Source organism: Novipirellula galeiformis (genome assembly GCF_007860095.1).
Taxonomy (GTDB): domain Bacteria; phylum Planctomycetota; class Planctomycetia; order Pirellulales; family Pirellulaceae; genus Novipirellula; species Novipirellula galeiformis.
Genome location: NZ_SJPT01000001.1, coordinates 120215 through 177885 on the forward strand (window position 1 = coordinate 120215; position 57671 = coordinate 177885).

The window sequence follows — 57671 nt, forward strand, 5'->3', positions numbered from 1 at the left end:
TCAAGCTGTGACCGCGATCAGCTTCTCAGGCGACGGAAAACAGATTGCCGCCGCCGACGGGGGCGGGCATGTCCATTTGATTGAGTGGCCCGAATTGAAAGCGGCTGGCAAAATCAAAGTCAGCGATGCCCCCGTTTGGAGCGTCGCTTACGCCGCTGGAAAACTGATGATCGGCAGCGGTGATCGCAACTTGTATCGCTGTGAGCCCAAAGCCGATGCGAAGCCAGAACGGATGACGCGTGCCAGTGATTGGGTCACCCAATTTGTGGTCTCCAAGACCGGAAAAGTAGCGGCGGCGGAACTGGGCGGCAAACTCTACTTTCCGATGCTTAACGAAACGTACGACGTCGGTTCGGATGTCACCCCCGTGAAGAGCGGCGTATGGGCGCTGTGCTTCCATGACGACAAAACGTTGCTGGTGGGCACTCGCAAAGACGGTGTCGTGGCGGTCAAAGAATCCGAGGGCTGGAGCAAGCCATTGCCGCCAGTGGTCGACCCCAAACCTGAAGAGGAAGTGAAGCCAGAACCCACCGCCGAAGAAAAGGAAAAGATGGCAGCGACTGAGAAGGCCGCTGCCGAGAAGGCGGCTGCGGAAAAGGCGGCTGCCGAGAAGATGGCCGCGGAGAAAGCAGCTGCTGCTAAAAAGGCCGCGGCGGAGAAGATGGCTGCTGAGAAAGCCGCTGCTGAGAAAGCCGCTGCTGAGAAAGCCGCTGCTGAGAAAGCCGCTGCTGAGAAAGCCGCTGCCGAAAAAGCCGCTGCCGAAAAAGCCGCTGCCGAGAAAGCCGCTGCCGAGAAAGCCGCTGCCGAGAAAGCCGCTGCTGAGAAGGCCGCTGCGGAAGAACCAGCAAAGGAGTAGCCCTTATCGCATCCCCATTCCCCCTGACGACGTGACGTCTCGGACAGCGTGGGAAAAATCTTCGACTGACGGGCGATATTGGATCCGCGGTTCGGCGTCTGCCGGGCCGCTTTGGATCACCGAATCTCAATAAGGGGATCGGCCGCTAGCAGCCTACGTGACTCCCTTGTTGTCGTCGAAGGTGGTTTGGTAGCGTATCGGCATGGGTGACTCGCTCTTTCGCTCGGTTTTCTGCCTTTCCGCTGCTGGCACGCGCGCCCTATCGCTCAAAGTAGATATGATTGTCGATAGAGCGGGCGTCCTTAAACACTTATCCAAACCTCGTCATTTACTCCCCGGCGTCCGGCCCTGCAGGAAGGTAAGAGGCGAGCGACCGCGGGGCGGATCGTGCTAGGGCGGTCACGAGGGCAGGGCCTTGGCTGCGACTCAACCACTTGCCTCCTCCCTCCGTCTGCCCCCCCTCCCCAGAATAATCGCCCACCGAATCAAGCCCTTAAACACCATGTCAAACGCTCCCCCAGAGACCGCCACCGCGAAACCAGAAACCCCAGGGCGGCTTGAATACGTCGTCCGTTGCGGTTCGATGCGAATACTGGGCGTGATGGCGGCCAAACAACCGTTTCGCTACGGTGATCAAGTCGTCGTGCGTACGTCGCGCGGGACCGAGATTGGCACGGTGCTTTGCGAAGCGACTCCGGCAGCGGTCGACCATATTGAAGAGCCAACCGAAGGTTCGATCGTGCGCGCCCTGACGGCGGACGATCAAAACCAATGGAAACACCTCGAATCGAAGGCACGCGAGGACATTGCCGCATGCCAAACGCTCGCCTCGAAGTTGAATTTGCAAATGGACGTCGTCGATGCCGAGCGTATTCTTGGCGGCGAACGGATGGTCGTCTATTACTTGGCCGAGCAACGGATCGACTTTCGACAACTGGTTCGAGACTTAGCCAGTCATTTTCAAACGCGGATCGAAATGCGTCAGATTGGGGTTCGCGACGAGGCAAAGTTGTTGGCCGATTACGGTGACTGTGGGCAACCGATTTGTTGTGCCAACCATCTCAGCAAAATGCCTCCGGTTTCGATGCGGATGGCCAAGTTACAGAAAGCGACATTGGACCCCACCAAGATCTCGGGACGCTGTGGTCGCTTGAAATGTTGCCTGCGTTACGAGTTCGATACTTACGAGGAGTTGGCTGCCGAATTGCCGCCAATCGGAAGTCAGATTTTGACCCGTGACGGAAGTGCGATGGTACTGGGGCAAGACATTTTGTCACAACAATTGGCGATCAAGACCGAAGATGGCCGCCGCATCATGCTCTCCGGATCCGACGTGATCTCGATCACCAAGCGGGGTACGAATGAAAAGAAACCCCACACCAAAAAGAAAAAGAAGAAGAAGTGATCTCCACGGCCCCTTCGCTCTCGACCTAGTGGGCACCGTAAGCGCGTCCGAACGAGGACGACTCGGGGGATCGGTGAACGGCGAGGCACCGCCGAAGCGACGCTCTGGAAGGGTCACATCATGATGGCCCAGAACATTGACGCAGGAGCCGATTCCATCTACCTTGATCCCCAACTCGCTCGGCGATTGAACAAAGAATCGCTTTTGTTGACGAGGATTTATTGAGTCTTACACGCGTTCACGATAAGCTTTCGCTCGGAAGCTTCATCCGCCACTTTTCGAATTTTCACCGGGACTACGAAATGCTTTCTTTGAATTCCTCGCTACTGTTGGGGCGTCGCGGTGGCGGGCTTGGCGGCATGGTCGGTTGGTTCATCCGAATTGTGATCTATGACATCTGCATCACCGGCATCTCGGATGTTTTCGGTGTTTCGCGGATGGTCGCGTTGTTCATCTTTCTAGGGATCCTGGGTTTGATCTCGCTGGGCGGCTACTTGCTTCGTAACAAGTACGCGACCGGCGCGGCAGACGACTTTTGATTTCCCTGATTCGAAACGCAGGCGGTTCGTCTTTTCCAATTTTTTGTTGAAGCCTCTGAAACACGAGCGTTCAGATCGCTCCTCCAAAGCCCATGGAATTTTGTGTAAAGCACGCCCCGGTTTGTTCGACGCTCGAGTTCTCGTTGTCGCAGGACGAATACGTCGTCGCACAACCCAATAGCATGTTGACGATGACCGCGGGGATCGTGATTTCAGCGCATGCCGGACGCTTAGAGTCTCCCGCGGCGTTGAGTTCCCCCGCGGGTGAACGAGCAATCGCATCGTCATCGCCATCGCCACGCGGCCGCAGCTCGTGGTTGGGCGGTTTCAAAAGCATGCTTGGCGGCGAGAGTTTCTTTACCGCGGAGTTCCGTGCCAAGTCGGACGAGCAAACCGTCGTACTAGCACCGGAAAGCTACGGCGACATCGTGGCCTTGGATTTGCAACCTGATACAGGCTATTTTCTGACCCGTGGTTCGTACTTAGCCAACGTCGGCTCGACCAATGTGCGGGTCAAGTACGGTGGGTTGAAGGGCATGATGAGCAAAAAAGGTTTGTTCTTGATGCACGCGACTGGGCATGGAACCGTGTTCTGCCATTCCTACGGTGCGATTGTGCATCACAGGCTTTCTGCGAACGAAACCTTGCTCGTTGACAATCGGTTCATGGTCGCGTTTTCCGACACCGTCCAATATCGCCTCGTCAAAGCGTCGGACTCATTAAAGGATTCGCTGATGTCTGGCGAAGGTTTGATCAACCACTATAGCGGCCCCGGTGACATCTATTACCAGACACGCGGCAAACCGAGTGGCGGATTCTTGACAACTCTGATCGACGTGGCCTTTTGACATGAATCGGCAAGCGGTACCTAAACGCGACGCATTGCTCGGCCAGCTGCGTCGAGCAAACCAATACACCGCGGTGTGGGTCGCGATGCGAGTGATCGCCATCGTCGGACTGCTCGCCTTCATTCGTTGGGACCAAGTCTTCTTTGCACCGATTGTCTCGGTCACCGCGTGCCTTATCATCGTGGGTCCGTTCGCGATGGAGTTGCTGAGAACTTGGGGGCAACGCAAAAAGCGGCTCGAAGACATCAAGGATTCAACCCGCTTTGGTGATCTCGACAAATACAAGCTGCAAACACTTTATCGCGAAACGCTGCAACGGCTGAAGTTGCCTGACGAACGATTGCCCGTCTACGTGACCAACGACAAATCACTCAACGCCGGTGCGGTCCGATTGGGCCGATTGTTTGGTCGACTCAACGGAATCTACCTCCATCGCCAAGTGCTCCACAAACTTCGCGGCGACGAGGTGCAAGCGATCATGGGGCACGAACTTGGTCACTACTATCGCTTCTATTTGGCGGACCAGCGGTTTCGGCTTTTGACGTTGTTACTCGGTGCGCTGCTTGGCGTCTTTGTGGTCCAGTTGACCGACGCGCAGGGCTACCTCGGATTGATCATCGTCTCGGCGACCAGCTCTGCTTTTTGGTTTGTAAGTGGCATCCCCACGATGCGGCACGGTCGCGCGATCGAGCACCTCTGTGACGATTTTGGGTCACAGGTGCAAGGGATCGAGTCGTTCATCAGCAGTTTGCTAAAGATCGGCTTAGACGAAGAGATGCGATGTTCGATCGAATTAGAAGTCATGGCGATGCACGTTGACAACGAACTTTTGAGCCCAGCGGAAGTAGCCGCCGCGGTAGAAAAATCGATCCCCTACGGGCATGCCGCTGAACCCGAATTGTTTGATACGGTCACTCGCGAATTAAAAAACCGGACCCAAGCAAATCGCAAAGCTTCCCTTTCAGGTTTCATTAATTACCTCAGGGAAAGTGATCGCGATGAGGGAGATTTGAAAGAACGGTTAGAGCAACAAGCGAGGCAACTTAACCAAATCGATCGCCTGGAATGGGAATCGATTCTTGACGACCCACAGGACGTTCGCTTGAACGAGCGTCAAACCGAACGTTTGGTTCAGCTGATGTTAGCTGCCCCCGAAAAGTCACTGTTTCGCACTCCGGGGCACCAGGATGGCATTCATCCTCCGGTAGCGCTGCGGATTCTCTATCTCTGGCAAAATCGAAATAGTACGACCGAGTTGAGCCTGTAGAAACGCAATGGCGTCGCGAAACTCATGCCGAGTTCCGCTCCCTTCCCGGTCGCCCCAAGCCCTTGGCGACATGCACCACGCCAAGGGGTGCTCTTATTCCTAGAGCATTTTTAATTTCCCTGTAACGAACGTCGCCAGACGGCAGACCACGTTTTGGCAAACGTAGCTACGGCTTGAATCCCACGTCATTTTTCAAATGACTCTAAACCAGCAATTCGAACAGCATGCGTTGTTCGTTAATGATTTGGTATTCGATGTGGCTGGCGTTCATCCGTGCGATCAACGCATCGTAGTCTTCCGCCTTGGCGATTTGGATGCCCACCAGCGCCGGACCGGTTTCACGGTTGTGCTTCTTGGTGTACTCGAAGTGAGTGATGTCGTCGGTCGGCCCCAGCACGTTGTTCAAAAAATCGCGTAGCGCACCGGCTCGCTGCGGAAATTTGATCACAAAATAGTGCTGAAGTCCTTCGTACAATAAGGCGCGGTCGCGAATTTCTTCGGTGCGATTAATATCGTTGTTACTGCCGCTGACGATACAGACGACCGTTTTACCTTTGATCTCGGCTTTGATTTGCTCGAGTGCGGCGATCGCCAGCGCACCGGCTGGTTCGACGACCAAGCCTTCATCGTTATAGAGCCGCAGCATCTCGCTACAAACTTTGCCTTCGGGCACGAGCAACATCTTGTGAATCACTTGCTGGGCAATCGCGAAGTTCAGATCGCCAACGCGTTTGACGGCCGCTCCATCAACAAAATTATCAATGCTGTCGAGCGTGACCACCTTGCCCTGTTTCAAGCTTTCATACATGGCCGGCGCCCCCGACGGCTCGACGCCGATCACCTTCGTCGACGGCGAGCATTGGTGAAAATAACTTCCCAATCCCGAGATCAGCCCCCCACCGCCGACTGCGACCAAAACAAAATCGATCGGGTCGGGGTGGTCTTCGAGGATTTCGAGCCCCACGGTCCCTTGACCTGCGATGATCCCGGGATCGTCAAAGGGAGGCACGTAGGTCAGCCCTTCGGAGGTCGCCTTGTGAGCTTCGGCAGCCGCATCATCAAAGGTGTCGCCAACGAGGATGACCTCAACATATGCTTTCCCGAACAAACGAACCTTGTCGACCTTTTGCTTGGGCGTCACCATCGGCATATAAATTCGCCCTTGGATCTGCATTGCATTGCAGGCGTACGCGAAGCCTTGCGCGTGATTGCCTGCGCTCGCACACACCACACCGGCCGCCCGCTGGGCTTCGGTCAATTGCGTCATGCGGTTGTACGCCCCCCGAATCTTGTAGCTGCGTACGTCCTGCAAATCCTCTCGCTTGAGCAACACGTTGGCATCAAAGGCAAGCGACAAACGCGTGCTCGGCAACAACGGCGTCCGGCGAACGATCGCGCGAATCCGCTTTTCGGCCGCGTGAATCGACTGGACGCTCGCGAGCACCGAGGGGTTGTGATCGATCAACGTTTCTAGATCTTCAAGGTTAGTAGGAATGGAGCTCGCCATGGATTGAATTCAATCCTCATGTGACCGAGCAAATGAGAATTGGGAAACGGCGAAGGATTAAGGAAAGACGATCCCCCCAACCCTCATTGGATCATCCTCGAGCCAAATCGGCTAGCGAGCGGGACACCTCCCCCGTCCACTGGGTTCACCCCAGCACGGTCGGGTGCGAGACGTCCGGTGGGGCTCCTTCGTCGCACTTTTTGCACGTTAGCAACATGCCCAATCGTGAATCACGCCCCTCGGCGGTCGTGACCCACAATCGACTGACCAGCGGTGGATCGTGGCGGACATGTTGGTTGTGGCCACAGGCTAATTCTGCCACCCAATGAGATTGGTCGTCGGTGTGGAATCCAGTAATGGGCTGCTGCATCGCAAATGATTGTGATTGTGGTGTTGTGAAGCTCGGCTCCCTCGCGATGAGAAGCTACGATCATCATTGCGTTTTATGAAACGACGTGGCGTCAATCGTCTTTGAGCTGCCTCGCTCGCTTTGGACATAGTGCGGCGAACTCGAGTCGGCCGGACTGGGAGGCATCTCGTCAGTGCCACCAGCATGGAATACCTGGACGTTCATCGAACCGATGAAGCGACTGAGCACAAAACGGCGAATCAGGTCTCGGCCTGCGGGGACCAACATCATGAACCCTACCCCATCGGTCAAAAGTCCAGGCGTCAACAACATCGCGGCCGCGAACACGATCATCAATCCGTCTTGGATTTCACGGCTTGGCATGCGTCCTTCGGACAACGCCGATTGGAAACGAAACCACGCGATGGCGCCTTCTCGTCGAGCCAGATACGAACCGAGAATCCCGGTACCGATGACAATGGCCAAAGCCACCAACACGCTGGTCGCATCGGCCAACGCAAGCATCAAATAGAGCTCGACAATCGGAATCAGAATGAACGCAGCGAGCAGCCGAAAAAACATTGTTTTTATAAACCTGTTATGCGGTATGCGGGGATTTTTTTCGTCAATTGGGCATCGCAAGCGCTTCAATCACTCCGCGACGTCCCTCTTCGCGTCCAACTCCGGTCGACCATCCCCCGCCATTTTGGCACCGAATTGCAATCCCTCGCCCTAGGGTTGCAGGTTCCGTGCCAAGCGGTCACGAGGTCATGAGGTCAATCCCGGTAGATCCAAGGATGCGTGTCCGGGGATGCACGGCTCACCACCCCCACGATATCGTCAATCGGCACTGGACCAAACTCACGACTATCGACCGAAATGGGCACATTGTCACCGACAACAAAACACTCGTTAGCTCCGAGTTGCCGCGGATAGTTCGCTCCGGAATCCCGCTGCCGCAAACGATACTCGACCGACCGCTGGACGATCAACGCTCTCAGCTGAATCCCCTCGACAACATCCCCCGTCCGTGCCGGAATGTCGTGCACTCGAATCGCAATCGGCGTTTGGGCGGTGAGGACGGCAGGGGCGATCGCGTCCAACGGAACCAATCCCGCCGCGTCGACGATTCGGATCGTCCTCGATTCGTTTGCAGCGAGTGTCTGTATTGCCACGCGGATCCCCGCGTCAGTAAAGAAAGCGACTTCGACCCGCGCAGCCGACGCAAGGGTAACGGCAATCGCAAGCTGGTCGACCGGGTCGAGTTGGCGGATCACGTCGACGTTACAGGGGTAGTCGTCGTAGATCGCACTTGGCCGCGAATGTTGATGGACCGCTTGATGGTGATAAACGAGCCAATCGACAACGCCGTCGTTTGCACGGGATGTCCAATGCCCCTTGCTTCGCGCCCAGTTGGACGCGTCCGCAGCGGGGGACCAGCGTGATTCCGTTCGCCGTCGATCGACGTCGACATCGATCAACGGAGCCGCGGATGGGAAGTTCGTTGCCTCGAGAATCGCTTCGAGTCGACTGCCGTTGACGAGCAAACGTCGCTGATCCACCGCGACGCGATCCCCCGGCAAGCCGAGAATGCGCTTGACCCGCATACGTCCGTCGATGTTCACAGCCACGACATCACCGATCGCCAAGGATGACGTTGCGGTGACTTGGATCAGATCTCCGGGTTCGTGGTTGACCAAGTTCGGATCCCGGCTGAGCTCGATTTCGTGGCCACAGTGCCAACACTTGATCGAGCGCGCGGGCGTTGCCTGCGCCGCCAACCTCAATTCGGAAATCTTCGTTTCGCTCTCGCAATCGGGGCAACTCACGGTGCGGTGGTCACCGTAAAATGTCGGAGCCATCGAAAACCCGCGGACGCGAAAAATCGGATCTCGTGCGTTCCATCGAAACCCGACCATCCCAATCACTCCCATCGCAATCGCGAATGCCACGATCGCAAAAACCCTTTGTGGAGGGGGCGGATCGTTTTTTTCGCGGGGGGAGATCACGTCGTTATCTGATTTTGGAGGTTGGATTGCGAGCCGGCCATTTCGGCGTCGAAAGTGTACAAACATAACGTTAGCATCGTGACACATCCGTGATGCGAGCGATTCTTTTCCACAATCTGCGAGGGAATGAGCAAATTCCATCGGGGGTAAAATCGCCAGTATTTCATGCGATAACGCGTCGGTTCCTCATCTTGAGTGATCATCGCCCAAGCCTCAGATACGCCTAACGCCACAGCGATCAAAAAGTTATAGTTAGCCCATCATTTCAGCAAATGATGGCTATCGTCTTGCGGATGATTGAGTCCTTTATCTTACTGCACTCGCGAACCTTTCTGCGATCGTTCTCTTTTCCAACTAACTGCAAATGCCCCAGTCGAACTCGTCCCACCGTCATGCGAACGATACGGAAGCTTCCTCCCCGGTTCAAAACGATTCGCAGGATCGATTTGCGAAAAAAACTCAGTCGGAAGTCGAGCCGGGTGGCAATTTAAAAACGAGGGGACGGATGGGTAAAGTTGCGGGCGTTCGCGTCGCCGCCACCGGCTCGTATGTCCCTGATGAAATCGTCACCAACGAGGACTTGGCGGCACTGGGCTGTGACAGCGAATGGATTGTGCGGCGGACCGGGATTAAGCAGCGTCGCCGCGCCGCAGACGACCAAGCGACCAGCGATTTTTGCTATCAGGCGGCCCTGCGTTGCTTGCGATCGGCGAATTTGGATCCCAGCGACGTCGACTTGATCATCGTTGCCACCATGACCCCCGACTACCCCACACCTTCGACCGCATGCCAAGTGCAACGGATGCTCGGTTCGGTCGCCCCGGCCATGGACGTTAACGCCGCCTGCGCGGGATTCATGTACGGGATGATTACGGCCAGCCAGTTTGTGGCGGCAGGCAACAGTCGCTGTGCATTGGTGATCGGTGCCGATTTGATGAGCCGAACGGTCGATCCGACGGATGTAAAAACCTATCCCTTGTTCGGCGATGGAGCGGGAGCGGTGATTTTGACACCAGCGGACTGCGCCGAGAGTGATGAAGGTGCCCCCACAGCTGAATCCTTTCATGAGCAAGGGATTTTGTCATATCAACTTGGCAGCGAAGGGTGCGGCGGCACCATGCTTAGCATTCAAGCGGGGGGCACGCGTCGAGCATTGACCCCGGAAGCCTACGCCGAAGGGGCTCATTACTTAACGATGGATGGGCGAGGGGTGTTCAAATGGGCGGTTCGCTTGTTCGACGAAAGTGCAAAACAGGTCCTCGATGACGCTGGCATCGCGGCCGATCAATTGGCACTTGTGGTACTTCACCAAGCGAACCAACGCATTATCGATTCGGCCGTTGCCGACCTCGACATCGCGCCGCGCGACGTGTTCGTCAACCTCGACCGCTATGGCAATACGTCTGCCGCCAGTATCCCGCTAGCCTTGGACGAAGCGGTCCAAGCGGGGCGAATCAATCGCGGCGATCTGGTGCTGCTGTGCGGGTTTGGCGCGGGACTCGCCTGGGGCACCGCACTGCTTCGATGGTAGCAACCGTTGGCTCCTCAGGCCTCCTGTTACCGCCTCGATTCCAAGCTCTCAGCGATGCTCTCGACCGCTCCGATGCTCTCGACCGCTCCACCGGGCAGTATTCTCCAATGCGGGTTTTCTGGCACGGGAGTGTGCGAGGACAGTCCCGCCAACGAGATGCGGGGGGCCGATCGGAATCAGCACACGCGTTGCCTGCGGGCGGGATCGTTGTCAGCTAGTCGGATCGCAATGGAAATGGGCCTAAGCGATTGGACTCGCCAAGCAGCGTCGCCGGGCTAGGCCGACGGTAGGTTACCCCGCTTGAAACCCGGCATGCCGGGAATGAATCCCCGAATCACGCAACGAGCTATAGGCTCACCTATCCTAAGCAACGATTCCTAAGCAACGATCGTTTAGCGAGATCGGGCCCTGAGCGAATCGGGAAGCACTCGAAGTGCTACCGATTTCGATTGACAGGCAAGATTGCCCGTCGTGCTTAAGAAGAAATGACCGGCAAGGGGGTGATCGCGACGGGATGGTCAAACCAAAAGCCCGCCGAAGTCCCCCGGGACTTTGGTCTTAACGATTTATCGCGTCACTCTCAGAAATTTGAGAGCAGGCGGGCAATTAAGCCTTCAAGCCTTCGCGCTCGATGATCACGTCAGCGCCGGGAGTCATACGGCGAAGTTTTCGAATCACTTCCGCTTTTTCCATCGTGCCCTTCTTTGCTCGTTCGATCAAATTACGGGTCTTTTTGCGACGTTTGCGAAGACGACGGATCTCACGGACGCGTTCAATACCAGATGGCATTCGGGGTTACTCCAGGAATCGGAAAGTGTGGTTGGGTGTCGATTTAAGTTCGAAGGGTTGGATTTTAGCGTGCAATGCACGTGAAAGCGATACCGCTGTTGATTTCAAATCACGGTTTGATGGCGGCGGCAAAACACGCCCTACGTTTTGGCGATGCAACCCGGACGAGCGAACCATGCGGCCCGCTCGGGATGGCATTAAGACTCGTTCTTGGCAACGCCTTTTTTCTTGGCGGTTGCCTTCTTGGCGGCCTTCTTTTTCGCAGTTTTCTTTTTCGCGGTCTTTTTCTTGGCGGCTTTCTTTTTCGGAGCCGCTCCTTTTTTCTTGGTGGCTTTCTTCTTTTTCTTCTTCGTCGGCCCCTTCGCAGCCCGTTCGGCCAACAAATCAAGCGCCGCTTCGAACGTCATCTCGGCCGCGTCCATGCCCTTTCTCAGCGAGGCGTTCGTTTCGCCGTCGGTGACATAAGGCCCAAATCGACCTTCCAGAATTTTGACTTCGCCCTCGGTAATCGGAGATGGCTTTTCAAATTTCTTGATCGGTTCCTTGGGCGCCGCACGGCCGCGCGTTTTGGGTTGCTTCAAAAGCGTGATCGCTTCCTCGAGCGTGACCTCCAACGGCGAAACGCCGGCGGGCAACGAGCGAGTGTCCTTTTCGCACTTGATGTACGGTCCATAGCGGCCATCAAACGCTTGAATCGGCTCACCATTTTCAGGGTTATTGCCGAGCGTTCGCGGTAGCGTCAACAATTGGCAGGCCATTTCCAAGGTCAAGTCGCTGACCTCCATGCCCTTGAGTAGCGATTGGTTACGTTTTTCCTCGTCGTCGTTTTCGCCGAGTTGGATGTAGGCGCCAAAGCGGCCCACTTTGACGTAAATCGGCTTGCCCGTTTCGGGGTGGATCCCAATCGGTTCGTCTTCGACCTGGCTCTGCTCGATCAACTCCAACGCTTTGGCAAGGTTGATTTCATCGGGCGCCAAGCCATCGGGAATCGAGCCGCGTCGCTCCCCTTGTTCAATGAACGGGCCGTACTTGCCGACTCGCACAAAGACCTCCTCGCGAAACTCACCTTCGGTCGGCGTTCCCATCGAGAACATTGCCGTGACGCGAGGGTCGATTTCTTCGACCTTCGCTTCCAATCGCTTCTTCAAACCGATCGAGCTATGGTCGTCGACAAGAGTGCTGTCGGCGTCCCCAAAATAGAATCGCTTGAGATACTCGAGACGCTCCGCTTCTTTGCGGCTAATGGTGTCGAGAAAGTCTTCCATCTGGGCGGTGAACTCGTAATCCACCAACGGCCCGAGATGCGTTTCCAATAGGCGAATCACGCTAAATGCAGTCCAACTTGGGACTAGCGCGTTCCCCTTTTTGTAGACGTAATCACGTTTTTGAATCGTATCGATGATCGAAGCAAACGTACTCGGACGCCCGATCCCCTTCTCTTCAAGCGTTCGCGTCAGCGAGGCTTCGCTGAAACGAGCAGGCGGCTGAGTGGTGTGTCCCTTGGGATCCAACTGCTTTGCGTCAAGCGGATCCTGTTCAGACATCGCCGGCAGCAACCGTTCTTTGTTTGCCAATTCGGCTTCGGGATCATCGCTGCCCTCGACGTACGCACGCAAAAAGCCTTCGAACAAGATGCTCGTTCCACTAGCCGTGAACGTCGCGCCGCCGCCTTCGATCGTCACGCCGATACGTTGCTTCTTGGCGTCGGCCATCTGGCACGCGATCGTACGCTTCCAAATCAATTCGAAGATGCGGAATTGGTCCGAATCGAGTTCACCGCGAACCGCCTCGGGCAAACGGAACGGGGTGCCTGCGGGACGAATCGCTTCGTGAGCCTCTTGAGCGTTTTTGACCTTGTTGGCGTACACGCGGACACTCGGGTGCAAGAACGAATCGCCATACTCGCTGCGCACCAAATTGCGTGATGCATCGAGCGCTTCTTTGCTAAGCGTAGTCGAGTCGGTACGCATGTAAGTGATGTAACCGTTTTCATACAACCGCTGAGCCGCTTGCATCGTCCGCCGAGCGGTAAAGCCCATTTTGCGGTTCGCTTCCTGCTGCAGCGTACTGGTGGTAAACGGAGCCTTGGGACGCTCGGTGAACGGTTTGACTTCGACTTTGGTGACCTTGAATTCCGCGCCGCGAAGTCGCTCAGCCAATGCGTTCGCTTCGGCTTCGGTCATTTGCAGCAGGTCGGGATTTTTCAATTTTCCGTTTTCGGAATCAAAATCTTTCCCCGATGGGATTTTACGGCCATCAAGCGAAGCCAACGTCGCCGAAAACGAGTCCTTGTTCCTCGTATCAAAGACCGCTTCGAGATCCCAGTAAGTCGAGTCGACAAACGCAATCCGCTCGCGTTCGCGTTGAACGATCAACCGCACCGCGACACTCTGGACTCGCCCGGCACTCAATCCACGCCCCACTTTCTTCCACAGCAACTGCGAAACGTCGTAGCCGTAGAGTCGGTCGAGGATGCGGCGGGTTTCTTGGGCGTCGACCAGCCCGCCGTCGATTTCGCGAGGGTTTTCAATCGCGTTTTGAATCGCATCCTTGGTGATTTCATGGAAAACGAGTCGATGAACCGGTACTTTCGGCTTCAAGATCTCGTGTAAATGCCAACTGATCGCTTCTCCTTCGCGGTCTTCGTCCGTCGCGAGATAGAGGCTGTCGGCATCTTTTAAAGCGGCTTTGAGCTTGCTGACCTGCTTTTTCTTGTCGTCCGGAACGATATAGATCGGCTCAAAGTCGTTTTCCGTATTCACCCCGAGATAGGCCCAAGGTTCTTTTTTGTATTTTTCCGGCATCTCTTTCGCACCCCCGGGGAGGTCCCGGATATGCCCAATACTTGCTTCGACTTGGTAGCCTTTGCCCAAGTATTTCGAGATCGTGCGTGCTTTGGCTGGTGATTCGACAATCACCAAACTTTTGCCCGTGCTTTTAGCCATACAAAAAAACGACGTGGTATAGGGTTAGACGAAATGGACCAAAACGAAGTACAACAGTCAGTATGCAATAACCAATAACACAGTAGGTTATGGTTGCGAATGAAATACTCGCCTTGACCCTCTAATTTAAGGGGCGATACGCTTCGCAGTTGGTTGGCAACGCTTGTCGCAAATGCGACTGCTTGCTGACAGAGAGTTGGTCGATTGCGGCTCGTTGTCAAGATCACTCTCGATGCGATTGCAGCTATTTGCAGTCTTCAACCGAGTGATTTTTTTTAGAAAATTTACGGAAACACCCACGGACAATCCTGTAAAGCGTTGAAAAATCAGCACTTTGCGTCCTCGCCAGAAAAAGAAGCCAGAAAGAGTCTGCTATGAACAACAGTCCGTTCGAAATCTTTCGCAAGAACCTAAAGCCACTCATGGTCCTGCTGATCATGCTGGCAATGTTCTCATTTGTCGTGCTCCCTGCACTTGATACCTACCTGCGTCAAGGTGCGGGAGGTGGGGGAGATACGAAGCTTGCCAGTTTCGATGGTATCGAAATTTCTCAGAATCGCGTTTCCTACATGACTCAGAATCATCAATCGATGGTTCGTTTTTTGCGAGAACTGGCCGAGCGAACGATCCTCGAGGGTGGATCCCCTAAAACGCCAGGCTTCCGCTACGACGAGCAAAACAAACGGGTCGGAGCGCTCGGAATCAGTGAGATGCCGAGTGAGCAATTGTCGCTGAAGACGATGCAGTTTGCCTCCGAAGCGAACAAGGCTGGCTTCGAACTCGACAATGCCGCGATCGGGGCTTGGTTGAACATGTTCGTCGACAACCGATTTAGCGACAAGCAAATCGACGCGATGTTGATGGAAAGCACTCGAAACCAAATGGGTCGCGTGCACCTCTACGAACAATTGCGAATGCACCTGTTAGCCGACATCTATAACCGAACGGGCTTTGCGGTCGTGGCCGCAGGCCAAATGCCGATCATGACGCCAGCCGAAGAGTGGAACAATTTCTTGAAGCTCAACCGCGAAGCGACCGTGACCGCCTACGGGATCCCCGTGGAAACCTTCGTCAGCAAGACGGATGCCAATCCAAGCGAATCGGACATTCAAGCGATGTACGAAGAGGGCAAGGATACCGACCCTAATGACCAATCACCCCGACCGGCGTTCCATCGCCAATACACCGCCCAATTCGAATACCTAGTCGGCGACCTGCAATCGTTTATCGATGCCGAAGCGGTCAAGTTTAGCGAAGAAGAATTGCGTGCTGAGTACGAGCGTCGACTCGCCGGCGGCGACTTCAAGTTGCCAGTTGATCCTGCGGAACAAGCTGCTGCGGATGCAACCATGTCAGATGACCTCGAAACCGAAGCGGATACCGTCGAAGTCAAAGTTGAAGAGATGGAGGCTAAACCGGCCGACGCCCCCGCAGCCAAGGAAGATGCAGCCAAGGAAGACGCAAAACCGGAGGCAAAAAAACCGGAGGCCAAGGAGGAAGTGAAGAAAGAGGAGCCTGCGAAAGCAGACAGCGAAGAAGCTAAAAACAGCGAAGAATCGGCACCTGAATCCGATGCAACGAGCGAAGAAACTCCAGCCGATGAAGACAAGACATCACGTCGCCGCCCCATGAACACGGCTAATTCCGCCGTTCGCTTGGTTGCCTTTCAAGAGGCCAGCGACGAACCCGCTGACGACGTGAGCAAGGAAACACCCGCGGAACCGAAGCCCGAAGAAAAGCCTGAAGCGAAACCGGCCGATGCTGCTCCGAGCGATGAGAAGCCAGCGGAGAAGCCAGCCGAGAAGCCGAAAAGCGATGACAAGCCAGCGGACAAACCGAAGGCCGCTGACAAACCGGCTGAAGAAGCGAAACCGGAGATGAAGGAAGCTCCTGCAAAAGAAGCTCCTGCAAAAGAAGCTCCCGCAAAGGAAGAACCCGCTAAGGAAGAACCTGCGGACGCGAAGGAAACGCCCAAAGCCGAGATGGCTGCCGAGGCTAAGCCAGCAGAGACCAAGCCAGCCGCAGAGAAGAAACCGGAAACGGAGTCGTTTGAAGCGGTACGAGAGCAGATTGCCGACTCGCTTGCTCGTCCAATCGCGGAAGCCAATATGAACAAAGCGATGGCCGAAATGTTTTCGCAAATGCGTCGCTACTTCAACCAGCACGCGATCCACAGCAGTGATAAACGAAACGGCTTGGAGGTCGAAGAACTGGCCCCGTTTGATTTGAAGAAGCTCGGAGAATCCTTTGGATTCCGCTACCAAAAAATCGGTTCCAACACGGAGTTTTCGATTGAAGCCGAGCCGATCGCACAATCGCTCGAAGTCGGCTCACAACAACTCAGCCGAGGCCCCTCGTTCACCTCGTTCATGTACGGTGGCCAAACTCAAATGGGCCCTGTGCCACGGCAATTGCTATACTCGCCGCTGCGTACCGTCGATGACCGCGGTGGGAAAACCTACATCTCTTGGAAGACTGGAGAGCAAAAGGCGTACACGCCGAAGCTGGAAGAGGTTCGTGATGAGGTGATCGCGGCGATTCGTTTTCGCGAAGCGCGAAAACTCGCTCTGGAAGCCGCCGTTGAATTGGCTGATAAAGCGAACAAGGACGGCCTCGAATTGAGCGAACTTGTCCCTGCCGAAAACAAAGACGACGTTCAATCTGGTTTAGGACCGTTTAGTTGGATGGATTCGTTTGGCTTCCAAGGGGCCTCGATTGGCAACGTGCCGGAACTTAATTCGGTGGGTCAAGAGTTCATGAAGGCCGTATTCACGTCCGAAGTCGGCGAGTACGCCGTGGCCATGAACTTGCCGGAAAGCGTGGTCTATGTTGCCAAACCGACCAACTTTCAACCGAGCATGGACGATCTAAAGGCACTTTTCCAAAATCCGCGTGAGCGAATGATGGCGATGCTTGCCGGAGGCGGTTCGACAAACGAAGTCGTCCAAGGCTTCTACGAAGCGGTGGACAAGCGAACCGACTTTTCCTACGCACGTGAACCCGAAGCCGACGACGACTCGCAGTTCTAACCCGATTCGATTCAGCGAGCGTGACTCCTCCCGCTCAACGGACGATTGAACATTGCCCCCCCCTCCGAGTGCCCAGCACTCGGAGGGTTTTTCTTTGCGCCAAAACGAGCGCCACCCCATCGGACAAATCGCCGCGACGGCGGGTTTGAATTTGTCTTTGCCCGGCTGATTGCCGTTGGCCACTTCGTCTGCACGCTGTTGGTGAAATGCCACTCTGGTGTATAACAACCACCGCGACGTGTTGCCTTGACGACGTCGCTTAACGAAGCGTGAATTCAGAAGGCGGAATTCAAATCCCCTAAGCTCAGGAGGCTGGCAATGTTCTCATCACAAGTACCCGGAATGCAAAGTAGCGAGATCGAAAAAGCGGAACTACAACGCGCATTGGGGTGGGACCGTGATCTCTCAAATGATCCAGCTGCCAAAGAAAATTTACGAAATTACATCACCTTGCAACTCGCATCCGCGGGGCTGTTGCCACCCGACAGCGAACAAGACCAATCGATGACGACCTTCTCGGCCGGCATCTTAGAGAGTTTGCGTGAGAAGAATCGATTATTGTCCGAGTACCGTGCTCCGGTCGACTCGCGAGTGGAAACATTCCTGAATGAATACTTCGCCGACGTGATCGATGGCGACCCGTTACGTTTGCCTGGCCGCACGTTGACGCTGGACCGCCATGGCATGTCGCGGGAGATGAGCTTGCCAGCGGGCGGATACGAATTCAAGAACGACTTGGTCAGCTCCTATCGCTGCTTTAATGGCGTGTTGAATAACCCGCGTTCGGATCGGCGAACCACTGCGGGGACGTTTCATGTGGTCGAGGGCGGGTTACCCATCCCCAACGACAAACGGATCGTACCCAAACGCGTTTTTGCCAATCTGTTCCGCGCCGCCATGACACCGCCGGACGACTTGATGGTGTTGCCCTACACGGCGACATCGGAAAAGCCTGCGTTGACCTGGGTATCGCTTTTGATGAGGCCGATCGTGTGCCCCGAGGTCCCAGGGTTTTGTGCCCAAAAGACGATGGAGACTCGCTTTTTTGCACCAGGCTCGCTGATCAGTAACCTCGATTTTGTCGAAACGATTTTTGGCAATGCGGGCGATCCGCTCAGCAGCCGAAACGACGCGGGGTTGGACGTACTGCATTGGAGCGGACATACCGGGTGTGTGATTTTGGCAACGCACCTAACCAACATGACCAAGCAAGAACTCGGACTGCCACATTACGACGATGCCACGGATCGACAACGTCGCGATGCAATGTGCTGGAAAGACCCATCCGAGAAGTACAACGACGGCAGTGCGTTCAAGTTGACGTGCCGCGACGAGTCGGGCGTGATTGTGACGCTGATCGCCGATAACTATTACGGCTACTGCAAAAAAGAAGTCAAAACGCAACTCAGCTATGCGACCAATTTGATGGGTGGCTGCGAAGAGGAGCATTCTGGCGGTGCTCTGGCGTTCGCCTCCTACTCACTCGGTGACGAATTCCAAGTCAACAGCCGCCGCTACAACGGACGTCGGTTCTCGGACGTAGCTCGCGACTACACCTCGTTTATCGATATTCAACCTGAGGGCTACGGCATCGACCGACTCGATCCGTGTGTGATTTACATCCCCGAGAATGCAAAAGTAACGTTGATCGAACGCTGCGTAATGTGGACGCACAACGGCCAACTACAACGCATCCCGCTCTCGCCTGCTAACGTTTACATCGCACCGAGTGGCTACAAAATCCGACTCGAAAAACATCCTGCCGCACCGTCGTGGCGATTGATCGGGTCAGCCGGTGAAGGCATTTTTTGTCACAAACCATGCACGGTTAGCGGTGGCGGAAAAAGCGAAATTAGCAAAAGCCTCCGCGACTACATGTTGTATGGACCGATCTTCGTCACCGATCGTGAAGCGGATTTCGCGAAACTCGACGAGATTTTTTCGCGTTCCTATCATGACCGCTGGTCCCAGGAATATACCGGACGCACCGATTACTCCGAGCGACCCAGCCGCCGAGTCCTCGACCCCAAGCGAAGTCTCGGCAGTGTGATTCAATTATTGACTCCGTCACCCGATTACAACGACGACTACAACAAGTGGTTGCGTGCCATTCCAGAACACGTTTATTCGATGGCGTTGATCATCAAACGGTTCATCCGATCGGGAATGGAACAAAACTGGCACGAGCATTTTGGCGTCGACATCGTCAACGGTTCGGCCGGACATGAACTCAAAATAGGCGACCGCGCGTTGGTCGGAACCTACTTGCGAGTCGGTTGGGACGACCATCGATGGCGAACCTTCAAGCTACGTCAAGACTTTATCGCTGCGGACAAGGTCCAACGCGAAGACGACATTAGCGTTAGTGTCGTCGTGCCTGCGGAAGTCTTGGGCGATGTGGGCAAAGCGGTCACGCCATCGGCGAGCTACAAGTTCGTGGAAAATTGTGAATACCGATTGTTCCAGCGTCCCGATGACGCGGTGCACCGTGGATTGGACAAGCAAACCGAACTCGATCTTTCGCGTCCGGGTAGCTTTATCAGTAACTTTGAACCATTAACAACCACGCAAGCTCGCGAGATCGTGGACGACGCGATCGAATTCGACAAGTTCACAGGACCGATGGAATCGCTGTTGCTCGAAGCGGCCAAGTCTCGCAATGGCTACGTGGTTAGCACCGCAGATCCACGGATCGTCGATGGGGCGCGAACCAAGAACCCACGCTATTTGCAGGACCGACCAGACATGGTTAACGCGCGCGACAGCTATGTCGCAATGCGAGGAACCCAATTGCATCGTTGCTTACCCGAGGATGCTCCGGTGCATTTCCCCGTCGGCGCCGTGCTTTCCGGACGTCGCAACAATCCACCGGATCCGGTTGCCGGATTCCGTTCGCTCGCGGTCTATTCCCCGCTGCACTATCAAGAGCTGCCTGAGTTGTTGATGGATTACATTTGTTCGTTGACCGGCAAAAGCCCCAGTACAACCGGCGCGGGCAGCGAAGGAGCGTTAACCAAAGGACCGTTTAACGCCTTGATGCCCTCAGTGGATCTGAATTCCGCGGTCGTCTCGATGATCTTGACCGGCCTTGGCGGCTTCAGCACCGCGGCGGGTCACGTCGGACCTCGTTTCGAAGTGGGACACGATATTTCATTGCTGATTCCTGAAGTTTGGTGCCGACTTGGCCCCGAAGAACGCGATCCGGCAGCGATGATCCAAGGCAAGATGCTGGAAAAGATCGAAGACTTTGACCACGGCGATTTGCGGGTTCCGGCCAGCCGATTGGGCTACCGTATTACCACACGTTTCGTAAGAACCTATCTTGCTCGCGTGTTTGACAATCCCTCGAAGGTGTTTACACCTGAGATCCTACAACCTGAGTTGCAAGACATCGATTCCTACGTCGACGGCATCCTGCATATCGCCGAAGCTCAAAAACGCGTTGCATTGTCGTACATGGAAGACGGTGGCTACGAATTGGCGTGCCCTCCGTTGCAAGCCATTTTGAACATCATGGCCTATGGTGAACACGAAGGGAAACTCGCCAGCGATCCTGAAATTCGTGAAATGTTCACGCGTGATGCCCTGCTCAAAAGCGATTGGTACGCCCGTCGTTTGCAAAAGAAACAAAATCGCGATATCGAACATTGGCGAGCCTTCGAAGAACGGCTCAAAGCGAGCCTCGCCGACTCAACCCAAAGTGATTCCTCGACCGATTTGCAATTGCCCAACCGCTTAGGGTACGCATCCGAGATGCGCGCCCATGCAGAGTCGAGCGACTACTTGGAAGAACTTGTGGGCACACTCGGAGCGGATCCCATGCGTCCAAGCCTGACCGACCCTTCCATGGTCAACCGCATAGCCAGCGATCGCTAGGCACTCGCTCTCACTTATATCAACTAAAACGGCATGACGGTCACCGTCGTGCCGTTTTTTCTTTTCCGAGCCTTCGTTTCGTTTGTTTGCAAGCGTAGCGAAACTGCGTTTGCGTGCACGAAGTTAATCAACCTAGCTCTGGGGCACGCTCGCAATACCGCTTAACGCACTGCGAACATTTCGACAATGGCCAAAACGATACCGAGAACAACAGCCTGGGCCAGCACGACCAGCGTCCGATTGGCGTGGATCCAATCATGCAACGTAAGCTTGCCTCGGTCACCGATTCTGTCGAGATGACGGCTGATCCAACCGGATGCTTCAGCGAACAAATACGATCCCACCACCATTCCGAGCATCATGAACAGGGCGTCGTAGTTTCCTTGCCCCAGTGCGGCGGCCCCGGTTCCGGGACAATAAGCTGAGAGGGCGAAACCAACGCCAAACAGCAGACCGCCGAGCGCGTTCGAAGCGTAGCGTGTCGGTTTGACATGCAGTTGAACCCAACCCATGCGATGCAGAAAATGAATGCCGATTGAACCGACCACGACCGCGGATAACATGACTTTTAATACGGTAAAGTCCTCGAGCAGCAATTGACCGATCAAAACATGGTATTTTGCAACGCCCCCCTTCTGCAGCAGAAAACCAAAGATGATGCCGAACATCAGACCTAGCGCAAGGGTTTGCCCCGAGGCAGCCGCAGGCAGTTTTTGCGTTTCGACGGGTGGGGTTTCCGGTTCAATCTCTGGGGTCGTGGTCGCCATGGTTTTCTCCCTTGCAAGCTCTAAGTCTTATTTCGATCTAAACGGCAAACATCAACATCGCAGCAATGATGCCGCCGATGAAAAAGCAGATTGCCGAAACCCACGAACCGATCGCAAGTTGCAACGTCCCGCTAATGCCATGCCCGCTGGTACATCCACCCGCCATGCGAGCTCCGAAAGCCATCATGATCCCGCCCACCAGCGCGACTGCCATTCGCAACGTCGCACTGTCGGTGCCGAACCGATCCTGCCACATCTCCGGCAGCAATCGGCCCGTCAATTCACTACCACTCCAAGCCGCTAGAAACGCGCCGAGAATGACGCCAACGACCAACATCAATTCCCAGCCAATCCGTGGCGGATTGCTCTGGAAATATTTCAGCGATCGAGTGTGCTGAGGGGCGACTCGCTCGCCGATCATGCCAGCAACGCGGGCGTACGCAGTCGATGCGCCTATCGGCTTCTTCGAGAAATAGAAGGTCAACATCGAAAGCACGCCGATTAAGCCGCCCACTAGATAAGGTGACCAAGCGGGTCCTGAGTATTGCAGCGGGTCGACGACAGCTAACATCGGAGCGGTTGTGGCGGACATCATGATCGTTTCTTCGCGTTGAAAGGGACTATAGAGTTGCGTCGTTGAGATGCGAATTGCTTCTCTACTTACTTCTCAGCGGGAAACCCCGCCGCGGACCATGCACTCCAACTGCCGGGCACATTGGAGACGTCTTTAAATCCTCGCGATCGCATCAAACTCGCCGCGATACTCGCCCGGTAACCGCTGGCACAGTAGGTTGCGTACGGTGTTTCTTTGTCGAGTCCTGTGATTCGATCCCGCATCTCTCCAATGAAATGGTGCTGGGCACCCGGGATGTGTCCTGATTTCCATTCTTCGGGTGAACGGACATCCAAGATTTTCAAAGGCGATCCATTGGTTTGCTGTGCTCGCAACTCGGCGACTGGGATTTGCGACAAACTCTCGATCGGTAGTCCGGCCATCTCCCAGGCCTTCATTCCTCCCGCCAAGTAGCCAGCGAATTGAGCATGCCCAGTGCGGACGATCAAACGCTGGATCGATTCTGCATCGCGATCCTCATCGAGAACCAACAGGAGCCGTTGATCAAGATCAAACATTTGGCCAACCCATGCGGACATTTCAGGACGATTGCCGATGTTGATCGCCCCCGGCACGTGGCCGCCACCAAACGCCAGCATTGATCGCGTATCGATGATACTCAAGCCCGGTTCACGAGCCACTTTGCGGAATTCATCCGGCGGCAATGCGGCAATCGTAGGCAGACGCGACATCACGGCGGGACCCGCTGAGTTGACTTTCTTCAGCTCCGCGTAATGCCAAGGAGCCGGCGGGGCGTCTTCCACAACAAATTTGCGAAACGCGTCAAAATTGGGGAATTTCAGAAACGTATTGGTTCTTCGCTCATACCCGATCGTGCTGACCAATCGATCTCCGATGTCCGCGCCACAGGCGGACCCCGCACCATGGCCTGGGTAGATCGCGACGAAATCATCAAGGCTCAGAAAGTAGTCGTACAGCGTCGCATACAATTTTTCCGCAAGCGCACCGGTCTCAGCGGCGCCAAGCAAATCGGGACGCCCAGCGGACCCCACGAACAATGAGTCTCCCGTGAACACCGCCCAGGGTGTGTCCGCATGCTTGCTTTCGCACACTTCGTACGCGAGGTGCTCTGGCGTATGTCCCGGTGTATGCCGAGCGGTCAACAGGAATGAACCAAAGTCAAACTGCTGACCATCAAAGACGGGTTCCCCATCGAATTGGTAGTTGGCTTGCTCTCCGCTGAGATAGATCTTTGCGGTACCAACTTGGTCGGCAAGCGACCGACTTCCACTCACAAAATCAGCGTGAATGTGCGTTTCGAAAATATGAGTAATCGAAAGTCCATGTTCTCGAGCAAGCTGCAAATAGATCTCCACATCGGTGCGTGGATCAATCACCGCCGCATGCCCGGTCGCAGTGTCTCCTACCAAGTAAGAAAGTTGTGCAATGCCATCGGTGAGGATGGATTCAAGAACGAACATCGTTATCTCCCTGGATCGAGTCTCGCACCGCCGAATGTAAAGGTGCCATCAAAACGCCTCGCGTTTTCAGGTCGAAGGCAGAGCAAGAGGCGTCCGACCTTTCAATCGCATCTACTTCAACCGCTCCATGGCTAGGACTTGGTGCTTCGAAACGACATTGACGCAATTTCCGTTCCGTGATTTTGGACCAGCCGGAGATGATGTGAAAAACGCGAGTACCGATGAAGGTGCGTGGCATTGGAGCGTGATTGCGAACGGTCAGGAGATATTGCAACATGAGAGCGGGACCCAAAAAAAGGGCGGCTCATTTGAACCGCCCTTCACCTCAACCGACCTTGACCGAAGATTTACGATCAACGGTTTCATCGATCCTCGATTCGAAGATTCGTTTGGGGTACTACCCGCCCAAAACCCCTCCGAGCACATCGCTTACCGCATTGCCGCCACCGGTCGCCCCTTCGGTCGCCCTGTTCAATGCGCCTTCAACGGACGGTGCCACCGAGTCGCTGGCTTTGGGGTTGCGGGCACCTGGACGGACGCCACCTTTGCCATCGAGAGCCGGGTTGCTCGGCAGCAAGCCTCGAGGGCCATTCGGACCTTCAGGAACTTGAATGCCTCGCTTGCCCGGCGTGTTGTTTCGCTCACGCGCCGGGGTCCCCGCGGGAGCATTGGGTTGGATTCTCGAACCGTCGACGCGCGGACGATTGGGCAGGTTGCGTTTGAAGTCACGTGGCGTCGGAGACGGCCAATCCTGGGGACGTGCCGGTCGCATGGCATTGGCCGGATCAACTTGCCGATTGGCATCGCGTTGCTCGTTGGCTCGTGAATTGCCTCGGTTTAAAACATCGCGAGCCGCCTCGCCCAAGTTCGATGCCCGGTCGCGAGTCGCCTCACCCAAATTCGGCGCCGCGTCGTTGTCGCGAGTTGCTCGCTCTACGGCGCGGCCCGGTAGCCGCAGTCGTCCGCGTCCCTCGGCGTTAGCTCGTTGCTGAACCTCACCGCGATTTGCGTCACGCTTCTTCTCCGAGCCTTCACTTAAGGGAGCCGAGCGATCAATATTGGCCTCCGCCTTGGTGGCGACATCAAGGTTTAACTCCGGTGCATCCACACTGCCACGATCGTCTAATTTGCTTTCGATGGAGAGCCGATCGCGTTCGAGTCGTCGTAGCGGATCAAGAGAGTCGCGGACTCGCTTAACCTCATCCTGTCCGAGTCGCTGTAAATTCCAGTTCGAGTCACCGGAATTAGCTAAATCGCTTAACACATCGCCCACGGAGCTTAGTCGTAAGGTTGTCGGATCAATTTGCGCGTCCCGGTTTTGTCGCACGAAGTCTCGTTGCGCCGCGATCGTTCGGGCGGGACGATAGCGTTCATCCCTTTCGAACGTTTGATACTGGTTCGTAATCCAGCTAATCAAATTCGTATCGTTGCCACGTCGTGACCGATAGCTGTAGTGCGAATAGAAAGGATCATAGTGACCTTGCCCGCGATAATGCGTCGCCCAAGGTTGATAGTGATTGGCATACCGCGATCCGTAATAGTCACCAAAGTAGTAATGGCTATGGCTGGGGCGGGTAAACAGATGGACAAACAAACCAATCCCTGTGTCGATCGTATACCGTGGTCGATACGAGTACCCCGCATTCCGATACAGAGGTTGCGAATAGTAAACGGGCGTGAATGCAACGCCGCGATGGGCGACGTCATAGTCCCAATAGCCGGCTTGGTAAACACATCCACGCGGCGTCCAAACGTACTGGGCTGGAATCCAAACCCAATTTTCTTGTCCGACCGACCAAAAACCGGGCTGCCATTGGTAATCGTTCGACCGATATACCCAGTTGCCTGGGATGTAAAAATAGTTTTCGCCGGGCGCGGGCGAGGCTGGCCCTTGTTCGAGCGACTCCGGTGGCGATGGTAGGTAGTCGACATTCGCTACTTCGCTGCGCGCCCAAAAGCCTCCTACGTACTGGTAGCCTTCGGCCTGCGAGTGCCAATAGCCTGGCACCCATTGCTGGCCCGGCGGCAAGTCACGCCACACGCCACTGACCCAAATGAAATCATCTCGCTCATCATCCCAACCCCAATAGCCTGGAATCCACACCACGTCCTTACCCGAGGGACGGTATTCGGGCGGCAATTCGTCGATCGGCTCTGGCGGCTCTTTTGCAACCACCGGCCCGGGGATGGGATCGACCTTGTACGGTCCTGCAAACGCTTCATGCAACGGACCTCTTGTCAGATATTCAATGCCTTCGGAGAAGTCCGACTTGGCATCCTCAAAAGTCGCACTGTTGGGTGCCGGACGATTGTCGCCCACTTCGACCGTCGGTGTCGGCGGTTGCGCGAAACTCTGCGACGCAAAGGTGATGGGGACAATCAAACCGGCGCCTAACACAAGCACGCCGAAACGGTTGCGGAAGTCTAGGTATGTCACGGTACATCCTCAGAAGCAAAAACAGGAAGAAATGCCAGCGGTGCTTTCGCACGAGCGCCTTCAACATGACGTGAGCTGGCACGTACATCTTGCACGCTCATGCAACGCCTGTTCCTTTTCAACGAATGTTCCTTCGTAGAAACCGACCCGACACACCCTCAAGTGCCATCGGACGTTACGAAACCCATGTTTTAAAATGATCTAGGGGTGGCCCCGCTTTTCTACATGCTGCTCGTCCTGCGACCACGTTGACGCCCCTACGATCACGCCGAGGCCTAGTCTCCGATAGCGGCTGATGCATTGGCACGCAAACTGCGTCGCAAGTACAGCGAAAAGAGCCGCCCAGACATGACCGCCGAAACGTTGCATGATGCTCCAGTCGTTTACACAGGCTTTGTTGTGGCACAGGCTTTTTCGTGGCACAAGCTTTTTTGTGGCACGGGCGTTTTCGTGGCACGGGCGCTGCAGCGGATCGGGCGACGCAGCGGCGACAAAATTCAGTCCAACCTGCAACCGATAACAAGTCGACTCGCATTGTCCGATCAAAGATTGCTTTGGACCCGCTGATTGCTTACCCAAGCATCGGTTGAGTTCGGAGGTCGGCTCGATGCTTCGTCTCCTATCCACTCCGCCTTTCCACTTTTCCTATCCAACTCACGAGCAAATCGATGACCGCCCCACTGAACCACGTGACCTGTCCCCATTGTGGAAACGACGTGGATGATCGAGCTCCCGCGTGCCCCAAGTGCGGCGAGAAGATCTACGTCATCTCACCGGGCGACATCACCCCCACCCGACATCCCCCCGACAATACGCCGTCCCCCCGCAACGATGACCAATGACCGTCCGCTCTGGATCGGTGGGCGTTTGATCAAGGGGAAGATGCGCCATAGGAGGGGCTCCATCGAAGGCATCTCCCAGGTCGTCTAATTGGTAGCCCAGCGTCATTCATGTCTGGTCCACTCATCTGGCCGACTCATCTGGCCCACTCACTTGATCACCCGTTCTCTTGATCACCCGTTCACGTGTTTGAATGCATGATACAGCGATCGAAAGGGGCTGTAGCGGCCGTAATCATCGAAAATCGGCCTCCCTCTCCCCCTCGCCCTCGATTTCCAGGTAAACTAGGAAAGTTGATTTCCCACCTATTTTCCGAACCTACCCTGGAAACGATTCAGTATGCCAAAACTATCTCGACGTCAATTCACCTCGGCCGCCGCGGCGACGATGGCCGCCGCTTCGCTGCCACGTCCGCAGCGTCACGCACACGCAGTCAGCCCCAATGAAAAACTTGGGGTTTGTGTTGTTGGGGTCAATAGCCGCGGCAACGAGCATATTCGCGGTTTCAATCACGATCCTCGTACCGAGATCCGTGCGATCGTCGATATCGACGAAAGCGTCGGCAAGCAACGTGTCGCTCGGGTCAGCGAGATGCAGGGCAGCAAGCCTGAGTTCTTTACCGATGTGCGTGATGCACTCGAAATGCAAGGACTCGACATCCTCACCTGTGCCACTCCTAACCACTGGCACGCGCTGATGGGTGTGTGGGCGATGCAAGCCGGGAAGGACGTCTATATCGAAAAACCGATTAGCCATAACATCCACGAAGGTCGTGCTCTCGTCGCCGCTGCCCAAAAGTACGGACGCATGTTCCAAACCGGAACGCAGTCACGCAGTAGCAGCGCTTGCCAAGATGCGGTCAAGTTCATTGCCGAAGGTGGGATTGGGGAAGTCAATTTTGCTCGCGGATTGTGCTACAAACGACGCAAGTCGATTGGCCCATTGGGCGACTATCCGATTCCTGAAAAAGTCAACTTTGACTTGTGGAGCGGTCCGGCATCCTTCACCGACCCGAAAGTCACTCGCCAACGTTTTCACTACGATTGGCACTGGCAACGCCATTACGGCAACGGCGATTTAGGCAACCAAGGCCCTCACCAAACCGACATTGCACGATGGGGCTTGAACCTCAATCGACATCCCAATTCGATCATCACCTACGGTGGTCGATTGGGTTACCAAGCCGAGCGCAAAGACCCCAATTACGTCGATGCCGGAGACACCGGAAACACCGAGATCTCGATCTACGATTACGGTGATAAATGCATCGTCTTCGAAACCCTCGGTCTGGATTGCTCGACAACATCGGGTGACGAGATCGATACCTTCTTTGGTGCTGGAAAGGGCAACAAGATCGGCGTCATTTTCTACGGCACCGAAGGCTACATTGCTCAAACGACCTACGCGCACTGCACCGTGTTCGACAAGAACAAAAAGAAGGTCAAGGAGTTCCGGGCGAAGGGCAATGTGGGCGACGACCACTTCGCGAACTTCATCGATGCCTGCAAATCTCGCGATGCCTCGAAATTGAACGCCGATGCATTGACCGGTCACTTGTCAGCCGGTGTCAGCCATCTGGGGAACATTTCGTACTACCTCGGTGAAGACAACCGGGCATCGGTCGAAGAGATCAGCAACGCCATCGCGAAGGTCAAGAGTCTCGATGACAATCAAGCGACGCTTGAACGAACGGCCCAACATTTGACCGCCAATGGTGTCGATCTCGCCAAGACTCCAATGTCACTCGGCGCGTCCTTGAAGTTTGACCCCGAAACCGAACGCTTCATCGATAACGATGCGGCAAACGCCATGTTGACACGAGAGTATCGCAGCGGTTTCGAAGTGCCGTCGGCCGAGAACGTGTAAGCGAATGCAAACGCTTGATTGGGCAGAGGCTTCCTGAGTTCAATCATCAACGCAACGAACCCTCCCGTAAAAAATGCGGGAGGGTTTTTTCGTGCCCTGCAGGTTTGGGTCAGGTTTCGTTGAGCCCTCTGTCAACAAAAAAAGGCCTGCCCCGTTTGCGTGATTCTGCCGGACCTCGCAGGATACAATCAGCCTACCTCGCCTACATATCATCCTTGGACATTTGAGTCATGCCGTGAAAACATCCGGTGCACGCTTCCGGTGGATGAGCCCTGGGTACTTCCCAATGCCACAGGTTCCCTCCATTTGTTTTGTCGATATGTTTTGTGCTTGTTGATTCCGAACTTGCTTCCAAATTTGAATAACGCGACATCATGACCATGCAGCTAATCGTGACCCATCCGGGCGGCGCCCACAAAGACGATTTCCTCGCCTGCAGTCTGCTGGCTCATTTGCACGGTGTTCCGATTCAACGCCGCGAGCCAACGGACCAGGACTTGGCCGAACCATCGATCTGCGTCGTCGACGTAGGTGGGTCGCACGATCCAGAACGAAACAACTTTGACCATCACCAGTTCCCTCGCGATGCTCCGCCACTTTGTGCCTTATCACTTGTGCTCCAAAGCATGTGTCTTTACGAAGACGCGTTATCGTTCTGTGCCTGGCTTCGTCCAGCGGAATGGCTTGATACGTTAGGGCCAAACGAAACCGCCAAGTTGATGGGGATTCCGCGTAAGGCATTGGGAGAGCTAAATTCTCCGCTCGATATTACTTTGCTAAACCGGTTCGCAAAGCACACAGAACTCAATCCGAAAAATCCTGTCTACCAAATCATGTGCATGGTGGGGGAAGATATCGTCAACTACTTGCGCTCTTTGCGGCAGCGTCTGGACTACCTGAAAGAGCATGGTCAGTACTGGTCGATTGAAACCGATGGCGAACCGATTCAAGCTTTGTTCCTGGAAAAAAGTGACATGCTTGCAGAAGATCCTTCGTTTGGGGTCTACGCGTTCATCGAGAGCGAAGGAAAGGAAAACGAGGTTCAGGCGTTGGTATGTCCTGATCGGCGGGGCGGCGGATACGGACTGTCGCGTTACAACGACAACCAACGTTTAGATTTTTCGCAAATCGAGTCCCACGATGAAGTTCGATTTGCGCATAAGCGTGGCTTTGTCGCAAAAGTCTCCACGACGGATCCGACGCGGCTGAAGGAACTGTTGAAACGCGCCGTTGTCAAAATTGGCAACTAAAGCCAATCATTTAATTGGTGCCACCCACGAATAAGCATTTAATTCAGAGCATTTAAGTGGTGCCACCCACCAAAATTTGACAGGTAGCGTGTTCCCCGGGTCTAATGACAGTAGTCGATTCGTCCCTCGAAGTCTCGGAGGTGTCCGATGACGCGACCGCCTCGTGCCGAACAATTCACGCCCGATGAAGTGTGTATCGTCCATGCAGTACAGCGTTGTGTTAGACGTGCGTACCTTGCAGGCGTCGATCCAATCAGTGGCAAAGACTATTCCAATCGCCGTGAATGGATCCGCAGGCGAATGGAAGCTTTGGCGTCGGTTCTTGCCATTGACGTGCTCTCCTACGCCGTCATGAGCAACCATATGCACCTGATTCTCCGCAACCGGCCCGATGTGGTGGCCGATTGGACCGACAACGAAGTCGCCCTCCGCTGGCTCAAAGTCTTTCCAGGCCGTCGACTCGAAGAGCACCTGGCCGAACCGACCGAAATTGACGTCCAGACGCTTTGCCGCGACAAGACGCGATTGACCACCATTCGGCAACGTTTATCAGACATCTCGTGGTTCATGCGAGCACTCTCTGAGCCGATTGCCCGCAGGGCCAACAAGGTTGACGAGTGTACCGGGCATTTTTGGGAGGGGCGTTTTAAAGCCCAACGCATCGTTGACGATGCCGGCCTGTTGGCCTGCAGCATGTACATCGACCTGAACCCAGTTAGGGCTGCGATGGCTGATTCCCCCGACCATTCGCCACACACCTCGGCATTCGACCGCATCGAAGCGGGAAAGGGCAAGGAGATCGAATCGGCGGCCTTCGATTTGATCCCCGTTCCGACCGCAGAGGCAGGAAAGAAGCTCTGTGAAACACCGCTCGACGAACTACATCAGCAGCGACGTGTCAAACGTCACAAATCGACTGGACGCAAGGTGCTTCGCGACGGTTGGCTTGCTCCTTTGACGCTCCAACCGAACACGCTTTCGACCGATCCCCAAACACATAAGGCAGGCTTTCGCAGCAGCGACCGCGGTTTTCTGAGTCTTTCGCTGGGAGACTATTTGCGTCTACTGCGCTGGACCGCCCGGCAGGGCGTCGGCGGAAAGAAGCTTCCTGCGGCGTTGGCGAAAATACTAACCGCGTTAGGCATTGATGCGTCGATGTGGCGTGACTTGGTTTGGCACTGGAAGCAACATTTCGGCAAGTCGTCTTGTGTGGGGCGACCAGAATCGATGCGTGCCAATGCAGAGCGAACGGGGCACCATTGGCATCGCGGTCAAACAAGTGCATCGTCTTGCTTCGTTTGATGGGCCAGAAGTCGTAGCAAGAGCTGGAATTTTTACTCTGGTGCATTCGCAAAGATTTATTGACGACGAAAGCACTGCCTAGAAGCAATGCGGAGGTCTTCTCGGAACACAGAGTACGCCCACTCGGTGTGAAAGGTCACATGCAATCATTGAAAACACGCGAGGATTGCGACAGTAGTATTCCAACACTTTAATGGATGGCACCGTTCAGACCGTTCAGCAGTTCAGCACCGATCAGCACAAGCACTTTAATGGATGGCACCGTTCAGGACCCGTTCAGGACGTAACAGTGTTGTGGCATAAACCCACTCAATATCGCGATTTAGTGCCATTCATGGCTGGCACCAACAATTCTATTTACTCTGGTGCATTCGCAAAGATTTATTGACGACGAAAGCACTGCCTAGAAGCAATGCGGAGGTCTTCTCGGAACACAGAGTACGCCCACTCGGTGTGAAAGGTCACATGCAATCATTGAAAACACGCGAGGATTGCGACAGTAGTATTCCAACACTTTAATGGATGGCACCGTTCAGACCGTTCAGCAGTTCAGCACCGATCAGCACAAGCACTTTAATGGATGGCACCGTTCAGGACCCGTTCAGGACGTAACAGTGTTGTGGCATAAACCCACTCAATATCGCGATTTAGTGCCATTCATGGCTGGCACCAACAATTCTAACAATTACTAGAAGCCCATGGTTTTGAAATCGGCTTTCAAAGACTGGACATCCGATTGGGCCAGCGCGGATGCATTATCCCGTTGGTAATCGGCCAAGTACTTCATTTGCTTAGAGATCTCTTGTTTCCAACCTTCAATCTTTTTCATCGCCTTGTCGCCGTTAGTCAGTTCGTCCTTGTTCTTTTTAAGGGCGACGAATTTGGTCATGGCTTTGTTTAGTTTATCGAGCTTCTCGAAGTAGCTTCCAAGCGTTTTTGCGGATGGACTGGTGGTGTAGGCTTTTTGAGCTTTTTGTAGCGAATCAATAGTCGGACCGACGTCCGCCTTAGCAAATAGTTTTGATTTACTAAGGTGGTGATCGGTTTTAAAGGTCTTCCATTGGGATCGAGTCAGAGTGATCTTGGCCATGGTGAAATCTCAGTGAAAAATGGGGAATTGAAGCATGGTTTGCTCGCGTTATGTATCCCGTCCAGCGGACCTTGCCAGACGTGGTTGGATCCATCCTGCGAATGCAGACATTCAACGATGGAGTTAAGAGGCAGGGCAAACCAAAAACTTGACACGAGTTGACCTTCAACCACCAGACCGATGTTGCAAGCGGGATACCGCTCCGTACCGGCGTGTTTTTCTTAACGTCTTTTGGAGCCTCGCCTGACCTCGATCCAGACTCGGGGGTTCATGCTTCGCCTCTGCTTGCTCACTCCATGCACGCATTCAAACCCTAATCCCGAAATGGCCCCCCCGGCGAAGCCCGCTCGCTCTCAATCCAGGTCGGATTCGGATTGTTTCCAACCGACCGGTTGGGTCCATGCTTGCTGTTTTTGATTCTTGAACGAGGGGTCGGTGTGCGGCTTGCTGCTGGTGATTACGGCGCGCACGTAAAGCTCCTTTCCGGTCAACGTGTACTCCGGCGCGGGCTCGTCGGAGGTCGCCACGACCACTCCGATACGATGTTCATCCACCACTCCATCCTTTGCTTTGAGCGTGGCGACAAACTGAGTCTGGTACGTTGTGTCGGGTTCCGCCGCGATCTCCAGCGACAACGTTCGCGATGCTTCGCTAAAACCCACATCGACAAGAGTCACGCCGCTGGATGCATAAAAGTCGCCACGTTTCATCGCTCGAATCAAATGCTCTGGTGTGAGGTACTTGCTGCGCACCATCACCCAACCCCGTCCAGGCCGCGAGCCAGCTTTGCCGTGGTACTCGTGCGAATCATCGGTGGCGATCCCCATCAGCGGCGGAACGTTTAACGAGGTACGCCGAATCGCATTGGCGATATCCCACATCCGCTCGATGCTTGGATGATCGTCATCACCGAGTTGGTTGACGCCGGGATGTCCGTTGTAGACTTCAAAGAAGCGTTCGGAGACCACGGCCGCTAAATCCTCGGCCGTGATCGCGTAGTGGAAGTTCGGATGATTCACATGTGGCAACACCTGGCGCCCATGCTGTTTCTCATGTTCTAAGATCGCACGGAGATTGTTTTCAATCGCTTGACGAACGGTATCGCCGCCCATCGGTTTCAACACTTCCGCCAAATTCGTCGCGTTGATATGGACCGGTTTTCCTTCGGCGCTGTCGCTAATCTCTTCGGCCGGAATCAAAATGAACTTGCCCGCCTGCTCGACCAGATAACGGAACTCATCGAGCGGTTTCAAACGCACTTCGTGATTCTTGCTACCCGGCTCTCCTTGAGTTTCGACCCAAGCATCGCCAAAGCGTTGACGGTAGCGATCCAGGATTCCCTCGTCCGCACGCGCGAGCACCGTGGACATGGGCATCCAACGCATCCCTTCGCTGAGCACGTTGTGATCCGTCAGCGCCAAGAAATTGTAGTCCCGCTGGCGATACCAATCCGAAATCATTTCCGGGAATTGGTCACCATCACTCCATAGCGAATGAGTGTGTAAATTGCCCTTCCACCAGCGTGGTTCGGGGTTGGCGTGGGATGACTCTTGCCCCTGCGCATGGAGCATCGTTGCCCCACAAAGCAGTGAGACACAAAACAGACTCAGGGAAATCCAGGGTTTCAACATGCTACTTAGGCTCCGGCCAATTCAGGTGTTTGTGTAAAAAGGAAAAGGTGCCTAGTCCACGGATGGTATGCGGACCATTGAAGAATTCGATTTCAGTCAAGTCGCCCAGTCCGATCTCGTCATAGTGACGCCGCACCTTGGAGTATTCCATCGCCACCCACTCATCGGGTCCGACACCATCGCGATGCCCTCGCTCGACCATGAACGGCCGCGGAGTCATCATACAAGCCAGCTCTGCATAGCTGGACACATTTCCCATATTCCACTCCCAAATTTCATATTCACCCACGAACACGTAACTTGACGTGAAGACATTGCTTGTCGTTTTGGCGATCCAGTCGTTGAAGTCCGCCGAACAAATCGACAACGCGTATCCGGGCACAAAGGGTGGGACGCGCATCGCGGTTTTGCCGCCGTACGAGATTCCATAGAAACCAATCCGCTGGGGATCGACATGCGGCAAAGTGGAAAGCCACTCTAACGTTCGCGCGTGTTGCGGAATGATGTAGCTAAACAGGGACCGTTTCAGCGGGTTCGATTTCAATTGAATGGCGCGGAACTCGTCATGACCTCGAAAAGGACTTTGCGGCGAGTAAACAATGAATCCACGCATCGCTAATTCAGCGGCAAATCCACGCTTGAGGAACAGATCGGTGTGTTGCTCAAGCGTCCAAGCGGGCGTCCCCTCTAAGCCATGCTGACACACCACGACGGGACGTCGCTCGCCAGGTTTCAGATCGGTCGGCAGCAACAAATAGCCGCCCGCAACCACATCGGGAAAGACATCCAACATGACTTCGTAAACGGTGAATTGATCTTCCTCGATGATCAGCCGCGAGCGTGGATTAAGCGGCATGGTCGGCGTTGGGAGTCGACCGATCACCTCATCGTAAAATTCATCACGATACGACTGGGCGGTTTTCAACCAGGATGTGACATTCGATCGATTGGCGTTTTTCCAGTGTTTTTCCCGTATCTTTGGACTCAGACGCACCAAGTGTTGGTTTCGTTCAATGAGCTCATTGAGCTGCCTTGCTTGTCGAGCCGATGCATCGGGTAACTCGCGATGCTGCCTCAACTTCTCGGGTTTTGCCGGGGATGCATTCAGCTTGACTCCACTCAGTAACGACTCGACCGCCGCATCGCTGGCTGCGGGACCATGGCCATCACCACTGATAACCAATTGAATTTGTGCTTCGTGCTTCAGCGAACGGTAATGCGTCTGAGCGCGCCCGAACTCCTCACGAACGGCATCGAGGGCGGGCGTTTTGATTCGCCCTGGAGCCGCGGCATTTCGGCGTCCCGGCCGAACTTTTGGAGGCCCATCGACTTGAGGCGCGCGACACGCTTCGATCGTGAGTCGACGCGGCGCGATCAGACTGGCGATGTCCGCGTCGGCGAATTCCGTTAACAAACTCCAAACATTGCGATAAATCGGCTCACGCCACAATGCTTCGCGATCGTCAAAGTACCCACACACCATCGTTGAATCGACCCGCGTGTCAATCGCAGCAGTATAGAAGGCCAACAATCCGCCTTCACCGACCCCGACGACACCGATGGGTCGTGTCACTTGATTGGCGACATCCTGCACGACAAAATTGTCGATCGCGGCACGCACCTTCTGGACTTCGTATCCAATCACATGACGTCCGATCTCGAACGAGGTGCGATAAACAAACTCGCGATGCGGCAAATTGGTATAGGCAACGCTGGGGTTTCCCGAAAATTCGTCGTCGCGGTTAATTAACGTCGGGATTAAGACTTCGCATCCCTGTTGCACTAATGCGAGCGCCAACTCAACGGCGTCGGCACCTTCACTTAGCCCCACAAATGCTTCGGGACTCCAATCGGCGTCGGGGATAGCCACAACGCTGGCGACCGACTCTCGTCCGGCGGGCGACAACAACAACCCTTCGCCGGTCACCCCATCTAACACGGGCCAGCGGACTTCGCGGACCGTGCACTCCGCTGAACTGGCCAATATCGGTAATCCCGATTGGAAGTCCTTCTGAGTCACGATCATTTCAAACCCCGTCGCATCCACGCGTGGCTCAACCGCACCGATGATCTCTTGAAAGCGGTTGCGATGATCACTAATGCTGCGTTGGTAATTTGCCAAGGAAGAAAAATCACGCTGCCAATTCTGTTCGCGCATCTCGGATGAACGACTTAGTTCACGATCAGCAAAACGGTTGATTCCGCGGACCATGAATTCATCGAGTGGTTCGTTGAGTTCCAATGGTTGCGTATTGGGCAGCGATTGAGGGAGCGGCGTGTTGTTTTCGGCGAGCGTCGGCGTTGCGGCCAGGAACATCGAAACAATGACAGCGGTGGCACTGGAAAGTTTGCCAAGGCAGGAGGTCGGAGAATACATCGAGCTACGTTTCAGTTGGAGATTATCGTGACGGTCAACCACATTGAAGCAGCCATTCTAGCTGCTTCCCCCACAACGTGGGGCTGGCGTCACGCCGCGCATGCGGAGCCAATCGTCCGCCCTTGTCGATTTCCCGGACCAATGCGACGGCGGAGTCATTTACGAACAAATCGTGCGGAGGGAGGAATTGCAAAAATGCCGTGATAGCCCACGAAACGGACACAACTTGATTGTGTCACGGTATTGGGCGGCTTACAATTATGACTCCCTTCGGCGACCTGCTAGTCGTTCCTGCCCTCTTCCCCCGATCGTGAAACGAGCTGATTTGATGATGCATTCGCAATCTATGCACCTTCGTCGGCGGATGATGTTGCTTGGCAGTTGGTTTGGCTTTTTTTCATTGCTTCTTTCGTCTGCAGCAACGCAGGCCGAAGACAGCGGCGGAGCCCCGCATGCCGCGTTGAGACCACTTTCACTCGCGACGTTTGATATCGACGCCACCCCTCCACTGGGATCGATGATGGCATACGATCGCGTGCAAGGCCTCGGCGAACTTGGGTTGCGATGCCGCGGTGTTGTCATTTTGGGCGTGGGCGAGCCGATCGTGTTGTGTGCAGTCGATTGGATCGGGATTGGCAACCAAAGCCACGATGTTTTTCGTGAACAGATCGCTAAGGCGGCAGGCACGACGCCATCGCGTGTTGCGGTCCACACGCTGCATCAACATGATGCTCCACGATGTGACTTCGGCGCCGAATCGCTGCTAAATCAAGTTGGTGTCTCCGATTTGGGCGCTTACGATGGCACTTACGCACGCGAAATGCTTGGTCGACTTGGCGCTGCGATTCAACAGGCGATTCCCAATGCCAAGCCGATCACCCATGCCGGATTCGGCACGGCCGACGTCAAAAAAGTTGCTTCCAATCGTCGTATCCAGGACGAGTCCGGCCAGGTCGTTTCCACTCGCTACACCGCGACGCGCAATGCAAAACTACGCGCCCTGCCCGAAGGAATCATTGATGCGCAACTGAGTTCGCTGTCGTTTTGGAACAACGACACACCGCTGGCGGTACTCAGCTACTACGCATGCCATCCGCAAAGTTATTACCGGACCGGAATTCCCAGTCCCGACTTTCCTGGGATTGCTCGATTTATCCGTAGCCAGGATGCTCCGGGACCACTTTACCTGCATTTCAATGGCGCTGGTGGCAACATCGGTGCCGGTAAATACAACGATGGTTCCAAAGCGAACCGCTTGATCTTAGCTCAGCGGGTGGCCGATGCGATGCGTGAATCCTTCGAAAACACTTCGAAGTTCAAGATCACTGCCGACGAGATCGCATGGACCACGGTCGGCGTCGCCATGCCTGTGGCAACGCACTTGGATCGCGAAACGTTGACCCAGGGGCTTTCCCAGCCCGGCGGCGGACATCCTAACAAATTGGCCTGGTTGCTCCGCTGCGAAATGGGACACACGGTAGAACTCGGGTGCTTAGCCGTGGGTGATACCCGAGTGTTGCATATGCCGGGTGAGCTGTTTGTGGAATACCAACTTGCCGCAAAAGCAATGCGTCCCGATTTAAAGGTTGCCATGGCGGCCTACGGCGATTATGGACCAGGCTACATTGGTACCGCCGAAGCATATGGGCAAGGCGGGTATGAGACCAGCGAACGGGCATCTAATGTAGCGTCTCAAGTCGAAACCGTTCTGATGACCGGAATAAAAACACTACTCGAAAAGACGGAGTCGTCTAAGTGATCTCTATGTTTCAATTACGCATCACCGCATGTGCAGTGTTTGCTCTAGCGATAGCGACTGGGTCGCATGATGTTGCGGCGGAGGATGTCGATTACGCGAGCGAATTGCCGCGTATCGCCCCCACGGAACCCGACGATGTGATGTCGACGTTCACCGTGGCCGATGGGTTTGCAATGCAACGCGTCGCAGCAGAACCGTTGCTGGCCAGCCCCGTGGCGATCGAATGGGATGCCGATGGCGCCATGTTTGTCTGCGAAATGCGTGGCTATAGCGAAAACCGTGATGACGGTATCTCCAGCATCGCTCGCTTGACCGATACCAATGGTGACGGCAAGTATGACACTCGCACGGAGTACGCGAGCGGATTGCTATGGCCCACGGCGTTGTTCCCCTATGACGGTGGACTGTTTGTTGGCGATGCCCCCGACCTGTTCTACATGAAAGACACCGACGGCGATGGAAAGGCCGACCTGAAGCAGCGAGTGTTGACCGGCTTCGGCACCTCGAATGTGCAGGGTTTGATGAATTCATTCCGCTGGGGACTCGATAATCGCATTCACATCGCTTGCGGCAGCGTGGCGGGTGATATCCGCTTGCCGCACGCCGGTCCCGATGGAGCAAGTGTTAGTATTCGCGGTCGCGACATCGCCCTCAATCCACGCACCTATCAATTTGAACTGACCAGCGGTGCAGCACAGCACGGAACGAGTTTTGATGATTGGGGCCGAAAATTTGTCTCCTCTAACAGCGATCACATTCAACAAGTGATGTACCAAGACTCGGACATCGCGCGGAATCCCTACGTCGTTCCTCCACCGTCACGGATTTCGATCGCTGCGGATGGACCGCAAGCGGAAGTGTATCGCACCAGCCCCGTCGAACCGTGGCGTATCGTGCGCACGCGATTGCGTGTTTCCGGCAAAGTCAAAGGCGTGGTCGAAGGAGGCGGTCGAGCGGCGGGCTACTTCACCGGCGCTACCGGAGTGACGATTTATCGTGGCGATGCTTGGCCCGAGAAATGGAGAGGCTATGCGATCGTTGGTGATGTGGGCAGCAATCTAATCCATCGTAAAAAACTCGACCTGAACGGTTTGGAGTTCATCGCCAAACGGATCGATGAGAAGAGTGAGTTTGTGACATCGAGCGACATCTGGTTTCGCCCTGCCCAATTCGCCAATGCCCCCGACGGCACTCTACATGTGATCGATGTTTATCGTGAAGTGATTGAACATCCATTGTCGTTGCCTGCGGAGATCAAGAAGCATCTCGATTTGACCGCGGGTCGCGATCGCGGCCGCATTTACCGCATTGTGCCCACCGGATTCAAACCTCGCCCGTTCACCCCGCTGAGCGGATTTTCGACATCCGAATTGGTCCAAACGCTAGCTCATGCAAACGCGTGGCACCGCGAAACCGCAGCACGTTTGCTGTTTGAACGCCAAGATCCGTCGGCGATTGGCCAGCTGAAAAAGCTCGCCTCGGACAGCTCATCGCCGCTCGGACGGATGCATGCGTTGTATGCCCTTAGCGGGATGAAGGCTTTGGACGAACCGACGTTAACAGCTCGATTGAGTGATTCGCACCCTCAAGTTCGCCGGCATGCGGTGCGGTTGTGTGACGAGATCGAGTTTACCCCCGCGTTGGTAAACCAGCTTTCGCAATTGACCGACGATCCATCGATGGAAGTCCGCTACCAGTTAGCGTTCACTTTGGCATCGACTCGCGGCGATATTCGCATCGACAGCTTGGCCAAAATCCTGCGTCAGAATCCGGAGGATCGCTGGGTGCGTGCGGCGGTACAAACTGCGATTGGAAGCGACGCGGAAGGTTTGATGAACTTGCTAAGCCAGGACCCTTCGTTTGCAGGCGCATCGGCTGACGCGTTCATAAAACAGCTTTCCGACCAGATCGCGGCTCGCAAACGTAACAAGGGAGCCGACTCCAAAGATTCTCCGCAAGCGAAGATGACGACCCAAGCGAAGGCTCGCACCCCTGAAGCGATCGCAGCCCGACAAGCGATTGTAGCGAAGTATCAAGACGCGCTATCGATGACCAGCGATATCGAACGTGGACGTGAACACTTCAAAAAGCATTGCAGTACTTGCCATCGTGTTGACGAAGTTGGCCATGAGATTGGGCCCAACTTGGCAAACATCAAAGCGCGAGGCGAGGATACCGTGTTGACTGCGGTGCTCGATCCCAACCGCGAAGTGAACCCGCAATACATCAACTACATCGTGTCGACGCTCGATGGCGAAGTTTTGTCGGGAATGATCATCGATGAAGGTGCGACAAGTCTGACGCTGCGGCGTGCGGACAACGTCACCGCGACCGTGTTGCGAATCGACATCGACGAGCTGAAAAGCACCGGATTGTCGATCATGCCCGAAGGTTTTGAAGATGCGATGGACAAGCAAGCCGTCGCAGACTTGATCGCCTACTTGATGCAGGCGTCGTAGTGCGACCGCCCGGTTTCGGCAATCGATGATTGCCCAAACGATGCAACCCTAAAGCGTCCCGATCCGAGCGGCGTTTTAGGGTCTTTTTTTGCGTCAGCGTCAATTGCTCGGGCGGCTATTACTCGGGCAGCTATCGTTCGACCGTATACGCCCGAGCATTGCCACCCTTGACGAGCTTTAACGGTGGGCGAGCATGGAAGTCCTTTTCTACCGTCGCCGCGACGGCCGGGTCGATGGCCCCTGCATGGGCATGCAACAAATACCGCCACGTCGTTGGCTTTTCTTTGTAGAGCATCACCGGGGCATCGCGACAAATCGAGGCGCCCATCCAACCGTCGTCACGCACATGCCACTTGCTCGGAAACGTGCTGTTGCTGGGATGGTCAAAGTACGTGATCCCCTCGACCACTCCGTCGTCAATCGAGCCGCTGTAATCGATCCAAGCCGAGGGCAGTCCAAACAGATTCTTCTCGGACTGCTTTCCGTTCGTCCCCGTAATCACACCATCACCAAAGTGCACCGATATCGGCTTGGCAACCCGAACGGCCAGCAAGCCAAAATTTGATTGTCCTAGTTCCAGAGATTCAGCCACGGAGGTCAACGACGTTTGGATTTCAAAAAACAATCCGTCGTCGGGCGCCGGGCCGATGGCGACCATGACTTGTTGGCGAATCAGTGGCTGGGGATCGTGACCGTCCAACCATTCGAGCTCCACCGCCATCCGCGCTTCCGCGTCACCATCGTCGTAGGCCATCCACCGTGTTTGGCGAATTTGCGTGCCATCGTTATCGCCCCAGAAATTGATCCCAAGCACCTTATGATGAGCGAACCAAATGGAGCGGTGATGATCATGGTCCGGCGCACCGGGATGCCCCATCCGCGTCAACGGTAAACCGGAGGGTCCGATCAGAGGAAAGAAAAAGGGCCGCGGCGAATCTTCGCCTGCGTGCCAGCGAAGTCGCTCACGCCCATCAACCCCAAAGGCAACTTGTCGGTTAGGAAGGGGGACGATTTGACAGCGAGGTGATTTCGTAAACATCGTTTGATTCAAATGCGAAGGGGAGCGAGCGGATTGAAAGCCGAAACGGTTCAGCGTCCCGCAGAGGGTATGCCCGGATGAGATCTTGTAAAACCACCGTCACAACGTCGTGGCCAATCATGCTCAGCCATCGAGTCAGGGCGGCCAGCGAATCCATGTGCGTCACCGCGATTAACCGTGATCACCGGCTCGCATGAGCGATCACGAGCGGGGCACGTCACTTAGGCGAATAAATCGTGAACGACCTTGGCGTTTTCAGGGCCGGTTAGACGGTGATGACGGCCGCCATGTTCGAATGTCAAATTCGCGTGATCGAGCCCGAGTGCGTGCAATATCGTAGCATGCAAGTCACGAAAATGCACTTTATCCTCGACGGCTCGAGCCCCCGTTTCGTTGGTTTTCCCGTGCGTGTAGCCTGCCTTAACTCCGCCGCCCGCTAACCAAAACGTAAACCCGTTGTGGTTATGGCCCGTTTGATCCTTGCCATCATCGGGGACCAAACCCGGACGCCCGAATTCGCCTCCCCAAACCACCAACGTGTCCGCCAACAAGCCTCGCGCCGCGAGATCTTCGAGCAAGGCTGCGACCGGCGCGTCGATGGTTTCGCAGTTCGCTTTTAAATCCCGCCGGTGATGATTATGTTGGTCCCATCCGCCATGGTTCACCTCAATAAATCGCACTCCCGCTTCGGCGAAACGTCGCGCCAACAAGCATTGGCGACCAAAATCAGTGGGCCGACACGTTCCGATCGAGAGTTTCTTTCCAACGCGATACCGTTTTAGCGTGGCCTCGGTTTCGTTGCTCAAATCAAGCAACTCCGGAGCGGTGGATTGCATGCGAAACGCAAGCTCCATCGACTCGATCACACCTTCGAGTTCCGCATCACCAGGCCGATTCGCGAAGTGATCACGATTCATCGTTTGTACGAAATCAAGCTGACTGCGTTTGATCTCGGTGGGCAGATGTGATCCTTCGATATCTCGGATCGTCGCCCTCGACATATCTTCGCCATTGGTCCCAATCGGGGTGCCGGCGAATTCGGTTGGCAAAAAGACGCTTGAGTAAACGGAGGGCTTCGCCGCATTGAGACTAACAAAGCCTGGCAAATTGGCGTTTTCGGTCCCCAACCCGTAAGAAATCCAGGAGCCCATGCTTGGGCGTTTTCGGAGTTTTTCGCCGGTATGCAGTTGCAGAAACGATTGGGCATGATTGCCAGTATCGGCGTGCATGCCGTTGATGACACAGAGCCGATCGGCATGCTTGGCGGTTTCCGGTAGCAGCTCCGAAATCCACAGCCCACTCTCCCCACGCTGAGCAAAGGAAAATACCGAACCGGGATGCTTTTTCTTTCCCGTTTGTGGTTTGTAGTCGAACGTGTCCATTTGAGCAGGGCCACCGCTCATGCAAAGGAAGATCACACGTTTGGCACGTGGTCCAATCGCGACATCGTTGCTCCGAGCCGTCGCATCCATCGCTAGGGCACGGGTCGGGAATTGACACAGCGACTGCAGCGCCAAATGACCAAACCCACAGGATGCGGTTTGCAGCATGGTTCGTCTTGAAATCATAGCCGGTCCTAATCCACGTATCGAAATTCGTTCGTCATCAATAACGCCTGGCACGCACTCGCCCAAGCTTTCATCGTCGGTTCGGCGACACTTGTTTGCTGCGGCGACACCGCATCACCCGCTCGCTGAATCAGATTCAGCAGCTGCGTCACTTCAAATTCGCTCGCTTCACGCTGTAACACGACGGCAAACGCATGTTGCGCCCGTCGTCGCTCGTCGCTTGGCTCGTCCCGAAACAATCTCGCTGCCAAATGCTCCGCCTGGTCGACGACAAAATCACTGTTCAGCAGGAACAAGGCTTGCGTCGGAAGGGTCGTGTTTTCACGCATTCCCATCACCCCGACCGCATCGGGCAGATCAAACGCAGCCAAGGGCTTCGGTGCCGCATGCCGGAGCATGCACAGATAGAGACTGCGGTGATTACTTTTACGGTGCAGATCGGTCGAATTCCCCGGCGGCCAATTGATCAACACATCCACGTCCTCAATCGCCGAACCCTGCTGTGGCGAATAAGCGAGCGTGCCGCTGACGGCCAACATGCTATCGCGGAGCGATTCGGCATCCAACCGTCGACGATGGTGCCGAGCGATCAGTTGATTATCGGGATCCTGATCCCGATGCTCCGCATCGCAGTGACTATCCAATTGGTAGGTACGTGTGAGCACGATCGAGCGAATCAATCGTTTGATTGACCAATTTTGGCGCACGAATCGCTCGGCCAGATGATCCAGTAACTCGGGATGAGTCGGCCGTGCGCCGTAGACACCGAAATCATCGGGCGTTGCCACAATGCCTTGGCCAAACAGATGCAACCAAATGCGGTTGACCATCACACGAGCGGTTTGAGGATGCTCGGGATCGGTCAACCACTGGGCCAACGCGGCTCGGCCACTTTGACTCTCGGCGATCGTGATTCCATTGAGATCGGAGTCCGCTGCGCCATCTCTGGTGCGATACGCGGTCAAGGTTCCGCGTGGAACGAGCGGCCCAAGTTTGCTGCCCTCGCCATTGATATGAATTTTACAATCGACGGGTTTAGTCTTTTCACGAACTCCCATCGCAAATCCGATGGGCCGCGACGGGGCGATTCCTCGCGGTTGCCCCGAATCCGCGTGCAACTTGATTGCCTCGCCGTCCGTGAGAGCACGGGAAAACAATGCAAACTCGCCAACATTCCCGTCCAGCGGCGAGAAGTGGTCACTGCGGTCAGCCAGACAAAACTCGGCATTATCTCCCACGCTCGATTTCAATTTCTCATCGATCTCCAATTGACCGTTGAGAAACACTTTCATTTGCTCTCCGGCGCGAACCATCACGACATGGTTCCAACTTCCCGCAGGGATCACACTGGCCCCAACCACCGATTTCTTCACCGCGCCGCCACTGTGCACAAACAATTGCCCAATGCGTGCCACTTTGTGATTGCCACCAATCCCCAAGTGATCTCCTGGCAATCCGCTATCGCCCATCTTGCCTCGCGAAAACAGATACGCCGTGACTGCTCGAACCTGATTCCCGAGCGTGTTCCGGAACCAGAAGGAAACCGAATACGAATCACTCGGCTGATCCAATTTGCCGACGAATCGATTCTCTTTCACCGTCGCAAATTCGCTGGCCGAATAGCTGGCGGGACCGTGCGCTACGAGTCCATCCGGAGCGGTATCGAAGCGAACGTGCAACGTTGGTTTCAAAGCAGCGATCGCAGCGGAGTAGGACTCCGGAAACGTGGGCGACGCCGTGCGGTCGACCGAGGCTTCGTTCTCGGTGCTCTCATTCCAGACCGATTTCAATTCATGAAGCGGAGTCGGCGGTGCCGTCAGCCCTTCGTTGCCTGCGGCGCCATACAGCGTTTCGCTGCTTGAAAAAATGCCTGCTAAAGCGTAATAGTCGCGTGTTGGGATCGGATCGTGCTTGTGATCATGACAGCGAGCACAAGCGACGCTCAACCCCATCACGGCGGTGCACACCACATTGATCTGGTCATCGACCACATCCATGGCAAAATTGCGGTTCATCGCGACAGCCGGCTTGGATCCAATCGCCAAAAACCCGGTGGCAACAAGTTGAGCATTGCGTTGCGAGGCGGACGACGCAGGCAACAAATCACCCGCGATTTGCTCGCTCAAAAATCGATCATACGGCAGGTCGTTGTTCATCGCGTCCACGACGTAATCTCGATAACGCCACGCATGCGGGAAGGTCGCGTTTCGCCCCAAACCATCGTCGCCGTTGGATTCACCGTAACGTGCAACGTCAAGCCAATGGCGTGCCCAACGTACTCCGAACTGAGGGCTTGCCAACAACGAATCAACAAGCCGCTCGGTAGCCTTGCCGCCGCTACGGTTGTGTTCCGCCGTAAACGCATCGAGTTGGGCGGTTGTCGGAGGCAAACCGACGAGATCATGGTACAGACGGCGGACGAGTGTCCGGGGATTTGCGTCCCGCGTTGGCGTCAGCCCCGCATCTTCGATTTTGGCTAAGACGAAATGATCGATCGGGTCGCGAGCCCACTCGGGATTCGTCGTCGTAGGGATTGCCACCTCTTTCCTAGGAAAGAACGACCATAGCGCCTCGAGGTCCACCGCGTCGGACGTGGCTCTTGGCGGCTCGTCCGTTCGCGGATCATAGGCACCAAGCGAAATCCACTTCACAAAGTCGTTGATCACGGACTCAGGAAGCGGTGCATCGGGCGGCATTTCTAAATCGTTGTGGCGAAGCGATTCGATGATCAAACTTTGCTCGGGATGCCCGGGCAATAGCACCGGTCCCGATTCGCCGCCGGTTAACATCCCATCGCGACTATCTAGACGCAGTTTTCCACCCAATTCAGCGGAATCGGCCGAATGGCATTCATAACAGTGGGTCACCAACACGGGACGAATCTTGTTCTCGAAGAACGTCCCCGGTTCCACGGCGGTTAGCTGGCAGTCGGACGCGGCGAAAACCATCGCCAACCACAATAAGTGGCGGATGCTTGGAATCATGATGGCGGGACGGAACGGGAGGGGAGACGGTCAGGTGGGGGGGCTTATTCTCCCGCATCGGCTGGCACAATGCAAACAATTTTGCTTCCCAAAACCGCTTGTCCGCAAAATTTTTGAATTATCCTTGCATACCGAGCCCTTGCGATCGTGACCTGAGCAACAATGACCGGGGCAAAGTGTGACCAGTGCAACCGTGACCGGGGCGTTTGCCAAGATCCGCTCGCCTTTTGCCATCTCGGGGTGACATCGTGATCGAAGATCGCAATCGCCGGCGTCTCGATGAGCGGCGTCTCGATGAGCGGCCCTGCTTTACTCACACCTAGCCCGGTCATACGATGTCGCCCCCTCGGCGTTAAGCTTGTGTCATCAGCGTTAACCTCGTGAAAACGATCTTTCAATCCTTTTTTAAGAAGTGCAATCCCATGCGACGTTTTTCTTTTGTGTGTGCCCTGACGCTCGTGGTCGGAACGCTCCTCGGCGGCAACCAGTCTTGCTCCGCGGCAGACGTCTATGACTACGACCTCGTGCATTCGTCGGTCAGCTTCAAGGCCCGGCATCTCGATATCAGCTGGATTCATGGACGTTTCAATGAGGTCTCAGGCCAGTTTTCGCTCGACCGTGAAGACCCAGCGAAGTCGACGTTCTCCTTGACCATCAATGTCGATAGCGTTGACACCGCCAACGAAAAACGCGACGAGCATCTGCGACAACCCGATTACTTCGATACGAAGCAATTCCCCACCATCGAATTTCGCAGTACAAGCACCAAGCCGATCGAAGGCGGATACGAAGTCACCGGTGATTTCACGATGCATGGGACAACCCGTTCGATCACGATCGTCTTGATGGGTGGCGAAGAGCATGATTTCAAGAAGGTCAAACGCGTCGCGTTCTCAACCGAACTCGCTCTCAAGCGTAGCGATTACGGTTTCGACAAAAACGCGATCGGGCCGATCGGCGACAAGGCGTTGATCATGATCGATTGCGAAGGCGTTAAGAAATAAAGGGATGCCCGAGCCGCTACTGTACTGCAAGGCGATGGGAGCCGCCGCGATCGTCAGTGCCTTAATCGTGCTGGCGATTGCGAGTCTTCGACGCGTTCCTGCAACGTGGCTGAATGGTGTCTGTGTGGCTGCGGTGGGCGCCGGTCTTGCGAGCGGCTTTACCGTGCTTTCATTGCGATTCGTATGGCCGCCGCTCAGCGGCCTGGATCGGTTGTTGACGATCATCTTGCCAGCCACGCTTGCCATCGAATGGGTGGCCGGACATCGGCGTCTTCCACGCTGGGGTGCCTGGGCGATGCGACTATCCATCGCCGCCGCTGCGCCGCGTGTTTTGTTGCATGGTTCGGTATACCTGAGTGAGTCCAGCGAGTGGACGGGGTGGCAAACTCACACGATTTTACTGCTTCTCGGCGTGCTGCTCTGTGTCGTGTGGGGCTTGCTTTCCCAGTTGTCAACACGAGCGGCGGGCGTTTCGATTCCACTTGCCTTGGCAATGACGATCCAATCGGCAGGGGTAACGGTGATGGTGGCCGGTTACATCAAAGGCGGCGCCGCGGCGATTCCCTTGGCATCATCGCTGGTAGCGACATCCATCGCTGCCGCCTGGATCGCCAAACGTCGTGATGCGGCCCTGAACTCAAGCTCCTCCGTCGTCATTGGTATCGCCGTGGTAGGGTTGTTTGGGATCCTCTTTATCGGCCGTTTTTTTGGCCGCATCTCCAGCGAGGCTGCCCTGACGATGATGCTCGCCCCCTTGCTTTGCTGGGTGTCCGAGACGCCGCTGTTACGCCATCGGAAACCCTGGATCATCGGGGCGTTCCGCTTGGGGACCGTTGCGATTCCATTGCTCGTGCTGTTGGCCGCAGCGAAACGTGATTTCGACCGTGATATCGCTCCGATGCTCGGTCCATAAATCAGGATCATTCGGTGTAATCCCCCCTTAGTCGAAGCGGGTCAGCCGAGGGTGTTTCGAGAACCGCAGCTCATTTTCCGGAACGGCCTTTCCGATAGGTTCAGGGGCGATGAACGAAGGAACGGGTAAAAGGATTCAAATTCAATGGTGATCCAGCACAGCCGGTTTTGATTTGGTTAGAATGGGTCCTCCTACCACCCCCTCCCTTCTAACCCCCAAACGGAACATCACCTTGGTAACCTCACCGAATCGTCGTTCGTTTATTAAATCTGCATCCATTGCTGGTGCCGCGATTTCGCTTCCCGCACTGCAATATTCACGCGTCTATGGAGCCAACAGCCGACTGGGAATCGCCAGTGTCGGAACCGGTGGCAAAGGCTGGAGCGATTTGGTCGGAGTGGCGGCCAGCCCCGAAGTCCAAGTGATTGCCGTGTGCGATATTGACAGTTCGGCGGGACATCTGGGCCGCGCTGCAGAAAGGTACTCCGACGCACGCCAATACGACGACTGGCGAAAAGTGCTTGATAAGTCAAACGAGATCCAAGGCGTGATGGTCTCCACACCCGACTTCATGCATGCCCCAATTTCGTTGGCGGCGATGCAATTGGGCAAACATGTGTTTTGCCAAAAACCGCTTACGCACACGGTTTTCGAAGCGCGTCAAATGAAGGCTGCGGCCAACAAATATGACGTGGTGACCCAGATGTGCAATCAAATCCAATCGCATTCCGCCTATCGCACGGCGGTACACATGGTGCACACCGGGATGATTGGCAAAGTCAAAGAAGTTCATTCATGGCAATCCGGAACCCCGGCGTGGCCACGGCACATTCCGACCCCTAAGGGGAACGACCCCGTGCCAGCGAATGTAAACTGGGACTTGTGGCAAGGCGTTGCTGCGGAACGCGCCTATAAAGCGGGCATGTACCATCCGTTCAACTGGCGCGGTTGGCAAGCCTATGGCACCGGGCAACTTGGGGACTTTGGTTGCCATATTTTGGACCCCGTTTTCAAATCGCTCAAACTTGGATCGCCGAACAAACTAACCGCCACAGCGCCAAAGTTGTTCCCTGAGTCTTGGACCGATCAAGCCACCGTGCGCTACGAATTTCCCGGGACCGAGTATACCGTTGGCCCGACCCTGCGAGTCACTTGGTACGATGGCGCGGGTGTCCGTCCGCCGCGTGAGAATTTGACCGGCATTCCCGCCGACGAAAAACTGCCCGGCGCCGGTTCCGTTCTCATCGGCGAGAAAGGATCGCTCGTGATTCCGCACGTCGCGATGCCCAAACTATACCCGGAAGCAAACTTCCCAGCTGATAAGTTGCCTGTGATTGAAGGTGTCAACCACTACACGCAATGGGCTGACGCTTGTCGCGGTGTCGGTGAAACGACATCGCACTTCGACTACGCGGGACCGCTCACTGAGACCGTTTTGCTGGGTACGATCGGCATTCGTTTCCCCGGTCAAAACCTCGATTGGGACGCCGAGTCGCTGAAGATCACCAACAACGCGAAGGCCCAAGAGTTCATCACCAAGCCGTACCGTCAAGGCTGGGAACCTGCTTGGGTGTAGCCGAACGCGTCGCCCAGACACGCTTGAAGCGTTAACTCGCTTGGGAAGCGATCCGCCGATTTGTGGCATTTGAAACCGCAAATCGGCGTTTTAACCTCGTTTCAACGAAGTCAGCCTGCGAGCTGCCGCGATCCTTTTACGGCCGGTAGATATTGTCGACATGCTGTCGTGATTTGCCTTTGCGAATTGCCGATTGGATCATCATCCACTCGCCGATATTTTCCAGCGTGATGATCCCCGTCAAACGCTCGTCTCGCACCACTGGCATTGTCGAGCACTCCGCTTGCTGCATCCGCAGAAACGTGTCTTGCAACATGTCGCGTTCATCGACCGTGCCACATCCCTCGCGCATGATCGATGTCACGAGTGTGTCCTGACGCCCTTCGGCCAACGCCGCGACGAGATCGCTCCGTGTCAATATTCCAAGGAATTTGCCCTGGTTCACCACGGGAAAGTCTTGCTGTTGGCCTTCGAGCAACTCTTGGACAACGTCTTCTAAGCGAGTGTCGTACGCAACGGTCCGAAATTGAGTCACCATCGCCTCACGGACCGGCACGCCCGCTAGCAACGAACGCATCTGGGCCATTTGAGCTTCCTGCTGGGCGCCGATGTAGACGAACAGGGCGATGAAGAGCAGAAAAGGATTGAAAAATAATCCAAGGATGCCAAAGCCAATCGCCATGATTTGGCCAACGCTCGCAGCCGCTTGCGTCGCTCGCACATAATCCATTCGCTGTGCCAGTAGCGCACGCAGCACGCGACCGCCATCCATCGGGAATGCCGGCAGCAGATTGAAAACCACCAAGACGATATTCACGTACAACAGCTTCTCTAAAAATCCGCTGCCTAGCCGTGGCACATCACTGAGCGAACTGACGCCCGAACCAAGGTACACGGGAATCATTAACAAGGCCGCGATCACCACATTGACAGCGGGCCCGGCCAATGCGACCAACAATTCCTGTTTGGGATCCTCGGGCATGCGCTCTAGCCGAGCGACGCCGCCAATCGGCAACAAGGTGATATCGCGCGTACGAATCCCGTAATGACGCGCCGTCAACGCGTGACCAAATTCATGCAGCACCACACAACCAAAAATGGCGAGTACAAACCCAATCCCCGTGATCGCCACCACCAAGCTATTGCCTTGCAAAACATGAATGCCGATCAACCAAGCGATCAGAATAGCGAACGTCCAGTGGATAAAAACATCGATCCCAGCAATCCGCGCAAGCTTGAATGACCCATTCATTTTCCAACTTTTCAGTGACGGGTGAGAGGGAGAAACGGCGTTTCGTGCCGCCTCCTAAATTCACTTGCAATTGGAGTGCCATAAATCCCGTTTTGACGCAGTCCTCTACCGATCGTAGGCAAATTTCCTGATCTCAACCTAGACCGGCATATTTTTTGGAAATGGAGACTGCGATACGATCGGTTCCGCGCAAAAATTTCACTTGAGGGGCGATTTCGCACGCTGCCGCATAGCTAAACCAGAACATCCTGCACAGATTCGGGAAGCGGTCGAGCCCGCAAACAACGATCCACTGGATTGCGATTGATCGAACATGACGACGCGTGGCGAACTCAATTCGCACCAATTTTGCAATCCCAAGGCTTCCAAACCAGCGACGTGCCATACGGCATCGAGACGTTGGAACTCGCAACGCAACGTGTTTTGCCTGGGCCGGATTCTGGCTGCGACTGACCGTGATCTCGCCAAGGATGTCGATGCCAAACCATTTCGTGAAGACCGCGATTACTGCCTCGCTGTGTCGACGATTGAGGTGCCGCTGTGGCTACGGACTGCGAGAGTAAGCGGTTTGCGAGAGTAAGCGGTGCGAGACAAAGATGGCATCCGCAGCGAAGAATGCATCGCTTAGCGAGTCACTCGCGCCGCTTTGTCGTTCGGATACCCATTTTTCATTCGGACGACCGTCTCACTTTGGCACGTTTAGACGGTTACTGATCTGTTCAATCGGCTGCAGATTGCGAATCAATTCCTGGGCCACTTGCTTCATGTAGAACGAGGGCACTTGTCCGCTGAGGACCAGCACGCCTTCGTGGAATCGACATTGAACCTGCCGAATCGCCGAGTAGGGACATGTGCGAAATCGCTCGGTTGCGATCCTGGTCACATCTCGGGCCGATGTGCAAGGAGCATCGTTGGGGTGAGTCGGTATCTCGTTTCGCAGGGCAGCGATATCAATCGAACGGGTAGGGGCAACGATCGTTTCGATCACGTCTAGTCTCCGTATGGAAATGGATCCGTATTGAAATGGAAGCGAAACCAACGGCACTCATCACCGCAACGAAACCACATCAGCGTTTGGGGCACACGCGAGTGTCATTCGTGGGAGAGTTTTCAAGGAAAACTCGTTTAACGGGGCTACGATAACGGGGCTACAAAAAAGCCTCACCGCAAAGATTATTTTGCAATGAGGCTTGGTCATCACCCGTCTTTCCTGTCACTCATCAACAGGTAATTCAAATGTAGCGATGGCTTGCCGAGGGTCAAGAAGAATATTTTTGGTTGGCTACGACGGGCTCGATCCAAGCGACCGCAAACCGCGTAAGCGATGCGTGTATTGCTACTGGGTATTTCTATTCCGGCTTTCTGTTTCGTGTTCCTACTCTGCGGTAAAAGTTTCTTCGGCCGCGATGATGCTCCGCGCTGCGTCGGCCAATTTCTGATTCTTGTTTTGAGAGATCTTTTGCAAGCGTTTAAAAGCGTCCGGTTCGCTCAGCCCCACACGGTACATCAAGATTCCTTTGGCGCGTTCAATCAGTTTGCGGTCGGTGAGCGACTTGGCCAAATTGTCGGCTTGCTGTTCAAGCATGCGAAACTCGTGAAACCGCCGGCTTGCCAAGATAATCGCGGTGGCCAAATCGGGTTGCTTGATCGGTTTAGCCAAATAGGCGAGCACGTGGTTCTGTAATGCCCGGTCAATGTCTGCGGCGTCATGGCGAGCCGAAACGAGAATGATCGGCATCGGCACCTCCTCGCGAAGCATCTCCGCCGCCGCCAAACCATCGATCCCAGGCATTGGAATGTCAGTAATCAGCAAATCGGGCTTCTTCGATCGACACTGCTCCACCAGTTCATTTCCGTTGCAGGCCAACACCACTAAGTCGTGGCCAAGTTGGCGAAGCGTCCCCTCGTACCAATGACGCATCAAGGGTTCAGCATCAGCCACAGCGATTCTCAACGGGCGAGGCATCAATGTCTCCTCGATAGCAACACGATCGATTCCGTGCCCCGTGATGGTCTCAGTTCATCGCATTCAACGGCGGGAATACATGACAGCAAATTGTGCAATTGCCATACCCAAACCAACTTCGCTTGTTTTCAATGCAGCCAAACTGCGGCGACAAAAAGCCCTCCCGGGGTTTGGGAATCCTCGCACGCAGCTAGCATTGCGATTGGCCGCTGCCGCCGAGACACGACCACGGAAGATTAGCGCCGCTGGGACCGAAACGCTAACCCAATGGACGCCGTCGACTCCGGCGGCCTACACACACACCTAGCTCAGGGACTCAACAGCTCAGGGACTCAACAGCTCAGGGACTCAACAGCCCAGAACTCAACGGTCTGAGACTCCAAAGGTACGAGCGAAAGCATTCCACAGCGTCGCGATTAAACCTTGCCCGCGACCTTCAACCTTTTCTCGGCTGTCGCTAGGACACCAACCAAAGCGATCGTCACTGATCACCACCCACTTGGCACCGCCCACAAGGCGTTTTGAATGAGAAATCGACTCCGAAAACTCATCATGGGCTCGGCCGCAATAAAGAGCTTGGATCGGTTGCGATCCACGGTGGGATTCCCTGCAGCTCCACAAAATAATCTTCCATTGTCCCGCTTGCGGGTTTTGAAATTCGCAGCGTCCAGATCTCACCTTCGCCGGAAGCGGGAGCGCCAACATATTGTTCAGGAACGGTGATGGCCGAGTTCTCCCACACCTTCGTCCCCTTTGGATTCAAAATCGCAGCACCGACCGATTCCGTCCCTTCCCCAAACACTTTAACGCCAAACGCTTTGGTGCCCGCCGGAACGTAGAAGTACAAATCCCCACGCGAATGAATAAACCACATCCGCCCCTTTTCACCGCCGAACAACGCGGGAACATTCGAGGACAATAGTTGGAACTTGTTCAGTCCACACTGGATTGGAATTCGATACAGTCCCGTTTCCGGCGCGACAAAACTCAGCGACGCTTCGGATTGGAATGGAACCTCCCCCACGCTCAGCGTTTCGCCTCCGGGCGCAGTAGCCTTAACGACGATCGGCTGCCCTTTGTTGCTTCCCACCTGCAGATGGCTCAACGTCAACTTCACATCGCTGCCGCGTTGAGCGTACAACACGAGCGTCCCCCATCGACGTTGGTTCCATGGTTGATGCGCAAACGTCGAGACGTTCCCCCTGGTTTCTAACGGAATAAATTCGGTCTTCGCGGTTTCATATTTAGGGAACCGCTTGAACCGATTGCCAGGGTGCAACTTGTCTAGCCAATCGGGCGTGATCTCTAAGGACGATTCCTTCTCGCCGCTGCGGACTCGAAACCGTCCACTAACGTCGACGAGCTTCAGGTCGCCCGCAGCATCTTGGTACTTGATCACGGGACGTTGCTGCGGATCCTCGATCACGCAGTCCTCAAAATGCACCCCACCGAAGTCGCCTTGGTCGCCGACACCGGATTGCAGCAAGATGGTTGGGACATTTGGCTCTCCTTCGTCCGGCTTGAGTCGGCAACGAACAAAACATACTTTTGCTCCCGTCGTTGGCTTGCGACTCAACCTGACCGCCGGGCCATTCCCGCCCGAGAAATCACAATCGATGAACTCAACCGTGCCTGCCACCGGCCCTTGCCCTCGTCCCTCTCCATTAACGAAGGAAAGCGAGGTTCGGTTGGAACCACGAGCCACACAATTCTCAAGACGAATCGAAATCGGCTCCGATTTCGCTGACAAGTTGGGAAGATAAAAGAGGTATCCGCTTCCTTGATTGTTCTCGGAGACGCAGTTTCGCAGCACACAATTCACAAGTTTTTCGCGGGCATGATTTGGCTCGAAATCAATGCCTGCCATCGGAGCCGTGCCCGAGGTGTTTCGCGTGATCGTGTTTTCGATCAACAGATTCTCTGCCGTAATGATGCTGATTCCTTGACGGTGGTGATCTTCGAGGAGCACGTCCAAAATATGGATATTCTTGTTCGTGACGCCAGCGGATCCGGCACCCAAATAGATACCGTCGCCGCCACTTTCCGCCATGGTTAATCCCGACACCTTTACATTGGAACAGCCCTTGATCTGCAGCGTGTTCCGCCATTCCGCCTTCGTATAAGGTGGTTTGGCGTAATCATCACGATGCATTCGAAAGGTCGCTCCGTAACCGGTGATCGTCACATTACGTTTGTTGACAACGCTTAGCAACGAAGCAGTGGATCCCTTGAATTCTCCTTTTTTCGCCTGCAGCACGACACCTTTTTCGAACACCAATTCCTGGTCGCTGGCCGCCAAAAGCGGCGTCACGACCCACGGGCGTCCCATGTCTTCGATGATGACTCGCTTCGCACCGGAGTTGATTGCGTCTTGGATACTGGAGGTGGAATCTTCGGGATCAAAGCCCCACCAAGAAACGCGTGCTTCGGTCCGTTTCCCAGATTTCACCTCATCGATGGCCGATTGATTCAAACCACCGACCAGCATCACCGTAGTCAAAAATCCAGTAAACGCGGTCACCATCATCGTCGTCGCTCTCGAAATTACGGATCAGCGCAGAGCATTTGCTCACGCATTGGAGTGGGGGGGCAGTGTGGTCCGCAATTTACATCGGGACCTTCGAAAGCCACCGATGCAGGAGAATACCAACGCGAATCAGGCTGACATCATACATGAAGCCTTCACGACCGTGTTTGCCTTGGCCGGCCCCGTTTTTTGAGATGCGGTTCCATTTTATTGCGACGCGGACGCCGACGCGTTAACATGGTGGCGGGATTCGTGGCCCCCGTGCTTCCTGCTAAGGGGCGTTTCCCGCCTCTCCCGATCAAGCCATCTTCAGACACAGGCCGCACGTGCGGTCCCCCTACCAAGACGAGCCCCGCGTTGGTGATCCATCGCAATGATGGGCGCCGAACTCCCACAGCCCCAAGCATCTCGGACGACTTCAATATCGCTCCGAGCGAATGCTGCTTTCCCTTCCCCCTGAGAACATCAAGCCATGAATTTGTCCCCACGATTTGGGTTGCGACTTGCCCTCACCATCGTTGGCTCACTGAGTCTGTTGGTTACCGGAGTCTCGGCCGCCGATGCGCCGAGCAAGGTGCTTCGCGCTGGTGCGTTTGCGATCGACATTACTCCGACGGAGTTCCCGGTCAGTTCGGCGGGCAGCATGACGCACCGGACGGCGAATCAAGCTCATGACCCGTTACATGCACGCTGCCTTGTGCTGGACAATGGCGAGACAAAGATTGCGTTGGTGACGTGCGACAGTTGCATGATCCCACGTGAAATTTATGACGCCGCCAAGCAACAAGCGTCTAAAGCGACCGGCATCCCCACCAGCAACATGCTTTGTTCGGCAACGCATACGCACACCGCCGTGTCGGCTGCACCCACATTTCAGAGCCTGGTTCAGGAAGACTACATCGAATTCCTTGCGCAACGCATTGCCGAGGGGATCATCCAAGCTCACTCACAACTCGAACCCGCACGCATCGGTTGGGCGGTCGGCAACAATCCTCGCCAGGTTCACAACCGCCGCTGGTATTTGCGTCCCGGAACGGAGATCGTCGATCCGTTTGGTCGTGGCACGGACAAAGTTCGCATGAACCCACCGCGTAACAAAAAAGTTTTGTTGCAGCCCGCCGGACCGGTTGATCCCCAGGTTCCCGTGTTGGCGGTTAAAGCCCTTGACGGTCGGCCGATCGCGGTGTGGGCGAACTATTCGTTGCATTACGTCGGTGGAGTGCCAGGAGATTCACTATCAGCAGATTATTTTGGTGAGTTCGCGAGACAATTCGCTGGACTGATCGATGCCAAGGACGCGAGTCCTGCTTTCGTCGCTGCGATGACCAACGGCACGAGTGGTGACATCAACAACATCAACTTTTACGAAGGTAGCGATCGCCAGCAACCATTTGAACAAATTCGTTTGGTGGCGGCCGACGTCGCGGAATCCGCACGCGTGGCGTATCAACGCACGGTATTCGAAGATTGGATCCCGCTGCGGATGCAAGAAACCGAAATCGAGCTTGGCGTCCGCCGTCCCGATGAGAAAGAGTTGGCTCGCGCGAAAGAACTGCTCGAGGCGGCTGGCCCCGGTCCTTATCGCAAGATGGACTTGATTTATGCCAACGAAACGTTGGATATGGCAAAGTATCCCGCTACGGTCAAAGTCAAGTTGCAAGCGATTCGGATTGGTGACCTCGGAATCGTGAGCAGTCCATGTGAAACGTTTGTCGAGACCGGATTGGCGATCAAGAAGCACAGCCCGCTGAAGCCCACCTTCACGATCGAACTCGCCAATGGCTACAACGGCTACCTGCCGACACCTGAGCAACACGCCTTGGGGGGCTATGAGACTTATCGTGCCAAATCGAGCTACCTCGCTATCGATGCCGAACCTCAGATTCGGAAAACGTTGCTGGAATTGTTAGCGGAGGTCGCTAAATAATCGCAGCTTCGCTCGCGATGGATCCTGTCGAGACGCGTCTGCGATGACGTGGGGATTTGCTCACCCGTCGTCGCACACGCGTTGGGTTTGGACAGTTGAAATCATGCGAATCAATTTTGGCGTCCCGCTCGC

General features: G+C 55.2%; 39 protein-coding genes and 1 pseudogene (1 of these 40 cut by a window edge). 20 read left to right on the forward strand and 20 right to left on the reverse strand.

Features of this window, described 5'->3' with window-relative positions:
* From Pla52o_RS26560 to Pla52o_RS00445, 5 genes are all read left to right on the forward strand, one after another.
* On the forward strand, positions 1–856 hold the 3' portion of the coding sequence (locus Pla52o_RS26560; RefSeq protein ID WP_197168916.1) for a WD40 repeat domain-containing protein. The gene continues 503 nt to the left of window position 1, outside the view; the window shows 856 of its 1359 coding nt (coding positions 504–1359); the start codon falls outside the window, past its left edge; its stop codon occupies positions 854–856.
* Between the two features lie 502 nt (positions 857–1358).
* Complete coding sequence (locus Pla52o_RS00430) at positions 1359–2261, forward strand: PSP1 domain-containing protein (RefSeq protein ID WP_231611987.1); 903 nt, start codon at positions 1359–1361, stop codon at positions 2259–2261.
* Positions 2262–2563: 302 nt separating this feature from the next.
* On the forward strand, positions 2564–2800 hold the full coding sequence (locus tag Pla52o_RS00435; RefSeq protein ID WP_146592630.1) for a hypothetical protein: 237 nt from the start codon (positions 2564–2566) through the stop codon (positions 2798–2800).
* Positions 2801–2892: 92 nt separating this feature from the next.
* The gene (locus Pla52o_RS00440; protein ID WP_146592631.1) at positions 2893–3648 is read left to right on the forward strand and encodes a TIGR00266 family protein; all 756 of its coding nucleotides are present in this window, start codon (positions 2893–2895) and stop codon (positions 3646–3648) included.
* Between the two features lies 1 nt (position 3649).
* The gene (locus tag Pla52o_RS00445; protein ID WP_146592632.1) at positions 3650–4915 is read left to right on the forward strand and encodes a M48 family metalloprotease; all 1266 of its coding nucleotides are present in this window, start codon (positions 3650–3652) and stop codon (positions 4913–4915) included.
* 202 nt (positions 4916–5117) lie between these two features.
* On the opposite strand, the gene ilvA is transcribed toward Pla52o_RS00445, so the two are convergent.
* From ilvA to Pla52o_RS00465, 4 genes are all read right to left on the reverse strand, one after another.
* Complete coding sequence (ilvA, locus tag Pla52o_RS00450; protein WP_146592633.1) at positions 5118–6422, reverse strand: threonine ammonia-lyase; 1305 nt, start codon at positions 6420–6422, stop codon at positions 5118–5120.
* Positions 6423–6567: 145 nt separating this feature from the next.
* Positions 6568–6792 carry a DUF3565 domain-containing protein gene (locus tag Pla52o_RS00455; protein ID WP_146592634.1) on the reverse strand — a complete coding sequence of 75 codons (225 nt, stop codon included), beginning with the start codon at positions 6790–6792 and terminating at the stop codon, positions 6568–6570.
* Positions 6793–6855: 63 nt separating this feature from the next.
* Complete coding sequence (locus Pla52o_RS00460; protein ID WP_146592635.1) at positions 6856–7353, reverse strand: FxsA family protein; 498 nt, start codon at positions 7351–7353, stop codon at positions 6856–6858.
* Between the two features lie 194 nt (positions 7354–7547).
* Positions 7548–8723, reverse strand: a complete 1176-nt coding sequence (locus Pla52o_RS00465) for a S26 family signal peptidase (RefSeq protein WP_197168917.1) — start codon at positions 8721–8723, stop codon at positions 7548–7550.
* 562 nt (positions 8724–9285) lie between these two features.
* Here Pla52o_RS00465 and Pla52o_RS00470 point away from each other — a divergent pair.
* A complete protein-coding gene (locus tag Pla52o_RS00470) occupies positions 9286–10311 on the forward strand; it encodes a beta-ketoacyl-ACP synthase III (protein ID WP_197168918.1) in 1026 nt (341 codons plus the stop codon).
* Positions 10312–10917: 606 nt separating this feature from the next.
* On the opposite strand, the gene Pla52o_RS00475 is transcribed toward Pla52o_RS00470, so the two are convergent.
* Entirely contained in the window at positions 10918–11100 is a 183-nt protein-coding gene (locus Pla52o_RS00475) for a DUF6800 family protein (RefSeq protein ID WP_146592638.1), read from the reverse strand.
* Positions 11101–11297: 197 nt separating this feature from the next.
* Complete coding sequence (gene topA, locus Pla52o_RS00480; protein ID WP_146592639.1) at positions 11298–14045, reverse strand: type I DNA topoisomerase; 2748 nt, start codon at positions 14043–14045, stop codon at positions 11298–11300.
* 374 nt (positions 14046–14419) lie between these two features.
* On the opposite strand from topA, the gene Pla52o_RS00485 reads away from it, so the two are divergent.
* Positions 14420–17074 (forward strand): hypothetical protein, encoded by a 2655-nt coding sequence (locus tag Pla52o_RS00485; RefSeq protein WP_146592640.1) that lies wholly within the window; start codon positions 14420–14422, stop codon positions 17072–17074.
* Between the two features lie 318 nt (positions 17075–17392).
* Positions 17393–20950, forward strand: coding sequence for a hypothetical protein (locus tag Pla52o_RS00490; RefSeq protein WP_197168919.1), 3558 nt, complete (start codon positions 17393–17395; stop codon positions 20948–20950).
* 161 nt (positions 20951–21111) lie between these two features.
* Here the strand turns inward: Pla52o_RS00490 and Pla52o_RS00495 are convergent, their stop codons facing one another.
* The 4 genes from Pla52o_RS00495 to Pla52o_RS00510 all read right to left on the reverse strand — a co-directional run bounded on the left by Pla52o_RS00495 (position 21112) and on the right by Pla52o_RS00510 (position 26209).
* Positions 21112–21717 carry a YeeE/YedE thiosulfate transporter family protein gene (locus tag Pla52o_RS00495; protein ID WP_146592641.1) on the reverse strand — a complete coding sequence of 202 codons (606 nt, stop codon included), beginning with the start codon at positions 21715–21717 and terminating at the stop codon, positions 21112–21114.
* Positions 21718–21754: 37 nt separating this feature from the next.
* The gene (locus Pla52o_RS00500) at positions 21755–22312 is read right to left on the reverse strand and encodes a YeeE/YedE thiosulfate transporter family protein (protein WP_146592642.1); all 558 of its coding nucleotides are present in this window, start codon (positions 22310–22312) and stop codon (positions 21755–21757) included.
* A gap of 65 nt (positions 22313–22377) precedes the next feature.
* Positions 22378–23772: an MBL fold metallo-hydrolase gene (locus Pla52o_RS00505; RefSeq protein WP_146592643.1), complete on the reverse strand. Its 1395-nt coding sequence runs from the start codon at positions 23770–23772 to the stop codon at positions 22378–22380.
* A gap of 397 nt (positions 23773–24169) precedes the next feature.
* Positions 24170–26209, reverse strand: coding sequence for a YXWGXW repeat-containing protein (locus Pla52o_RS00510; protein WP_146592644.1), 2040 nt, complete (start codon positions 26207–26209; stop codon positions 24170–24172).
* A 668-nt stretch (positions 26210–26877) separates the two neighbouring features.
* On the opposite strand from Pla52o_RS00510, the gene Pla52o_RS00515 reads away from it, so the two are divergent.
* From Pla52o_RS00515 to Pla52o_RS00530, 5 genes and pseudogenes are all read left to right on the forward strand, one after another.
* Positions 26878–27051, forward strand: a complete 174-nt coding sequence (locus tag Pla52o_RS00515; RefSeq protein ID WP_146592645.1) for a zinc ribbon domain-containing protein — start codon at positions 26878–26880, stop codon at positions 27049–27051.
* A 337-nt stretch (positions 27052–27388) separates the two neighbouring features.
* Positions 27389–28915 (forward strand): Gfo/Idh/MocA family protein, encoded by a 1527-nt coding sequence (locus tag Pla52o_RS00520; protein WP_146592646.1) that lies wholly within the window; start codon positions 27389–27391, stop codon positions 28913–28915.
* Positions 28916–29295: 380 nt separating this feature from the next.
* A pseudogene (locus tag Pla52o_RS27250) lies at positions 29296–29430 on the forward strand (MYG1 family protein); the annotation flags it as partial.
* A gap of 201 nt (positions 29431–29631) precedes the next feature.
* Positions 29632–30165: a hypothetical protein gene (locus Pla52o_RS27255; RefSeq protein WP_231612114.1), complete on the forward strand. Its 534-nt coding sequence runs from the start codon at positions 29632–29634 to the stop codon at positions 30163–30165.
* Between the two features lie 147 nt (positions 30166–30312).
* Entirely contained in the window at positions 30313–31467 is a 1155-nt protein-coding gene (locus Pla52o_RS00530) for a transposase (protein WP_146592647.1), read from the forward strand.
* A gap of 688 nt (positions 31468–32155) precedes the next feature.
* On the opposite strand, the gene Pla52o_RS00535 is transcribed toward Pla52o_RS00530, so the two are convergent.
* The 3 genes from Pla52o_RS00535 to Pla52o_RS00545 form a co-directional block, all read right to left on the reverse strand.
* Positions 32156–32557, reverse strand: coding sequence for a hypothetical protein (locus Pla52o_RS00535; protein WP_146592648.1), 402 nt, complete (start codon positions 32555–32557; stop codon positions 32156–32158).
* A 353-nt stretch (positions 32558–32910) separates the two neighbouring features.
* Complete coding sequence (locus Pla52o_RS00540; RefSeq protein ID WP_146592649.1) at positions 32911–34188, reverse strand: hypothetical protein; 1278 nt, start codon at positions 34186–34188, stop codon at positions 32911–32913.
* Between the two features lies 1 nt (position 34189).
* Positions 34190–36565, reverse strand: coding sequence for an alpha/beta hydrolase family protein (locus Pla52o_RS00545; protein ID WP_146592650.1), 2376 nt, complete (start codon positions 36563–36565; stop codon positions 34190–34192).
* Between the two features lie 331 nt (positions 36566–36896).
* Between Pla52o_RS00545 and Pla52o_RS00550 the strand changes: the two genes are divergently transcribed.
* Together Pla52o_RS00550 and Pla52o_RS00555 are read left to right on the forward strand one after the other, a co-directional pair.
* Positions 36897–38324 carry a hypothetical protein gene (locus Pla52o_RS00550; protein ID WP_231611988.1) on the forward strand — a complete coding sequence of 476 codons (1428 nt, stop codon included), beginning with the start codon at positions 36897–36899 and terminating at the stop codon, positions 38322–38324.
* Positions 38325–38329: 5 nt separating this feature from the next.
* On the forward strand, positions 38330–40783 hold the full coding sequence (locus Pla52o_RS00555) for a PVC-type heme-binding CxxCH protein (RefSeq protein WP_146592651.1): 2454 nt from the start codon (positions 38330–38332) through the stop codon (positions 40781–40783).
* Positions 40784–40913: 130 nt separating this feature from the next.
* On the opposite strand, the gene Pla52o_RS00560 is transcribed toward Pla52o_RS00555, so the two are convergent.
* The 3 genes from Pla52o_RS00560 to Pla52o_RS00570 form a co-directional block, all read right to left on the reverse strand.
* Positions 40914–41822, reverse strand: coding sequence for a DUF6807 domain-containing protein (locus Pla52o_RS00560; RefSeq protein ID WP_146592652.1), 909 nt, complete (start codon positions 41820–41822; stop codon positions 40914–40916).
* Between the two features lie 221 nt (positions 41823–42043).
* Positions 42044–43390, reverse strand: a complete 1347-nt coding sequence (locus Pla52o_RS00565; RefSeq protein ID WP_146592653.1) for a DUF1501 domain-containing protein — start codon at positions 43388–43390, stop codon at positions 42044–42046.
* 8 nt (positions 43391–43398) lie between these two features.
* Positions 43399–46374: a DUF1553 domain-containing protein gene (locus tag Pla52o_RS00570; protein ID WP_146592654.1), complete on the reverse strand. Its 2976-nt coding sequence runs from the start codon at positions 46372–46374 to the stop codon at positions 43399–43401.
* Between the two features lie 422 nt (positions 46375–46796).
* On the opposite strand from Pla52o_RS00570, the gene Pla52o_RS00575 reads away from it, so the two are divergent.
* From Pla52o_RS00575 to Pla52o_RS00585, 3 genes are all read left to right on the forward strand, one after another.
* Positions 46797–47378 carry a YceI family protein gene (locus Pla52o_RS00575; RefSeq protein ID WP_146592655.1) on the forward strand — a complete coding sequence of 194 codons (582 nt, stop codon included), beginning with the start codon at positions 46797–46799 and terminating at the stop codon, positions 47376–47378.
* 4 nt (positions 47379–47382) lie between these two features.
* On the forward strand, positions 47383–48291 hold the full coding sequence (locus Pla52o_RS00580) for a hypothetical protein (protein WP_146592656.1): 909 nt from the start codon (positions 47383–47385) through the stop codon (positions 48289–48291).
* A gap of 232 nt (positions 48292–48523) precedes the next feature.
* Positions 48524–49867 carry a Gfo/Idh/MocA family protein gene (locus Pla52o_RS00585; protein ID WP_146592657.1) on the forward strand — a complete coding sequence of 448 codons (1344 nt, stop codon included), beginning with the start codon at positions 48524–48526 and terminating at the stop codon, positions 49865–49867.
* Positions 49868–50003: 136 nt separating this feature from the next.
* Here the strand turns inward: Pla52o_RS00585 and Pla52o_RS00590 are convergent, their stop codons facing one another.
* Complete coding sequence (locus Pla52o_RS00590) at positions 50004–51119, reverse strand: site-2 protease family protein (RefSeq protein ID WP_146592658.1); 1116 nt, start codon at positions 51117–51119, stop codon at positions 50004–50006.
* Positions 51120–51432: 313 nt separating this feature from the next.
* Here Pla52o_RS00590 and Pla52o_RS00595 point away from each other — a divergent pair, with 313 nt between their 5' ends.
* On the forward strand, positions 51433–51699 hold the full coding sequence (locus Pla52o_RS00595; protein WP_146592659.1) for a hypothetical protein: 267 nt from the start codon (positions 51433–51435) through the stop codon (positions 51697–51699).
* A 105-nt stretch (positions 51700–51804) separates the two neighbouring features.
* Here Pla52o_RS00595 and Pla52o_RS00600 read toward each other — a convergent pair whose 3' ends face one another.
* From Pla52o_RS00600 to Pla52o_RS00610, 3 genes are all read right to left on the reverse strand, one after another.
* Entirely contained in the window at positions 51805–52107 is a 303-nt protein-coding gene (locus Pla52o_RS00600) for a BON domain-containing protein (RefSeq protein WP_146592660.1), read from the reverse strand.
* Positions 52108–52494: 387 nt separating this feature from the next.
* A complete protein-coding gene (locus Pla52o_RS00605; protein ID WP_197168921.1) occupies positions 52495–53061 on the reverse strand; it encodes an ANTAR domain-containing response regulator in 567 nt (188 codons plus the stop codon).
* A gap of 574 nt (positions 53062–53635) precedes the next feature.
* Positions 53636–55612, reverse strand: coding sequence for a right-handed parallel beta-helix repeat-containing protein (locus Pla52o_RS00610; RefSeq protein ID WP_146592662.1), 1977 nt, complete (start codon positions 55610–55612; stop codon positions 53636–53638).
* A gap of 472 nt (positions 55613–56084) precedes the next feature.
* On the opposite strand from Pla52o_RS00610, the gene Pla52o_RS00615 reads away from it, so the two are divergent.
* A complete protein-coding gene (locus Pla52o_RS00615) occupies positions 56085–57539 on the forward strand; it encodes a hypothetical protein (RefSeq protein WP_146592663.1) in 1455 nt (484 codons plus the stop codon).
* Positions 57540–57671: the final 132 nt, after the last annotated feature.

Excerpts from the sequence above, each read along its gene's own strand:
- Pla52o_RS00430 (WP_231611987.1), top strand. The coding sequence starts at position 1,359 with ATGTCAAACGCTCCCCCAGAGACCGCCACCGCGAAACCAGAAACCCCA.
- Pla52o_RS00435 (WP_146592630.1), top strand. The coding sequence starts at position 2,564 with ATGCTTTCTTTGAATTCCTCGCTACTGTTGGGGCGTCGCGGTGGCGGG.
- Pla52o_RS00440 (WP_146592631.1), top strand. The coding sequence starts at position 2,893 with ATGGAATTTTGTGTAAAGCACGCCCCGGTTTGTTCGACGCTCGAGTTC.
- Pla52o_RS00445 (WP_146592632.1), top strand. The coding sequence starts at position 3,650 with ATGAATCGGCAAGCGGTACCTAAACGCGACGCATTGCTCGGCCAGCTG.
- ilvA (WP_146592633.1), bottom strand. The coding sequence starts at position 6,422 with ATGGCGAGCTCCATTCCTACTAACCTTGAAGATCTAGAAACGTTGATC.
- Pla52o_RS00455 (WP_146592634.1), bottom strand. The coding sequence starts at position 6,792 with ATGCAGCAGCCCATTACTGGATTCCACACCGACGACCAATCTCATTGG.
- Pla52o_RS00460 (WP_146592635.1), bottom strand. The coding sequence starts at position 7,353 with ATGTTTTTTCGGCTGCTCGCTGCGTTCATTCTGATTCCGATTGTCGAG.
- Pla52o_RS00470 (WP_197168918.1), top strand. The coding sequence starts at position 9,286 with ATGGGTAAAGTTGCGGGCGTTCGCGTCGCCGCCACCGGCTCGTATGTC.
- Pla52o_RS00475 (WP_146592638.1), bottom strand. The coding sequence starts at position 11,100 with ATGCCATCTGGTATTGAACGCGTCCGTGAGATCCGTCGTCTTCGCAAA.
- topA (WP_146592639.1), bottom strand. The coding sequence starts at position 14,045 with ATGGCTAAAAGCACGGGCAAAAGTTTGGTGATTGTCGAATCACCAGCC.
- Pla52o_RS00485 (WP_146592640.1), top strand. The coding sequence starts at position 14,420 with ATGAACAACAGTCCGTTCGAAATCTTTCGCAAGAACCTAAAGCCACTC.
- Pla52o_RS00490 (WP_197168919.1), top strand. The coding sequence starts at position 17,393 with ATGTTCTCATCACAAGTACCCGGAATGCAAAGTAGCGAGATCGAAAAA.
- Pla52o_RS00495 (WP_146592641.1), bottom strand. The coding sequence starts at position 21,717 with ATGGCGACCACGACCCCAGAGATTGAACCGGAAACCCCACCCGTCGAA.
- Pla52o_RS00500 (WP_146592642.1), bottom strand. The coding sequence starts at position 22,312 with ATGATGTCCGCCACAACCGCTCCGATGTTAGCTGTCGTCGACCCGCTG.
- Pla52o_RS00505 (WP_146592643.1), bottom strand. The coding sequence starts at position 23,772 with ATGTTCGTTCTTGAATCCATCCTCACCGATGGCATTGCACAACTTTCT.
- Pla52o_RS00515 (WP_146592645.1), top strand. The coding sequence starts at position 26,878 with ATGACCGCCCCACTGAACCACGTGACCTGTCCCCATTGTGGAAACGAC.
- Pla52o_RS00520 (WP_146592646.1), top strand. The coding sequence starts at position 27,389 with ATGCCAAAACTATCTCGACGTCAATTCACCTCGGCCGCCGCGGCGACG.
- Pla52o_RS00530 (WP_146592647.1), top strand. The coding sequence starts at position 30,313 with ATGACGCGACCGCCTCGTGCCGAACAATTCACGCCCGATGAAGTGTGT.
- Pla52o_RS00535 (WP_146592648.1), bottom strand. The coding sequence starts at position 32,557 with ATGGCCAAGATCACTCTGACTCGATCCCAATGGAAGACCTTTAAAACC.
- Pla52o_RS00540 (WP_146592649.1), bottom strand. The coding sequence starts at position 34,188 with ATGTTGAAACCCTGGATTTCCCTGAGTCTGTTTTGTGTCTCACTGCTT.
- Pla52o_RS00545 (WP_146592650.1), bottom strand. The coding sequence starts at position 36,565 with ATGTATTCTCCGACCTCCTGCCTTGGCAAACTTTCCAGTGCCACCGCT.
- Pla52o_RS00550 (WP_231611988.1), top strand. The coding sequence starts at position 36,897 with ATGCATTCGCAATCTATGCACCTTCGTCGGCGGATGATGTTGCTTGGC.
- Pla52o_RS00555 (WP_146592651.1), top strand. The coding sequence starts at position 38,330 with ATGTTTCAATTACGCATCACCGCATGTGCAGTGTTTGCTCTAGCGATA.
- Pla52o_RS00560 (WP_146592652.1), bottom strand. The coding sequence starts at position 41,822 with ATGTTTACGAAATCACCTCGCTGTCAAATCGTCCCCCTTCCTAACCGA.
- Pla52o_RS00565 (WP_146592653.1), bottom strand. The coding sequence starts at position 43,390 with ATGATTTCAAGACGAACCATGCTGCAAACCGCATCCTGTGGGTTTGGT.
- Pla52o_RS00570 (WP_146592654.1), bottom strand. The coding sequence starts at position 46,374 with ATGATTCCAAGCATCCGCCACTTATTGTGGTTGGCGATGGTTTTCGCC.
- Pla52o_RS00575 (WP_146592655.1), top strand. The coding sequence starts at position 46,797 with ATGCGACGTTTTTCTTTTGTGTGTGCCCTGACGCTCGTGGTCGGAACG.
- Pla52o_RS00580 (WP_146592656.1), top strand. The coding sequence starts at position 47,383 with ATGCCCGAGCCGCTACTGTACTGCAAGGCGATGGGAGCCGCCGCGATC.
- Pla52o_RS00590 (WP_146592658.1), bottom strand. The coding sequence starts at position 51,119 with ATGAATGGGTCATTCAAGCTTGCGCGGATTGCTGGGATCGATGTTTTT.
- Pla52o_RS00595 (WP_146592659.1), top strand. The coding sequence starts at position 51,433 with ATGACGACGCGTGGCGAACTCAATTCGCACCAATTTTGCAATCCCAAG.
- Pla52o_RS00610 (WP_146592662.1), bottom strand. The coding sequence starts at position 55,612 with ATGATGGTGACCGCGTTTACTGGATTTTTGACTACGGTGATGCTGGTC.
- Pla52o_RS00615 (WP_146592663.1), top strand. The coding sequence starts at position 56,085 with ATGAATTTGTCCCCACGATTTGGGTTGCGACTTGCCCTCACCATCGTT.